Raw genomic sequence first — 54097 nt, forward strand, 5'->3', positions numbered from 1 at the left:
GGTTCGCTCGGCCACGTACAGCGCTTGCAGCTCGGCTAAGTCAGTGGGCAGGTCAGGTTTCAATTGACAGTGAGCAATTAGCAGTTAACAATGAACACCCAGCTTCTGCTCATAGCCTCCGCCGTTAGCCAAAGATAAAGCACACGGCTGTTCAAATGTTTGGGGCAAATGGCTGCTCGCTCGCCCCTGCCTGTCTCCTACAGCTCCTTGCGCAGCCGGGCCACCGGAATGTTCAGCTGCTCGCGGTACTTGGCCACGGTGCGGCGGGCAATGTTGTAGCCGCGGGCGTTGAGCATTTTTTCCAGCTTGTCGTCGCTCAGCGGGCGGGCCTTGCTTTCCTTGCCAATAAGGTCGCGCAGGATGCTCTTTACTTCGCGGCTGCTGGCGTCCTCGCCCGAATCAGTAGCAATGCCTTCGGAGAAAAAGTATTTCAGCGGATAAATGCCGAACTCGGTCTGAATAGATTTCGAATTGGCCACCCGGCTCACCGTCGAAATGTCCATGCCGATGCGCTGGGCAATGTCTTTCAAAATCATGGGCTTGAGCTTGCCCTCGTCGCCTTCGGCAAAGAAGTCGCGCTGCAGCTCCACAATGGCGTTCATGGTGCGCAGCAGCGTGTTTTGCCGCTGCCGGATGGCGTCGATAAACCACTTGGCCGAGTCCAGCTTCTGCTTCACGAAGGTCACAGCCTCCTTCATTTTGGTGTCCTTCTTGGCCGCCTTGTCGTAGGTCCGGAACATCTCGGTGTAGGCCGGGCTCACGCGCAGCTCGGGGGCGTTGCGGGCGTTCAGGGTCAGGTTGAAAACGCCGTTGTCATTCGTCAGAATGAAGTCTGGCATCAGGTACTGCGTCTTGCCCAGGCCGCTGGGGCCGCTGCCGCCCGGCTTGGGGTTCAGCTTCAGAATCACGTTGATGGCCTCCTTCAGCTCGTCGTCTTCCAGGTCCAGCTTTTGCTGAATGCGCGGGTAGTGCTTCTTGCTGAACTCCTCAAACGTCTCGGTTAATATCCGCTCGGCGTTCACCGTGTTTTCGTCCTGCGGCCGGCGCTCCAGCTGCAGGAGCAGGCACTCGGGCAGGTCGCGGGCGGCAATGCCGGGCGGGTCGAAGCCCTGCACCACGCGCAGCACGGCCTCAATCTCCTTCACCGTCACCTCCAGGTTCTGGCTAAAGGCCAAATCGTTGGCAATGGCCGAGAGGTCGCGCCGGATGTAGCCGTCCCCGTCAATCGAGCCGATGAGCTGCTGGCCAATGGCTTCCTGCCGCTCGTCGAGGTCGGCAAAATGCAGCTGGTCGAGCAGCGAATCCAGCAGCGAGCCGCTGGTATCGGCCAGCGGGGTGTCGCGCTCCTCTTCCTCGCCGGGGCCGTCGCCCTGCATCTTGTAGCCCGCTATTTCGTCGTCGTTGAGGTAGTCGCTCAGGTCGAGGTCGGTGTTGTCGGCGGCCGTTTCGCTGTCGGTCGGGCCTTCGTCTTTCGCGGCGAGGTCCGGCTCGGGCATTTCATCGGCCATTTCCGCGTCGTTGCTGCTGCGGTCGTCAAAGTCCTCGTCCAGCGTGTTTTCGTCGTTGTCGAGGCTGGCGTCGGGGTCGTCATCGTCGCTGCTGTCTTCGTCGTCGCGGTCCAGTTCCTCGGCGTCGTCGGGCTCGTCCTCTTCCAGGGCCGGGTTCACCTCCATTTCTTCCTTGATGCGCGTCTCCAGCTCCGCCGTCGGGATTTGCAGCAGCTTGATAAACTGAATCTGCTGCGGGCTAAGCTTTTGGGAGAGGAGCTGTTTAAGGTCGAGGCGTTGCATAATAGCGAAAGTACGGAAAGGAGGGGCCGGAGGTCAATTTTACTAAAGTTTGGCATGAAAAGTTGATTAGCACAAGTACCGCGAAATTTCATTTCGCCGACGAGTGCAGCGAGTATCAACGGATGTCGCGTGCCGGAACTCGCTGCGCTCGTCGGCGAAATGAAATTTCGCGCTACTCGTTCTGCCCTACCTTTGCCCTCTTACAATTCGCTTCCCCCGCAAGTTATGTCCCTCAAACGGTCCACCGTCAAAGCCCTTCTGGCCAGCCAGAACCTCGACCGCGAAGTCCTCGTCAAAGGCTGGGTTCGCTCCCGCCGCGGCAATAAGTACGTGCAGTTCATTGCCGTCAACGATGGTTCAATTATTCATAACATACAAATTGTAGCTGTGAGTGAGCAAGGAAAGGAATTGCCACTCATTAAGCTTGTATGGGAGAAAGAAATTGTGGCCAATACTGGCCCGTCTTCCGAAGAAGCATTCAAGCAAATTACCACAGGTGCATGTCTAGCCATCCGGGGTCAGTTGGTAGCCTCGCAGGGCAAGGGCCAGGCCGTGGAAATTCAGGCCACCGAAATCACCGTGCTAGGCGCGGCCGACCCGGAAGCTTACCCGCTGCAAAAGAAAGCCACTTCGCTGGAGCACCTGCGCGACATTGCCCACCTGCGCCCCCGCACCAACACGTTTGGCGCGGTGCTGCGCGTGCGGCACGCGCTGGCCTTCGCCATCCACGACTATTTCAACCGGAACGGCTTTTTCTACGTCCACACGCCCATCATCACCGGTTCCGATGCCGAGGGCGCGGGCCAGATGTTCCGCGTGACCACGCTGCCGCCCGAGCACCCGCCCCGCACCGAAGACGGCTCCGTCGACTTCACGCAGGACTTCTTCGGCAAGCCAACCAACCTCACCGTGAGTGGCCAGCTCGAAGGCGAGCTGGCGGCCATGGCGCTGGGCAGCATCTACACCTTCGGGCCCACGTTCCGGGCCGAAAACTCCAACACCGCCCGCCACCTGGCCGAGTTCTGGATGATTGAGCCCGAAGTGGCCTTCAACGAGCTCGAAGAAAACATGGACCTGGCCGAGGACTTCCTCCAAAGCCTGGTGCGCTATGCCCTGGAGCACTGCGCCGACGACCTGCAATTCCTCAACGACCAGTACGACAAGGAACTGCTTACCCGCCTGAGCTTCGTGGTCGATAACGCCTTCCAGCGCCTCACCTACACCGAAGCCGTGGAAATCCTGAAATCGGCCAAGCAGAGGTTTGAATTCCCCGTCGACTGGGGCACCGATTTGCAGAGCGAGCACGAGCGGTACCTGGTGGAAAAGCACTTCAAGAAGCCCGTTATTCTCACCAATTACCCGAAGGAAATCAAGGCCTTTTACATGAAGCTGGACGACGATGGCCGCACCGTGCGCGCCATGGACGTGCTGTTTCCCGGCATCGGCGAAATCATCGGCGGCTCGCAGCGCGAGGAAGACTACACCAAGCTCACCACCCGCATGGCCGACATGCACGTGCCCGCCGACGAGCTGGACTGGTACCTCGATACCCGCCGTTTCGGCACCGCGCCGCATGCCGGCTTCGGCCTGGGCTTCGAGCGCCTTGTGCTGTTCGTGACGGGCATGAGCAACATCCGCGACGTGATTCCCTTTCCGCGCTACCCCAAGAACGCGGCGTTTTAAGTCGGACGAAAGAGCGTAAAAAAACCGACCTTTTTCAGGGCCGGTTTTTTTACGCAATTACAGAATCTACAGCGGTTTCGGAGTCGGGGCGCCGTCACCCCGACTCCGAAACCGCTCTAATCACGGCCGTGTCCGCGTCCGTGGCCATTGCCTTGGCCGTTCTGCCGGCCTTCGCGGTAGCCTTCCCGGTACATTTTTTTAGCCTGGCCGGGTGGCAGGCCGCGCTGCACTATCACGGGGCGGGGCTGCACCACTACCACGCGGCGCGGGTACCGGTCGCGGTGGGCACTTACGTAAGCCCACGGCTGGCGGCCGCGGTAGTCGAGCACCACCGGATGAAACTGGTAAGGGTCGTAGCCATCTACCACGGCCACCGGAATCCACTGGCCGTTTCGAAACACGATATACTGCTGAGCGTACAGGTCATAGTACCCGTCAATTTCGGGGATGTAGTAGAACTGCGTGCCCTGCGGCACGGCGGGGCCCCAGGCGGGCCGGCCCACATTCACGTTCACATTCACCTGGGCTTGGGCGGCGGGCGCAGCGGCCAGCGCCAACGCGCTAAGCAGGGCCGTGCAGAGAATCTGAGGGAAGAATTTCATGACTGATTAAGAGAGATAGGCGGGACTGATACGCAGGGAAGGCAAGGAGGGTGCCAAACCCGGTCGCCACCAAAAAGCCCCGCCGGGTGAGGGCAGGGCTTGGTTAGGTAATGAAGGTGAACTAGTCTCTGTTCTTGCCCTTGCCGTGGCCTTTGCCGCGGTTATCGTGGTCGTCGTCTTCGCGGCGGCCACCGTCGTGGTCATTGTCGTTGCGGTACATTTTCTTGGCCTGGCCGGGGGGCAAGCCGTGGGGATTGCCGCCCTTGTAGGTCCAGGGCTCAGCGCCGCGGTACTCAATGTACTGCGGGTGGAAGTTGGCGGGGTTGTAGCCCTCGATGCGCTCCATGCGGGTCCATTTGCCGTTGCGCTGCACCAGGTAGCGGCGGGCCGGCACGTCGTAGTAGCCGTTGATTTCGGGTACGTAGTAGTACTGGGCATCGGCCGGAGCGCCCACCACCACGGGCGGCGCCGTATTGATGTTGACATTAATCTGGGCCTGAGCGGCCGGGGCCGCGACAAGTGAGGCGCCCGAGAGCAGTACGGCGCTGAAGAGGGTGGGAAACAGTTTCATGGGAAGTGCATCGATAGTGAAAACAAAACACCCGGCACTACGCTGGTAGCGCCGGGTGCTGTATACTAGTTTCCGGTGAAGGAAGTTGGCTGAGCGGACTTAGCCGCGGCCGTGGCCCCCGCTACGGCCGCCGCCGCCATAGTTTCCGCCGCCCTGCTGGCCTTGATTGCCACCCCGGTTGCCGCCGAAACCGCCGCCGTTGCCGCCGTTGCCGCCCTGCCCGGGGTTGTAGCCACCGCCCTGGGGCTGTTGGGGCTGCTGGTTGCCGCGCGGAGTGCTGTAGCCGCCGCTGGGGTACTGTGCGCCACCGCGGTTGTCGTTGCCCCGGTAGCCGCCCCGGTCATCATTGCCGCGGTAGCCACCCCGGTCGTCGTGCTCATTGTAGTTGCGACCATTGGAATACACCGTGCGCGAGCGACCGTAGCTGGGGCCGTAGCCATAACCGCCGTTGTAGTAGCCGGCGCGGCTGGGGCCGTAGTTGCGGTAGGGCTGGTAGGCGTAGTGCTGGCGGTAATAGTCCACGCGCAGCCAGGGCTGCGGGCCCCGGTAGTCCACAATCACCGGATGGAACTGGTAGGGGTCGTAGCCATACAGCTCAGGCAGCGGCACCCAGTAGCCGTCCTGATACACGATGTACTGCTGGTTGTAGAGGTCGTAGTAGCCATCGATTTCGGGGATGTAGTAATACTGCGTGCCGTAGGGAACCTGCGGGCCCCAGGCCGGTGCGCCGATATTAATATTCACCCCCACCTGCGCCTGGGCGGCCGGCGTGGCCAACAGGGCAAACGCGCCCACCAGGGCCGCACCAAAAAATCTTGCGAGGGGTTTCATGCTAATGGGTTGAATGAAAAAGAATAACAGACCACGAACGGCGCTGCGCTTTTAATAGATGCAAGGCTAGTGCCAGAATGTTGAGCGGAGCAGCTGCATTGCCTGAAAACATCGCCCAATTGCTTTAAATCGTCGCCAGTTTATTTTCTGGCAGAACGCCGGGCACAAATGCACCGCTCCGGCTGTTGTGCACCAACGCCCCGGCCCGGCACAAACTAACGCGACTGGCAAATATGCCTATTTCATTAGCCTTCGGAGCCCCTTCTACGTACCTTTACGCACTTATTCGCTGCGTTTCTGAATGGCCAAAAAATCCACTGCTACCCCGGTTGCCACAGCCCCAAACCAACGGTCGGCGCCAGCCAAAGCATCCAAGACTACCGCTGCCGCGCTGAAAAAGCAGTTGGCCGGCGCTCTCACCGAGCCGGAAGCCGCAACTGCCAGCCAGCCTAACCCGGCCAGCGTGGAAGTAGCCCTGCAACACCAGACGCCCGAGACGTTGCCGCCCTCCACCGCGCCCCTTGTTAACGGCTCCGCCCACCACATTGACGCGCCGTTCATTGAAGTGTACGGCGCCCGCGAGCACAACCTGAAAAACGTGAGCGTGAAGATTCCGCGCAACCGGCTGGTGGTGTTCACGGGCATTTCGGGCTCGGGCAAGTCGAGCCTGGCCTTCGATACTATTTACGCCGAGGGGCAGCGGCGCTACATGGAGACGTTTTCGGCCTACGCCCGCAGCTTCATGGGCGGGCTGGAGCGGCCCGACGTGGACAAGATTGAGGGCCTCTCGCCGGTTATCAGCATCGAGCAGAAAACCACCTCGCGCAACCCGCGCTCCACGGTGGGCACCATCACCGAAATCTACGACTTCCTGCGTCTGCTGTATGCCCGCACGGCCGAGGCCTTCAGCTACGCCACCGGCAAGAAGATGATTAGGCAGTCGGACGACCAGATTATCAACTACATTCTCAAGCACTTCGACGGCAAGAAACTCGTGGTGCTGGCGCCCGTAGTGAAGGGCCGCAAAGGCCACTACCGCGAAGATTTCCAGAAGATTGCCAAGCTGGGCTTCACCAAGGTGCGCGTCGATGGCGAAATTCTAGACATCACGCCCAAGATGCAGGTGGACCGCTACAAAATCCACGACATCGAAATCGTGATTGACCGGCTGCTGGTGAAGGAAGAGGACCGGTTCCGCCTGTCGGGCTCGGTGCAGAATGCCCTCACCCACGGCAAAGGCACCATGCTGGTACTGGACCCCGACGCGAAGAAAGCTGCGCCGCAGTTCTTCTCGCGCTTCCTGATGGACCCGGCCACCGGCATCGCCTACGACGACCCGGCGCCCAACACGTTCTCCTTCAACTCGCCCTATGGCGCGTGCCCGACGTGCAACGGCCTGGGCGAAGTGCAGGAAATCACGGAAGAAGCCGTGCTGCCTGACCGCAAGCTGAGCATCAGCCGGGGCGGCATTGCGCCGCTGGGCGAGTACCGCGACATCTGGATTTTCCAGCAGCTGCAGCTCATCCTCAAGAAGAACAAGGCCACGCTGAACACAAGTATCGACAAGCTGCCCGAGGAATTGCTCAAGCGCCTGCTCCACGGCATCTCGGAGGACGAGGCCGACAGCGGCAAGGGCACGTATTCGGAGCCGTTCGAGGGCATTATTCCCTTCCTGCGCCGGCAGATGGATTCGGAGTCGGACAATATCCGCGAGTGGATTGCGCAGTACGCGCAGGCCCAGCCCTGCCCCGAGTGCCACGGCTACCGCCTCAAAAAGGAAAGCCTGCACTTCAAGATGGACGGCAAGCACATCGGCGAGCTGTCGGTGATGGATTTGAACGAGCTAGCCGCCTGGTTTGTGGGCCTGGAAGACCGTCTGACGGAGCGCCAGAACGTGATTGCCCGCGAGCTGCTCAAGGAAATCCGCAAGCGCATCGGCTTCCTGCTCGAAGTGGGCCTCGATTACCTGAACCTGCACCGCCCGGTGCGCACGCTGAGCGGCGGCGAAAGCCAGCGCATCCGCCTCGCCACCCAGATTGGTACCCAGCTCGTGGGCGTGCTCTACATCATGGACGAGCCCAGCATCGGCCTGCACCAGCGCGACAACGAGCGGCTCATCAAGGCTCTGCAGCACCTGCGCGATATCGGCAACTCGGTGATTGTGGTGGAGCACGACAAGGACATGATTCTGCACGCCGACCACGTGCTCGATATTGGCCCCGGCGCGGGCATTCACGGCGGCCACATCGTGGCCTCGGGCACGCCGCAGGAAATTTTCAACTCCGGCTCGCTCACCTCCCAGTACCTCAGCGGGCAGAAGCATATCGAGATTCAAAAGAAGAAGCGCAAGGGCGAAGGCACCGAACTGGTGCTAAAAGGTGCCAAGGGCAACAACCTCAAAAACGTGACCCTGAAAGTGCCGCTGGGCAAGCTGGTGGCCGTGACGGGCGTATCCGGCTCGGGCAAGTCCACGCTTATCCACGATACGCTGTACCCCATTCTCAACCAGCACTTTTTCAACTCGAAAAAGGAGCCGCTGGCTTACGGCATCATCGAAGGGCTGGACTTCATCGACAAGGTGATTGAGGTGGACCAGTCGCCCATTGGCCGCACGCCGCGCTCAAACCCGGCCACCTACACGGGCGTGTTCACTGAAATCCGCCAGCTGTTTGGCGAGATGGCAGAAGCCAAAATTCGCGGCTACGGCCCCGGCCGGTTCTCCTTCAACGTGAAGGGCGGGCGCTGCGAAACCTGCGAGGGCGCCGGCATCCGCACCATCGAGATGAACTTCCTGCCCGACGTGCACGTGCCCTGCGAAACCTGCAAAGGCCGCCGCTACAACCGCGAAACGCTGGAAGTGCGCTTCAAAGGCAAGTCCATCACCGACATTCTCGACATGACGGTGGAGAAGGCCGTGGAATTCTTCGAATACCAGCCGCGCATCCTGCGCAAAATCAAGACCCTGAACGAGGTAGGCCTCGGCTACCTCACCTTGGGCCAGCAGGCCACCACGCTTTCGGGCGGCGAAGCCCAGCGCGTGAAGCTCGCCACCGAGCTCAGCAAAAAGGACACCGGCAAGACGTTCTACATCCTTGATGAACCAACGACGGGCCTGCACTTCGAGGATATTAATCACCTAGCGGATGTGCTCCAGAAGCTGGCCGATAAAGGCAATACCGTCCTCATCATCGAGCACAACCTCGACCTGATTAAAGTGGCCGACCACGTCATCGACATCGGCCCCGAGGGCGGCGCGGGCGGCGGCACCATCGTGGCCCAGGGCACGCCCGAGCAGGTGGCTAAGGCTGGCAAAGGCCACACCGCCCGCTTCCTGGCCGAGGAGTTGCGCACGAGCAAGTACGCCACGGCGTAAAATCGATTGTAACGCAAAGTAAATAATGGCAACTACCGAAATCTACCAATTCATAACAGAATTGGTAGATTTCGGTAGTTGCCATTATATTTGCCAAAACCTACCAATTATACTGCAAATTGGTAGGTTTTGGCGGCTATGAATATAGAAAATCCTCCAACTGCATCTTTCTCGGATTTCGGTCCTGAAGAGATGATTCGCCACCTCTCCAGCCCGGAAGTCAATGAAGTAGTTCGAAAGGCAAACTACGAGTACTTGTACTGGTCTGAGTTAAAGCGGCAAAAATTACCTGCGGGTTTTATCCCTATTCCAGTATGGTTGATAGCCAAGAGCAGCCGTCAGGGCAATCTGCGGGAGCTTGCTGTGCCGGGAGTGCCAGGGTGCCGGTTCCGGTATCAGGTCACAGAGCCTACATTAGAGAAACTGCACCGTTTCGACTTATACATGGGCGGTATCATGCAGACAGATAGTCTGATACCGGCTGATGACCGGACACGTTACCTGGTTGGTTCCATTATGGAGGAAGCCATTGCTTCCAGCCAACTCGAAGGGGCAGCCACTACGCGCGAGGTAGCCAAGGATATGCTGCGTAAAAAACGCAAGCCACGAAATGCCTCAGAGCGAATGATTTTCAACAACTACCAGACTATTCAATACATTCTGGAGCAAAAGCAACAAACCCTCACGCCGGAATTGCTCTGCCAGATTCAGGCCCGCATGACCCAAGGTACACTGGAAAATACCGCTCACGAGGGCCGGTTCCGATTGAACGACGAGGTTCGGGTAGAGGATTTTACGACCGGCGAAGTGGTTCATATTCCCCCTCAGCAACAGCACCTGCCCGAATTGCTGAACTGGTACTGCGCGCTGGCCAACGATGAAATCCCGGACCAAAACGGTACACCGGGCTCCTTCATTCACCCCATTGTGCGGGCTTCCATTCTGCACTTCCTCATCGGCTTTATCCATCCCTTTGCCGACGGCAATGGCCGCACCGCCCGAGCGGTGTTCTATTGGTATTTACTGCGCAAAGGGTATTGGCAACTGGAGTATATGTCGATTTCGCGCATCATTCATAAATCAGCGGCTCAGTATGCACGCGCCTATCTGTACACCGAGCACGACGGCAACGACCTTACATACTTTATCAATTATCAAGTAAAAACGCTCGATTTGGCTTTTACCAGCCTGCAACAATACATCGAGCGGAAGGTGGCGGAGAAGAAACAGTTGCGCAGCTTCCGGCAGTTTGACCAACTCAATCAGCGCCAAGTGGCCATTTTGCAAGAGTTAATGACCGACCCGGATGCCATCTGGACAATTCGGGAGGTACAGCACCGCTTTGGTGTGGTGTATGACACCGCCCGTACCGACCTGATGCACCTCGAAAACCTGGGCTTGCTTGACAAACGCCGCGAAGGCAAAATCAAAATTCTGTACCTGCGCGCAGAAAATTTTGAAGAAGCAGTAGCTAAGCTAAAGGGTGGGCGGTAATGGTCCACTCCTGCATTGGCTCCGAAGACGGCGCAGATGGCGGCACCATCGTGGCCCAGGGCACGCCCGAGCAGGTGGCCAAGTCCGGCAAAGGCCACACGGCCCGCTTCCTGGCCGAGGAGTTGCGCACGAGCAAGTACGCCGCGGCGTAAGCTTTTGCGATACAGGCTTTGGCTTGTGCCAGATTCGAACACAAAAAAGCCGCTGCAAATTCTGCAGCGGCTTTTTTGTGTCACTTAAGCGTTGCTAATCAAATCCTACATTTTCATGTCGTTGCCTTTCTGAGCCATGCCCAGGTGCTGCTGCACCACCGGCAACGTTTTGCCGATGAAGGCTTTCAGGTCGGCGTCCTGGGTCATTTTCTCGTGGGCCATCATGGTGTTAGCGGTTTTCTGGTGGTCGGCCTGCATCTGCGACAGGTACTTGGCTTCGAACTCTTTGCCCGAAAGCTTCTCCATAGCCGGGGCCATGGCTTTGTGCTCAGCATCCATGTCGGTGGGCAGGGTGATGCCTTTTTTGGCGGCTATCTTTTTCAGGTCGGCCGTCGACTTGGTGTGGTCGGCAATCATCTTGTCGGCCATTTCCTTGGCCATGCCGGTCACGCCCTTGGCCAGCGCCATTTTGCTTTGCTGAATCTCGTTCTGGTCGCTGTGCGCGGCCGTTATCATGAATTCATTGTCGTCTTTGTGAGGGCCGGTGGGGCCGTTGGCGTCGCCCATGGCCGTGCCGCTGCTGGTGGCGCTGCTGTCACCGGCCGGGGCCGGCTGGTTTGCGGTAGTATCGGCCCCGGCGGCCGGCGTATTGGCCATGTTGCTGTCGGTGCTGCTTTCGGCCGTGGTTTTGTTGGCGTCGCCACAGGAGGCAAGCGTAAGCAGGCCCGTAGCCAGCACTGGAAGAAGGGAGCGCATCATAATATTTGGAAAGGAAGTGATGAAAAATGAGGGCATTAGGCGGGTCGCCTCCAAGCAGTACGGAAGGGTTCAGACAAGATGTTTCATTATGGCAGGACTAATATTTGCAAGCTCAGCCATTGATAGCCAGTAAGCTGGTCAATACCCCAAGGCATGAGAAAGGGCCTGTTCCGGTTAAGGAACAGGCCCTGTAAGCTGGCTGGCATCCACCGGTTTTACTTAGCCGCGTCCACGGCCGGGCGCATCTTGGTCACCATGTCGAGGTGCATTTTCAGCATCGGGACGGTTTTGGCGGCGAAGGCTTTGATGTCGGGGTCGGCAGCTTTGATGGAAGCGTCGGTGTATTCCTTCACATCTTCTTCGTGGTCCTTGAGCATTTCCTTCATGTACTCCTGGTCCATCTTTACACCTTTTTCTTCCACTACATCTTTCAGCACCTTGGCGTGCTCGTCGCCGAGGGTAGAGGGCAGGGTAATGTTCTTTTTAGCGGCCAGGGCCATCAGTTCGGCATTGCCTTTGGTGTGGTCCGACACCATTTGCTCAGCGTACTTTTTGGCTTCGGGCGTCACGGCCCGGGCGAGGACTTGTTTGCCCATTTCCACCTCAAGCATCCCGCCGCTGGCCGCCTTGGTCATAAATTCCGAATCATAGTCCTTGCCTTTTTCTTCGATTTTGCCCATGTCCGTGTTGGCCGTGGTGCTGTCGGCTTTGGCTTCGTTCGCCTCCTGGGCTTGTTTAACGGAGTCATGGGAGTTGCAGCCGGCAGCGGCAATCAGTAGGGTGGCAGCACTGAACAGGGTGATGAGTGGACGTTTCATGAGGAATGGAAAGAATTGGTGGATGCACAAAGTGAACTGACTTGGGTGAAAACCGGGTGAAGCCGCCACGAGCTCCTCGCTACGGCAGGGCGTCGGCCACGTCAGCAGCGGCTTTGGCGCCATCGAGCTGTTCCTGCACGGGGCCGTGGAATTTAGCCGCAAAGCCGCGAATGTCGCCGTCGTACCCATCGTCGCTCATGTCCTCGAAATTATCCTCATCCTGCTTCTGGGCTTTCACGAGTAGGGCCATCACGTGCTTGTCGAGTTGGGTGCCGGCTTGGGTGGCGGCTTCGTGGTAGGCTTCCTGCTCGTCCTGGCCCAGCGCGGGCGGCACGGCCAGGCCTTTGGCACCGGCCAGCACCCGCAGTGCCCCCAACAGTTCCAGGCGCTTTTGCAGCAATTGGGCGCCGTAGCTGCGCACGGCAGGCGCGGTGGCGCGGGCCTGCGCCAGCTTGCCCAGCTCCACTTCGAGCAGCGCATTGCTGGTGCTCTTCACGAGGAACTCGGCATCGGCTTCCTGCTTCTTGGTGATGTCGGCCGTATCAATTTTCTTCTCATTCTGCGCCATGGCGGCGTCTACGGCATCATTGCTGCCACCTGACGAGCAGGCCGCTACCAGCGGCAGTCCCGCCACCAGCAGCCAGCGCTGGGGCCGCGGGGCCCAGGAAAAATATCGTGAAGCAGGCATATAGGGTGAATTTTGCTGAACAACTCAAGCGGTTGATTGGCAGGCTATACGATTGGCCCGCAACGGGGTTCATTGCCCTGGTTTAGAACTTTTTTTTCATAGCTTTAAACCCCCTTAGGCGAAGCGCTTCCAACCGGCCACAAACGCAGTTCATCGTCTTCATCTCGACTCTTTTAATATTTCCCCATCATGCGTACCCTGTCTCTCCGCTCCCTCACCCTTGCCTGCCTGGCCAGTGGCCTGCTGCTCACCGCCGGCTGCAACCGCAAAGACGACGCCACGCCCGACGAAGACATCACCACGGCCGAAGACCGTAGCGAGGACAACGTCGAAACCGCCATCAGCTCCGACGCCATGCAGACGGCCCCGGCCGACCTGGGCACCCAGGGCTTCAGCAACACGGAAACGGAGTTTCGCGCCAAGTTTGGTTCCTGTGCCACCCGCACCTACGACGCCGGTACCCACACCCTCACCATCGACTTTGGCACCACCAACTGCCTGTGCGCCGATGGCCGGTACCGCCGCGGTAAAATCATCGTGCACTTCACCACCGATACCAACCGCCGCCGCGCCGGCGCCGTGGTTACCCGCGATGGCTATTTTGTGAACGACAACCAGCACACTGCCACCCGCACCTTCACCGACATCGGCCTGGGCTCCTTCACGGTGGACGTGACCAACGCCAGCATCATTCGGGCCAACAACGGCGGCACGCATTCCTGGACGGCCAACTGGACCTTCACCCAAACGCAAGGCTTCAACACGCCTCAGGTATCCGATGACGTGTTCAGCGTAACCGGCTCCTCTACCGGTGTCAACCGCAAGAATGTGGCCTACACCACCACCATTCAGTCGCCCCTCATCAAGCGCGCCGACTGCCTGAAGTACTTCGTGCACGGCGTGGTGAGCATCACCAATTCCAAGTCGAAAACCCTGCTGCTCGACTACGACCCCAGCGGCACCCAGGACTGCGATAAAATTGCCAGCGTCACCATCAACGGCCGCACCAAAACCATCACCCTCCGGTAAGTTCCACCGCGCAGAATTTCTGCAAAAAAGCGAGAGCCGTCCTGCAAGGGACGGCTCTTTTTGGTTATTCGGTGCAACGTTTTGGGGCCGATTCGCCGGCTAGTTGCCCGTAAAAACCGGCTTGCGCTTCTCGCTAAAGGCCTTCACACCCTCGGAGTAGTCGGCCGATTCGCCGGCAATCTGCTGGCAATGAGCTTCGTAGTCCAGCATCTCGTCCAGGGTAGCGGCGCCGGCCTTGTTTAGCATCTGCTTTATCAGCCCAATGGATTTGGTGGGCGCGGAGGCATACCGGGCAGCCAGGACATAAGTGGCTTCGTCGAGTTGCTCAGGGGGCACCACCTGGTTCACCAGCCCCAGCCGCAAGGCCTCTTCGGCCGGCACTTTCGAGCCCAGGCTGCACAACTCAAAGGCCTTGAGCGTGCCCACCAGCCGCGGCAAAAACCACGACGAGCCGGAGTCGGGCACCAGCCCAATGTTGATGAACACCTCAATCAGCGAGGCATCGGTGCTGGCCACGATGGCATCGCAGGCCAACGCCAGCGAGCAGCCCGCGCCGGCCGCCACCCCGTTGAGGCGACCAATAATCGGCTTCGGCAGCCCGCGCATGGCCCGGATGATGGGGTTGTAGCGCTGGTGCAGCGAGTCGTAGAAGGAGCGGGGCTTGCCCTCGGCCGCCGCGGCTTCCTGCGCCGCCTTCAGGTCCTGGCCCGAGCAGAACGCCCGGCCGGCACCCGTGAGCACCACGGCCCGCACGCTGGCATCGCGCCCCACTTGCTTCAGGGCGTCCTGCAGCTCGTAGCTCATGGGGTCGTTGAAGGCGTTGAATACCTCCGGGCGGTTCAGGGTGATGGTAGCCACGCCGTCGGGGCGCACGTTGTAGAGCAGGCTGGTGTATTCCATGGGTGGATTGGTGGGTTGGGTGGGCGAAAGTAGCGCGAACTTTGTAGTTCGCGTCCCCGCGCTATTAGAATCGTTCGGGCACGCGAACTACAAAGTTCGCGCTACAGCGCGGTCGCCATTAGCGCCTCGGCCACCACCAAATCTTCCGGCGTCGTGATTTTCAGGTTGCGGTAATCCCCTTCCACCAGCTGCACGCGGCAAAGGTCGTCTACTACCGTGGCGTCGTCGGTGAAGGTGGCCAGCTCCGGCATGGCGTAGGCCCGGCGCAGCAAGTCAATCTCAAACGTCTGGGGCGTTTGCATCAGGCGCAGGCGGTTGCGGTTCTGGGCCGCCGAGCCGTGCTGCGACACCAGCCGCACCGAGTCCTTGGGCATCACAGCGGCGGCGGCTGCCGCGTGCGTAGCGGCGGCGGCATAAGTACGTTCCACCACTTGGCGCGACACCAGCGGCCGCACGCCGTCGTGCACGGCCACAAGTCCTTCCGGGTAGTCACTCAGCGCCGCCAGGCCCGCTTTCACCGAAGCCCAGCGCGTGGCACCACCCGTCACCAGCTGATGCGGAATGTCTACGCCGTACTGCTTGCACAGCGCGCGCCAGGTATCCAGCTGGTGCGCCGGCAGTACCAGCACAATGTTGGCCACACCCAGGGCCGGCTCGGCAAAGCGGCGCAGCGTGTGTAGCAGCACCGGCTCTTGGTGCAGCAGCAGGAACTGCTTGGGCTGGTCGGTGCCCATGCGGGTGCCGCTGCCGCCGGCGACGAGAATGGCTAGTCTTGGGGCTTGGGAGCGGGGAAGTTCGGGGGCCTGGCGCGGAAGGGTAGGAATTTTCATCGGCGCGAAGTTCTGCTAAAAAAGAATGCCGGAATCCCTTATCGGGAGTTCCGGCATTCTCAAAGCTTGGCGGCCTGAATTCTTACAGAATCAGCATGGCGTCGCCGTAGCTGAAGAACTTATACTTCTCCTTGATAGCTTCCTTGTAGGCTTCCATCAGCAGGGGGTAGCCGGCGAAGGCCGACGCCAGCATGATGAGCGTGCTCTCCGGCATGTGGAAGTTGGTGAGCAGCGAGTTGGCGATTTTAAATTCGTGGGGCGGGAAAATGAACCGGTCAATCCAGCCCTGGGTGGGCTTCATGCGGGCATTGGCCGACACCGACGCCTCCATGGCGCGGATGGTGGTGGTGCCCACGGCGCACACCTTCTTCTTGGCATCGAGGGCCTTGTTCACCACTTCGCAGGCCGGGGCCGTCACGATGAAGTTTTCCGAGTCCATCTTGTGCTTGGTCAAATCCTCCACATCCACCGTGCGGAAAGTGCCCAGGCCCACGTGCAGCGTCACGAATGCCGGCTCTACGCCCTTGATTTCCATGCGCTTCATCACCTCGCGGGTGAAGTGCAGGCCGGCCGACGGCGCCGCCACCGCGCCAATGTGCTCGGCGTAAATCGTCTGGTACCGCTCTTTGTCGGCGGGCTCGGTTTCGCGGTTGATAACTTCTTTCGGAATCGGGGTTTCGCCCAGCTCGTAGAGCGCCTTGCGAAACTCCTCGTCGGTGCCATCAAACAAAAACTTGATGGTCCGGCCGCGCGACGTGGTGTTGTCAATCACTTCGGCCACCATGTCCGACTCGCCGAAATACAACTTGTTGCCCACGCGGATTTTGCGGGCGGGGTCTACCAGCACGTCCCACAGGCGCAACTCCTTATTCAATTCGCGCAGCAGGAAAACTTCAATCTTGGCACCGGTTTTTTCTTTGTTGCCGTAGAGGCGGGCCGGGAAAACTTTGGTGTCGTTGAAAACCAACGCGTCTCCTTCATCAAAATAATCGAGAATATCTTTGAAGCTGCGGTGCTCAATCTGGCCGGTGGAGCGGTGCAACACCATCAGGCGGCTTTCGTCGCGGTTGCGGGCGGGATGCAGGGCTACTAGCTCCTCGGGGAGTTCAAATTTGAACTCATGCAATTTCATCGCCATAGGGCTATAATTGGGGGAAGATACGGAAATTTGGGGAGGCAAAAGTACGGCTTTTTATTTGGTATTCAGCTTTTCGGCATTCTGGCGCTGTAGAAAACAGCTTTGCGCGCCCGGCGTCGCAACTTCCCGGCCGAATCCCGTCTTTTGCGCTCAGGTATTATTCCTTCTTTCTGCACGCGCTTCATTATGCTCACGCTCCGCCTCACGTTTGAAAGCTTTCGGTTTGCCTGGGACGCCCTCAAATCCAACTTGTTGCGCACCGTTTTGTCGCTGCTGGGGGTCACGGTGGGTATTTTTTCCATCATCGCCGTTTTCACCATTGTCGATTCGCTGGAATCCAACATTCGCAGCAGCCTCGATTTCGTGGGCGACAAAATCATCTACGTGCAGAAGTGGCCCTTTATTTTCAGCCCCGACTCGCCGTGGTGGACGTATTTCAGCCGGCCCAATCCCACCCCGCGCGAGTTCCAGCAATTGCGCCGGCAGCTGGGGCCCAATAACAAAGGCATCGCCATGTTCGCCGCCAACGGCGGCAATACCCTAAAAGCCGGCTCCAACTCCGTGGCCGACTGCGTATTGCAGGGCGTGACCTACGATTTCCGCATCGTGAGCAACGTGCCGCTGAAGGAGGGGCGCTACTTCACCGTGCAGGAGATGGACGCGGCCCGGCCGGTGGCCATCATCGGGGCCACCATTGCCGAAAACCTGTTTCCCAATGGCGATGCCGTGGGCCGGCAATTTAAGGCCAAGGGCATGACCCTGACGGTGATTGGCGTGATGGAAAAAGAAGGCAAAAAGCTCATCACCATTTCCAGCAACGACGCCAACTGCATCATTCCGTTCAACATGTTTGCCAAGCTGTTTGCGCTGAGCGGTACCGGTTTCGGAAGCGGGCCCCGCGTGTCGCTGGCCGTGAAAGGCCGCGACGAAGACCCCGGCCTGCTGGACCTGGAGTACGAAATGCGCGGCGTGATGCGCAACATCCGCGGCCTCAAGCCCCGGCAGGATGACAATTTTGCCCTGAACCGCCCCGAAATGATTGCCTCCATGGTGGGCAAGCTCTTCAGCATCATTGGCATTGTGGGGGGCGTCATTGGCTCGTTTGCCATCCTGGTGGGCGGCTTCGGCATTGCCAACATCATGTTCGTGTCGGTGCGGGAGCGCACCAACATTATCGGCATTCAGAAGTCGCTGGGCGCGAAGAACTTCTTCATTCTGTTTCAGTTTTTGTTCGAAGCCGTCTGCCTCTGCCTCATTGGCGGCGGGGCGGGCATTCTGCTGGTGTGGCTGGTGACGCTGCTGCCGCAGGATTCGCTGCCGCTCACCATGTCGGCGGCGCGGGTTGTACTTGGCCTGTTGATTTCCGTAGGTATTGGAGTAATTGCGGGCATTGTGCCCGCCGTGCTGGCCGCTAATCTGGACCCGGTTATTGCCATTCGGGCCAAGTGATGGCCCCGCGCAGGCTCGCTGCTTCCCGATTGCCTGGGCGTAGCGCTTTTTCCGTTGGCTGAGTTCCTGCATGGCCGCTTGATGTGCGGAATACTCGCACTGATAAGCGGACGCACCGGCTAGTCTCTGACGCATTTTCTGACATGACGCTTCCTCCCTTTCTGCACTACGAAATTCTGGGCAATGCGCTGAGCCAATACCTACTGGCGGCGCTTATCCTGTTGCTAGGCGCTGCATTGCGCCGGCTGATGTCGCGGCTGTTGAGCAAGGTCCTGTTCCGGCTTACCAAGCGCTACACGGCCGGCGTGAGCGAGCCGGAACTGCACGAGTTGCTGATTCAGCCGCTGTCCATTCTCTTGTTCCTGGGCACCATATACGTGGCGTTTGGTGTGTTGCGCTACCCGCTGCCGCCCAACGCCGTGCCGGGCGTGGAGCCCTGGCCCAAGGTGGCGCTGCTGCGCGTGTTTCTGCTGGGCTTTATCGCCACCATCACCTGGGTAGTGCTGCGGCTGGTCGATTTTGCGCTGCTAGTGGTGCGCCGCCGCAACGAGCTGCGCCTGACGCCGGGCACTACGCGGCTCGACAACCAGTTTCTGCCCTTTGCCAAGGATTTGCTCAAGGTGCTCGTCATCATCATCGGGGCCATGGTGGTGCTGGGCGAAGTGTTTGGGGTGAACGTGACGGCCCTGATTGGCGGCCTGGGCATTGGCGGCCTGGCCGTGGCCTTCGCGGCCAAGGAAAGCCTCGAAAACCTCATTGCCTCCTTCACCATCTTCCTCGACCAGCCCTTCGGTGTGGGCGACCTCGTGACGGCCGGCGACGTGAGCGGCACCGTGGAAAAAATCGGTTTCCGCAGCACCCGCTTGCGCACCGCCGAAAAAAGCTACGTGACCGTGCCCAACAAAAGCATGATTGACAAGCCGTTGGATAACCTCTCGCTGCGCACCTCGCGCCGCGTGGGCTTTACGCTCACCTTCGACCAAAAAACCACCAGCGCCCAATTGCACGCCATCATTGCCGGGGCGGTGGCCGCCATGCAGGCCCACCCGCTGGTGACCCAGGACGTGCAGATGAAATTCAACGCCCTCACGCCCGCCGGCAAGGAAGTGACCGTGCAGTACTTCGTGGAGACCACCAGCTACGACGAATACCTCGACGTGAAAGAAGACCTCAACTACCGTATTGTGGAAGTAATTGAGAAGGAGGGTGGAGCACTGGCCGGAGCACCGCCGGCAGTTGCAACACCCGCTAAGGCGTGAAAGTATTTCCGGACCGCAGATTTGACGGATTTGACGGATTAAAAAGGATTCAATCTGGCTTTTGAATGAAGCTGTGTAGCAGTCGGTTCCGCTCGGTCCGACGCCCTGGGCGTCGGACCAGTTCACGCAGGCAAGGTGCACGAAAGGCCCTTGACCGGCAATCTGTACGCCGCCTAAACAACTTCAATAGATTGCTTTCCAGATTATTACATCCAACTAAGCACAAAGAGCCGCAGCTTAAGAAGCTGCGGCTCTTTGTGCTTTGATACTTTTATCCGAATCCTTTTTAATCCGTCAAATCCGTTAAATCTGCGGTCCAGGAATCACCGGCCGCCAAACAGGCCGCCGAGCATACCGCCCAGCCCGCCATTGAGCAGGCCACCCAAGCCGGCCCCCCCTGCGCTGGCGGGCTGCGAGTTGGGCCGGCCGCCCAAGCCGCCCAAAATGGACATCATTGAGCCCAGGCCGCCGCTGCCAATAGCGGAGCCCTGCTGGGGCAGGTCGGCCGCCGAGTTGCCGCCGCCCAGCAAACCACCCAGCATGCCTCCACCCAGCAGGCCACCGAGCAGGCTGCCCATGCCGCTGTGGGCGGCGCCGCCCAGCAGGCCGCCCATGCTGCCGCCCAGCAAGCCCCCGCCCCCGCCTTGGTTGCCGTAGCTGCTGTTCTGGCCGCCGCCCATCACTTTGGAAATCACCATGGGGGCCACCACGCCCAGCAAACCGGCCATGAGGGCACTTTTGGGAATGCCCACGTTGGAAAGCTTGTCGCCAATGCTGCTGAAGAAACCTTCCTTGGCGGGGTCCTGCGGGTCGTGGGGCACGGTGGCGGCCTGGTCCACCACCGATTCGAGGGCCTGTTTTTGCTCTGGGTTGATGCCCAGGTACTGCGACATCTTGCCAATCATGGCTTCCTCGTCGTTGGCATAGGCCCCATCGGCCCGGGCAAAGCTGATGAGGTCGGTGACCAGGGAAAAGCGCAAGTCGCTGTTTTTAAGCGCATCCAGGTTTTGCTGAATGCTTTGGTTGTTGGAATCCTGCGCTGCGGCCAGCACCTGCTGCGTGGCTCCGCCTGACAGGCCCGCTTGCTGCGCCAACGCCTGCAAAAACTGCGTCTCGGCGCCCGAGGCCTGGCGGTCGGCCGTGGCCAGACTGGCAATGGCACTCAGGTAAGCTGTTTTTTCTGCTTCGGAATAGTTCTGGAGGAGTTGGGTTTCCATGGAAAAGAAAGGTTGATTGGAAAGAAGATTTGATGACTTAACGGGACTGAGCCGATTACGTTGCTTGCCGTTTCGACCGCCTGAAACCAGCCTTTTTCTGCTGATAACCGAAAATTTTCTTTCACTGAAAATGAATTCGTTGCTGTTATCAGGCGGTGTGTAAGCGAAAAAACTAGCCGTATTGCCACCCATTTGTTTGGCACTTCCAAAAACACCTCCCATCTTTGCAATCCCAAACGGAAACGCCCACGGGGGATTAGCTCAGCTGGTTCAGAGCATCTGCCTTACAAGCAGAGGGTCGTAGGTTCGAACCCTACATCCCCCACATTGAGCAACAGCCACTTAGCGCAAAAACTAGGTGGCTGTTTTGTTTCTGGTGCCTACGCTGGTGCCTACAAGCTCATCACTGCTTGTATTTCTCACCTGGGAGGTTAGCTCAGTTGGTTCAGAGCGCTGCTTTCACACAGCAGAGGTCGAAGGTTCGAGCCCTTTACTTCCCACACTGATTGAACAGCCACTTAGCTCAATGCTTAAGTGGCTGTTTTGGTTTAAGCCGCGGCTTAAACCAAAACAGCCACTGATGATTCTGGGGATTAATTTGCCAGTCCCTCGAAATCCAGAGTCAGTTTCAGTGACACAGGGCAGCTATGGCACGAAAAGCGCCATTCGAGGCCGGCAGCGTCGGTGCTATCTTCGGGGCTCATTCTTATTGCCCGTTGCGTTTATGACCACCCAAAAATCTGCGTTCGAATTGCTCGTTGAAGCCTTTGAGTCTGCTTCTGCGGAAGAGTTCAGGCTCAAAAGCGCCCATGTTCAGGCGCCGGTTTATGAATTGGAAGAAGGGTTTGTCACCTTGGATTCGGTTGAGGTTTTTAAAGCACGATTGGCAGAACACGAAGCTTTTCAGCAGGCAAGCGCCCGGGCAGAAGAAGAATGGCACGCCGCCAGAGCTGCCTTGGATGCGTGGTTTCCGGCGCCGGTTGTGGCGGCATTGGACCGGGGTGTTGCGCTGATTGCGCCGGCTGCCGAGGGCATGATTGCGCTGGTTAAGCACAACGATGCCTACATTATCGAGCGGGCTCCGAACCAGGAAGAAGCATTGAACAAGATTGAACGATTCCTAAACCAATTTTAAACAGCCCGGATGTTCGATGGGCTATTTAGTGGGTTCGGCTGGCCGGTGGGGAAGGTGTACGGGGGCCGAGCGTGCGACCGATTTTAGTCGGATTCACAAAAGGAACCGGGCCGTGGACCGGGGATGCCTTGGCATCGACGGCCACAACCGAATCGGTTGGCATGGGGTGGTCGCCGGTAATGAGCTGGTTGTTTGTGGCGGGGGAGCTGTTGCAGGCTCCAAGGGCGCCGCCCATGACGAACAGCAGGGCGACAAGGAAATACTTCATGAATAGGAGCGAAAGTGCCTTCCTTCAACGGGCGCTCAGACGTAGGGTTGAGAGCTGTGTAGCGCGCATCACCAATACCAAGGCTTATTTAGGGGCCTTGTGTACCTCCCTACCCTAAAGACAATCCCTCCACGCAGTGCTGTCACAAGGTTTGGGCATACTCCGTTGCAGCTTGAAGACTGCCTTCGCCCTCTTTCATTAAGGCATTAAGGTTGTCACCGCCTATTTTTATATGATGAATTTACCCTCTTTACGGGCCTGGACGCGTTGGCTGGCAGGCATCGTCACGCTCCTGCTACTGCTAGTGGCCACGCACCCGGCAGTAGCGCAGCAGCCAGCAGTGCCCCGCGACACCTCGTTCACGACGTACAGTGCTTTTGTTAAAGCCCGGAAGAAGTATCCGGCCATCAGCATTGCCCGGCCCGCGGTGCCGGCCACTATTCAGGCAAAGACCAATGTGACCTACTGCTCGCTGAATGGGCGCGACCTGCAGCTGGATATTTTCTATCCGGCGGCCAAGCGCCGCAAAGGCTACCCGGCGGTGCTGCTGGTGTACGGCGGCGGGTGGCGCTCCGGCAACCGGTCGCAGCACGTGCCCATGGCGCAGCAGCTCGCCGCCAAAGGCTACGTGACCATGACGGCCGAATACCGACTCTCAACCGAAGCCCTGTACCCGGCGGCGCTACACGACCTGAAGGCCGCCATCCGGTGGCTGCGGGCCAACGCCAAGGCTTTCCCCGTCGATACCACTAAAATTGCGGTGTGGGGCTTCTCGGCGGGTGGCCAGCTGGCCACCTTGCTGGGCACCACCAACAACAACCCGGCTTTTGAAGCCAAAACCAGCTACGCCAGCCATTCCAGCAGTGTGCAGGCCATGGTTGATGTGGATGGTACGCTGGCTTTTATTCACCCCGAATCGGGGGAGGGCGACGATAGCAAGGGGCCGTCGGCCGCGACGTACTGGTTGGGTGTTTCTAAAACGCAGAACCCGGAACTATGGCAGCAGGCCGGCGCGCTAAACCACGTTTCGGCCCAAACGCCACCCATTCTGTTCATCAATAGCTCCGTGGACCGTATGCACGCCGGGCGCGACGACATGACCAAAAAGCTGGACGAATTTCACATCTACCACGAAATGCACGCTTTTCCGGATTCGCCCCATGCGTTCCCCTTGTTCAACCCGTGGTTTGAGCCCACGCTGAACTACACCGCCGCGTTTCTGGACCGCGTTTTCAAGCAAAAGCGGTAGCGCAATAGCTGCGCAAGTGGGAAAAATTATTGCAAGGAAAGAACGTCATGCTGAGCGCAGCCGAAGCATCTCTACCGCGCCATTTGTCCTGCTGACGAAGGAAGCATCTTCTCCCGTTTTATCGATTCATTTCGGCGTGAGAAGGTCCTTCGCTCAGCTCAGGATGACAGACGAAGCGGTAGAGATGCTTCGACAAGCCCAGCATGACGTTCTATGAACTTTGTGCAGATGTCTGGGTAGCTATTCCTTAGTGAATTTGGTCGTTAGTGTCTCGTGGGTGCTGGTGAAGCGCACCACGTATTGGCCGGCGGCTAGAGCTGAGAGGGCCAGGCGGGTAGCGGTGCTGCCGGGGGCCACGGCCACGGTGACTACCTGCCGGCCATCGACGGCAAAGAGCGTGATGCTGGCCGAGCTGCTGGCTACGGGGTGCGTCACGGTGAGGCCGTTCTGGCTGGGGTTGGGATAGGCTTGCAAGGGCAGCTGTGCGGTGCCGTTCCGGCTTGCCAGCACCGTGGTAGTGGCCAGGCCGTTCAGGTAGTTTTCCAGCATGGTGTAGCCGCTGGTGCTCACGGTGTTGCGGTCGGCGGCGTTGTTTGGGTTGAGGCCCTGGCTGAGCTCCCAGGCGTCGGGCATGCCGTCGTGGTCGGTGTCGGTGGGGGCGGTGCCGCTGGCGTAGGCAGGCCAGCCGCCCACGTCGGTTTGCGTGTCGATAATGCCCTGGTTCAGGCCGTAGGTGGTGGAGCCGGCGGGGCTGCTGCCGGTGGCGGTGCCGCTGCGGGTTTCGCTCACAATGCGGGCATCCACGGCATCGCGCACGGGCGCAATGGCCCCCGCGCCGGCCAGCACCGACAAGTAAGCGTTCTGGGCCGTTTCGGTCACGATGGGCGCCAGATTGGGCGTGACGGCCAGCTGCCGGAACTGGCTCATGGCCGTGGCGGGGTAGTTGTGCAGCCGGATGCCGTTGTTCCAGTTATCGAGCGTCACGGCGGGGTAGTTGTTCACGTAGTTGCCGTTGGCGTACACCGTGGCCACCGGCTTGTTGGGGTTGGCCGCATCGTAAGCTTCGGTGATGTCGAAGATGACGCTGGCCCGCGAGGCTGGCGTGGCGGGGCCGCCTTTGTAGTAGTTATTCACCAGGTTGAGCTGGCCCGAGCCGCCGTTGATTTCAATCTCGTTGCCGTAGGCGGCGTTGGTGTTGCCCCAGTTGTAAATCACGTTGTTGCGGTAGTCCACCACGGCCGTGGTGTCGTGGGCCCGGGCGCCGTTGAAGCGAATGGCCCGGCTGTGGTGGTGCGCCACCAGGTTGTGGTGATAGGAGGCGTACTGCCCGCCCCACACGCCGGCGTAGCCGTGGTCGCCTTTGGAATTGTAGGAAGAATTCAGGCTTTCGCTGATGATGCACCACTGCACGGTGGAGTACTTGTTGTCGTAGAACGTGGCCGCTTCTTCAATGGACCAGCTAAACGAGCAATGGTCGACGATGAAGTTGCGGCAGTTTTCCATGTCCATGCCGTACACTGGCGGCAGGTTCGACCCCGAGATGTCGCCTGGCCGGGAGCGCATGTAGCGCACGATGACGTTGTTGCCAAAAATCTTGAAAGTGCTGCGCTTCATGCAAATGCCATCGCCGGGCGCCGTTTGGCCGGCCACCGTCACGTTGGAGCGAGTGGGCCGGAGCGGCGTCAGCAAGTCGATGATGCCGCCCACCCGAAACACGATGGTGATGGGCTGGCCGGGGTACTGGTTGAAGGCATCGCGGAAGCTGCCCGCCCCGGAGTCGTTCAGGTTGGTGACTTCCACCACCTGCCCGCCCCGGCCACCCGAGGCATTTTTGCCGAAGCCCTCGGCTCCCGGGAAGGCCGCTAATTGAGCATTGGCGGTTCCGGCAGCCAGCGCCACGAAGGCCCCGGCAATAGCGAGCGGACGAATAAATCGACCTCGGACGACCGAGGCGCACAAGCGTTTTGTAAAAGTGAGCATGACGAGTGGGTTTTGGAAAAGAAAAAAATGAATGAAGCTGCTGAAGAATGTGCTGGGTAGCACGGGTAGTTGATGGAGTTGGTGAGTCACTTTTCAGGCGTCTGTCATCCCGAGCAGTGCGAAGGACCTTCTCCTTTTTGAGTCGATTGAGTTACTGCAAGCTGTTCGTCGGTGAGAAGGTCTTTCGCGCTGCTCAGGATGACAGAGCTGCGCTACTGAAGTGCGGGCTTATTTCCGGGTTGGCTCCCAGGCAATGGGGCCGGTAAAAATGGTCTTGAGGGTGTACTGCCGGGCTTCTTTGGCCGTGAGCTGGTGGGACCATTTCACCCGGCCGTTGGGGTTGGCGCCGGGGCCGGTGCTGCCAAATTCGGCGTAGTACGCGGTGGCTTCGTTGCTGACCTTGCCCCAGTTTTCCCAGCCTTCGGGCCGGATGTGGGCGCCCATTTCGGTGTTGAGAAACACCGTGCGGGCATTGGGGCGCCAGGGCCGGCCGAGGTACACTTTGGTGGCTTCGGGGCCCGCCGTGAGCTGGCAGCTCAGAAACACCAGCCCAAACGGCTGCCGGGGCCATGTGGAGGCCGCCGTGATGTAGGAATTGGTTTTGCTGAAAATGGTGCAGTGCTCGAACACGGCCGTGCTGGAGCCAAAAATGAAATCCGTCGTGCCTTCGATGTAGCAGTCCTGGTAGTACTGCCGGCTGTTTTCGACGGCCAGAAACAGCGTGTCCTGGTTGCCCAGCATGCGGCAGTGGCGAAAGGTGGCGCGGTCGCCCTCCACGTGCAGGGCCACGGCCTGCCCCACGCGCCCCGCCGAGTTTTCGAAGGTGATGTTTTCGGCCGCAAAATCGTTGCCCTGCACGCGCACCGTGGCCGAGGTGTAGGTGCTGTGCTTTTCAGCATCGCCGGAATAGTCGCCGAAGGTGATGACGACGCCCTCCCGGCTTTCGCCCAGCAGCGTGAGGTTGGTTTTCTGCGATGGAATCAGTAGTTTTTCCTTGTAGGTGCCGTTTTTGATGAAAATGGTGGCCGGCACCTGCATGAAGTCGCGCACGGCCATCACGGCTTCCTGAATGGTGCGGTAGTCGCCGGAGCCGTCGGGGGCCACGGTCAGGCGCACGGGCACCAGGAAGGTTTCAATCTTGGCCGGGGCCTTGGCGGGGGCAGCCGGTGGCGCCACCTGCGCGTGCACGACGGAAGCAGCCAGCAGGCAGCCGACAAGGAAAAGGGTGCGAAGAAGCATTAGCAGGTTGAGTTGGGAAATGAGCAGGAAAAGGTTTTAGGCCGTCATGCAGAACGCAGCGAAGCATCTCGCCCAAGGTAATCACACAATCGATTGTTTTAATTAAGCACGCGAGATACTTCGCGTTGCTCTGCGTGACGTTTTTTATTTCACGGCGTGGTGGGTTGGGCGTCTTTGCCGGTGGCCGCGGGCGGCACCGCGTTTTTGGCGGTGGGCTTGGCTAGGCGCTCCGAGAGCAGCGGCAGCTTTTGGGCAATGACCTGGCTCACGGCCAACTGGGCCATTTTGCGGGCGCCCAGCTCGCTGAAGTGGGTGTTGTCGTTCTTGCCGTAAGGGTAATTGGGGTGGTCGCCGGGGGCCAGCTGCAGAAAAAGCAGCTTGCTGTTTTCTTCGCCAAATTGCTGCACCAGGTCGCGGCTCATTTTGTCGAGGTCGATGAGCGGCACTTTGTATTGGGCGGCTACTTCGGTGGTCACTTTTGAATAGGCCGCGTGGGTTTCTTTAATGTGGCCTTCCTTGTCGAACTGGCGGCGCGTGATGGGTGTGAGCAGCACCGGGTTGCCCTTTTTACTGCGCGTTTCAGTCACGAACTTGACGAGGTTCTTGCGGTAGTCTTCCGGCGGGGTGTAGCGGTCGGGGTAGTTCTCGGCTTCGTCGTTGTGGCCGAATTGGATGAACACATAGTCGCCCTCCTTCAAGGCATCCACCACGGGCTGCCAGCGGTTTTCGGCCAGGAAGGTGCGGGTGCTGCGCCCGTTCTGGGCGCGGTTGTCCACGGTTACTTGCGCCGTGTCGAAAAAGGTGACCAGCGGCATGCCCCAGCCGGTTTCGGGGAACACCTGCCGCACCTTGTTGGCCATCGTGGAATCGCCAATCATGTAAAGCTTAATCTTGCGCGGAGCGGGGGCGGCGAAGGCCGTTAGCAGTAGCAGCATGAAGCTTAGCAGCGCGTAATTCCGGATGGTGGGCGGGAGTGTTTTCATGAATGAAAGGAGACATTAGGTGCATAAAACCAGAACGTCATGCAGAGCGCAGCGAAGCATCTTTACCGCGTGAGCATATCATTTACTACAGAGGTAAAGATGCTTCGCTGCGCTCTGCATGACGTTCTGATTCAGTTATTATAAGCAGCTACCGGGCCTGCGGGTCCACGGTTTTGGCGGCGGCGCGCTGCACAATGCGGTTGGCCAGCTCCAGCTTGAGGGCGCGGATGTCGGCCAGCACGATTTGGGCCATCTTGCGGGCGCCCAGCTCGTTGAAGTGGGTGTTGTCTTCTTTGCCGTCGGGGTAGTTGGGGTGTTCGCCGGGCACTACCTGGTTGAAGAGCAGCTTGGAGTTCTCCACGCCGTATTGCTGGAGCAGGGCCTGGCTTTCGCGGTCGAGGTCGATGAGTGGCACCTGCTGCTCACGGGCCGTGACACGCACGATTTCGGAGTACACGTTGTGCGTGCCTTCCACTTTGCCAGTGGCATCAAACTTGCGCCGGGCCACCGGCGTGATGAGCACCGGCTGGGCCTTTTTGGCGCGGGTTTCGGTGATGAAGCGGACGAGATAATTCTTGTAATCGGCTTCCGGCGTGTAGCTTTTCTTGGTCGGCACCTCGTCGTTGTGGCCAAACTGAATAAACACGTAGTCGCCTTCCTTCAGGCCATTGGCTACCGGCTGCCAGCGGTTTTCGGCCACGAAGCTTTTGGTGCTGCGGCCGTTCTGGGCGCGGTTATCCACGGTCACCGTCTCGTCAAAAAAGTACACGAAGGGCATGCCCCAGCCCGTTTCCGGGTAGGCCTTTACCTCTTTTATCGACATCGTGGAATCCCCGATGAGGTAGACGGTGATTTTTTTGGGTGGCGAGCTGAAGGCCGCGAGCAACAGCAGGCCCAGCGCGGCAGCGGTTTTAAGCAGGGAATGACGCATCGGAGTGGGAACGAATGGTGAATAGGCGCAAATAACGGAGCACTGCTGGCGGTTTTTGATGAAGTAGGTGGACAGTAGCGCGGACTTTGTAGTTCGCGTCCCCGCGCCGGTAAAATCGTCTGGGTTTCCGCCGGTGGCGCGAACTACAAAGTCCGCGCTACAACCAGTATTGCCCTAGTCGATAGCCACACTGCCGCCCGTCAATGTCAGCTCTCCTTTCAGCACGCGGCCGTTGGCCACCGCCTGCGTGAGGGGCTGGCCGCCACCAGCGAATACGTGCACTTTGCCGGGCAGCTCGGCCCGTTGCGCTTGGGCGTTGAGCTGCGAAAGCTGGCGGGGCGTGAGCGTGAATTGCACGGTTTTCTTCTCCCCGGCCTTGAGGGCCACCCGCTGAAAACCTTCCAGGGCGTGCAGCGCCGTGCGGCCTTTCACGTCGGGGTGGCGCACGTAGAGCTGGGCTACTTCGTCGCCGGCGCGCTGGCCGGTGTTCTGAATTTCCACGCTCACGGTTACCGGTTGGCCGGTTTGGGTGGTGGCGGGCATTTTCAGGTTACTGTACTTAAAGGTGGAATAGCTCTGGCCGTGGCCGAAGGGGTAGAGCGGCGTGTCCTTGAAATAGCGGTAGGTGCGGCCGGCCATGTCGTAGTTATCGAAGGCTGGCAGCTGGCTTTCCGACTTGTAGAACGTCACCGGCAGGCGGCCCGAGGGGTTGTAGTCGCCAAACAGCACATCGGCCAGGGCTGTGCCGGTGGCCTGCCCGCCATACCAGGTATTTACAATGGCCGGCAGGTTGGCCGCCTCCCAGGTGCAGCCGATGGCGCTGCCCGTCATCATCACAAACACCACCGGCTTGCCCGTGGCGTGCAGCAGCTTCAGCAGGTCGGTTTGGGCTTTGGGCAGGGCAATGCTGGTGCGGTCGCCGCCGTTGAAGCCTTCGATGTCCACCTTCATTTCCTCGCCTTCGAGGCGCGGCGAAATCCCGCCCACAAAGATGATGGCATCGGCCTCTTTGGCCTGGGCCAGCACGCGCTGCTGGTCCAGCGGGAGCACCCGTGCCCCGCCGAATTTTAAGATGGACCGCCCCGTGTTCTGGAAATACTCCAGCTTGAGATTCACCTTCTTACCTGCCTCGACCTTGAACGCGTACTGGCTATTGGAGGAGTTTTGGGTCGTCCATTTGTCCACCACCAGCTTGTCGTCGACGAACAGACGGTAGCCGTCGTCGCCGTTTATCTGCAAGGCCACTTCTTCGGTTTTGTCGGGCGTGAAGGTGGTGAGGTAGCGGGCCGACACATTCTCCGACCGCACTCCTGGCACAATTTCCTGTTCGGGGTCGGCGATGTTGCGGTTCAGCCGCGCTTCCTGCACGCTGGCAATGGGCTGGCCTTCCAGGTTCGTGCCTTTGAAGTACTGGGCCTGAAAGCCCGGTTTGCCGTCGTAGGACAGGTGTTTGTTGATATCGAAGGACTCGTAGACGGTGCTGCTGGCGTAGTCGATACCTTGCGTGTAGGTCACCTCCGTGCCCGGCCCCACCTTGGCCCGGATGCCTTCGAGCGGCGTCACGTTGTTGGTCGGAAACCCGTTGTAGTTGCCGAGCTGCACGGCGTCGTTGTCGGCGTTCGGGCCAAACACGGCTATTTTCTTCAGGTCTTTGCGCAGCGGGAGCGTATTGCGCTCATTCTTCAGCAACACTATCGACTCCTGCGCCATCTTGAGGGCGTGGGCCTGGTGGGGGGCGCTTTCCACCACGCTCATCGGAATCTGGGCGTACTTCACGCGCTCTACCGGGTCGAACATGCCCAGCTGGAAACGGATTTTAAACAGCCGCTTCACCGATACGTCAATCTGCTGCTCAGTCAGCAGCCCCCGCTTCACCGCTTCCTGCAAGGAGGTGTAGGTAAACGACTTGCCGTTGGCGCATTCCAGGTCGGTGCCGTGCAGCACGCCGGTCGCGGCGGCCGTGGGCGCGTCGGGGTCGGTTTTGTGAGTGCGGTAGAAGTCGTGAATGCCGCCGCAGTCGGACGTGGCATAGCCCACAAACTTCCATTTCTTGTACAGAATTTCGGTCATCAGCTTATCGCTGCCGCAGCAGGGCTGGCCCTCGTAGGCGTTGTAGGCGCACATCACGCTGGCCACCTTGGCATCCACAATCAGGTCGCGGAAAGCCGGCAGGTAGGTGTCCCACAAATCGTAGTCGCTGATTTTGGCATCGAATACGTGGCGCGACGGCTCGGGGCCGCTGTGCACGGCGAAGTGCTTGGCGCAGGCCGTTATTTTGTAGTACTTCGGGTCGTCGCCCTGAAAGCCCTTCACCAGTGCCATGCCCAGCTGGCCGGTCAGGTAGGGGTCTTCGCCGTAAGTTTCCTGGCCGCGCCCCCAGCGCGGGTCGCGGAAGATGTTGATGTTGGGCGTCCAGAACGTGAGGCCCGTGTAGCGGCCCCGCTCGCCGCGCCGCTCGTACTCCTGGTGAATGGCCCGCGCTTCGTCGGCTGTCATGGTGGCCATCGTCAGCAGGGCGTCTTTATCAAAGGTGGCGGCCATGCCAATGGCCTGCGGAAAAACCGTGGTTTTCATGCTGGTGCGGGCCACGCCGTGCAGGGCCTCGTTCCACCAGTTGTAGCCCGGAACTCCCAGCCGGTCGATGGGCGGTGAAGTGTTCAGCATCTGCGAAATTTTCTCGGGCAGGGTCAGGCGGCCTACTAGGTCATTCACGCGCTGGTCGATGTCCAGGTCCGGGTTACGGAAAGGCAGGTTGGCGGGGTTTTCGGCCGCAACGGCCGGCGTGCTGGCAGGCGGGGCACTGGCGGTAGCAGCCTGCTGGGCGTGTTGGCCGGAGGCGCAACTCGTCAGAATGGCCAGGGAGAGAGCTAGTCGAATGTTGTTCATTGGGGGTGAAAAGAGGGCGGCTTTAGCAGAAATAGCGGTTGGGGTTGGGCAAATTGCAGGAGGGCGCGTGGCCGGCGGGGAAGTATTAGTTGGGCTGTTTTTTCTCGTTCATAAAACCCATTTCCAGCAGCCAGGCCTCGCACAGCGCAGTCCACTGGTTGGCCGAGCCAGGGTTGTTGCGCACGGCGATGGCATGCGCGCCCTGCGGGAAAATGTGCAGCGAGCCAGGCACGTTGTGCTCCACCAGCGCCTGGTAGAACAGTAGGCTGTTTCGCTGATTCACGGTAGGGTCGTTGTAGGCGTGAGCCAGGAAGGTGGGCGGCGTGGCGGCCGTCACGTGCAGCTCGTTCGAGAATTTTGCCACCAGCTCCGGCGGCGCGTTCTCGCCCAGCAGCGCGTTGCGGCTGCCCACGTGCGCGTATTGCCCCAGCGTGATAACCGGCGAAACCAGCACCATGAAATTGGGCGCGAAAGGCTGCTTGTCCAGCGAATCGCCGATAGCCGACACGTCTTCCGGGTGGGTGCCCAGCGTGGCGGCCAAATGCCCGCCTGCTGAGGAACCCATGATGCCGATGCGGCTCCGGTCCAGCTTCCAGTTGCCCGCATTGGCCCGAATCAGGCGCATGGCGCGCTGGGCGTCCTGTTCGGGACCGATGCTGCGCTCCTTCAAATCGGGCGAGTTGGGCAGGCGGTAGTTGAGCACGAAGGCCGTGACGCCAATGGTGTTGAACCACTTGGCCAGCTGCGTGCCGCCCACCAGGTACGTTAATTTCTGGTAGCCGCCCGGCGGGCAAATGAGTACGGCACAGCCCTTGTTTTCCTCTTTCGAGGTGAAGAAGGCGTACATGCCCGGCGTACCTACCTGAGTAATTCGTTCGTTCTCAATCTTGTCTTCCAGCTTCATGCCCTTGGAGTTGGGCATCTTCTTCTTGGGCCACAGCGGCAGGAATTCCTGGGCCATCACGGGCCGGAAACTCAGGCTCAGCAAGCAGAAAAGGAGGAGGCGAAGCGGCATAGCTGGCACTGGCGCTTATTGCGCCGTTAGGTCGTAGGACTGCCCGGCCTGGGTGGCCAAATCGTAGAGCGTGGAAGCGGCCAGCTTAGGTTTGGCAGCGGTGGTTTTGGCCGAAATGAGCGGCGCTTTCACGGGCAGAATTTGGTAGAACGGGTTGGGATTGTCGCCCTGCGCGGCCGTGAGCCGGGTTTTGCCGGTGGCTTTGAGGGGGCTGTGCAGGCGCACCCGGCAGTTGCCGCCGAGGCGGGAGGTGATGTGCAGGCGGGTGACGCGGCCTTGGTCCCAGGCCAGGTCCACCACGTAGCCGCCGCGGGCCACCAGGCCTTTTACTTCGCCCGTGGGCCAGGCATCGGGCAGGGCCGGCAGGATGTCGATGGCCCCGTCGTAGCTCTGCACGAATAGCTCGGCCAGGCCCGAGGTGCAGCCGAAGTTGCCGTCAATCTGGAAGGGCGGGTGGGCGTCGAGCAGGTTGGGGTAGGTGCCGCCGCCGGTGGCTTCGTTCACCTTCTCCACGGTGCCGGGCAGCAGGCGCAGCTGGTTGGTGAGCAGCTTATACGCGTGGTTGCCATCCTGCATCCGCGCCCAGAAATTCACCTTCCAGCCCATCGACCAGCCCGTGGAAATGTCGCCCCGCTCGGTGAGCGTGACGCGGGCGGCCTCGAACAATTCTGGGGTATGGTAGGGCGAAATCTGCCCGCTCGGGAACAGGCCGTAGAGGTGCGAAATGTGGCGGTGCGTGCCCCTGGGGTTGTCGAGGTCCTGCAGCCACTCCTGTACCTGCCCGTACTGGCCAATCTGCATGGGGGCCAGCCGCGCCCGCATGATGCACAGCGTATCGGCAAAGGCCTTATCGGTCCCCAGCAGCTCGGCGGCGCGGATGGTTTTGGAAAACAGGTCCGTCACCAGCTGGTTGTCCATGGTGGTGCCGGCCACGATGCTGATTTTGGTGTTGTCAACTTGGTAAGAGTTTTCGGGCGACATCGATGGACTCACCACCAGCCACTTGTGGGTGGGCTCCTCCTGTAAGGCATCCACGTAGTAGGTGGCCGCGCCCTTCAGCACGGGGTAGTATTCGCGCAGAAAAGCCTGGTCGCCGGTGAACTGGTAATGGTCCCAGAGGTGCTGTGAGAGCCAGGCCCCGCCCATCGGCCAGAGGCCGTAGTTGGGCTTATCCACCTGCCCGGTGATGCGCCAGATGTCGGTGTTGTGATGCATCACCCAGCCGCGGGCGCCGTACATGGTGCGCGCGCTCTGCTGGCCGGTTACGCTCAGGTCTTTGAGCATGCTGAACAGCGGCTGGTGCATCTCGGTCAGGTTGGTGGGCTCGGCGGGCCAGTAGTTCATTTCCGTGTTGATGTTCACGGTATACTTGCTGTCCCAGGGGCCTTTCAGCTTGTCGTTCCAGATGCCTTGCAGGTTGGCCGGCTGCCCGCCCGGCTGCGAGCAGCTGATGAGCAGGTAACGGCCGTACTGGAAGTATAGCGCCGCCAGGGCGGGGTCCTGGCCGTTGGCGAAGTTGGCCAGGCGCACGTCGGTGGGCTTTTGGGCGGCGGTTGTCACGCCCAGGCTCAGGCTCACGCGGTTGAAATAGTGCTGGTAGGCCGCCACGTGCGCCGCCCGGGCGGGCTCGTAGGGCTTGCCCACGGCCTGGGCCAGGTAGGCGCTGGCCCGCTGGGCGGCATCGCCGCTCACGTCGTGGTAGTTGATGAAATTGGTGCCGATGGAAATGTAGAGCGTGGCGCTGGTGGCGTGCTCGATGCGCAGGCCCTGCGGCTCGGCTAGCACCTTGCCGCCCTCGGCCACCACTTGCACGCGGGTCTGGAACTTGATTTGGCCGGGCTGGCCTTCGTGCTCGTTGCCGCTACCGTCCAGAATGAGCTGGTTGTTCTCGGTGCGCAGGGTGGATTTCACCAGCGTTTCTTCGCTAAGCTGGCAGTCGATGTGGCCCGGCTTGCTGGCCGTGAGGCGCACCACCATCACTTGGTCGGGCAGCGAGCTGAACATTTCGCGCTGGTAGCGCACGCCGTCCAGCTGGTAGCTCACCGAGGCCACGGCGCGGCGAATGTCCAGGTCGCGGTAGTAGCTGGTGGCTTTTTCGTGGCCGGGGAAGGTGAGGTAAAGGTTGGCGGCCATCTGGTAGGGCATGCCGCTGTTGCCTTGCGGCAGCATCTTTTCCTGGGCTAGGGCCTGGGCTTCCACCTGCTGGCCGGCTTTCAGTTGCTCGCGCAGCTGCCGGATGACGGGCAGCGCATCGGGTTTCACGTTGTTGTTCGGGCCGCCGGCCCAGATGGTCGACTCGTTCAGCTGTAGCCGCTCGCGCTCGGGCGTGCCGAAGACCATCGCGCCCAGCCGGCCGTTGCCGACGGGCAGGGCCTCGTTCCAGTTGGCGGCCGGGTGGTCGTACCAGAGCTTGAGCGGCGTGACCGGCGTGACCGTGGCAGCGCTAGGCAAGGCTGCTACCGAAGCCAATAGGGCCAGGCCGACGCCCAAGCTGACGGATAGGCGGTTGAATGCTTTGAGGCGCATGGGCATTGCTTTCATCAGCAAGGAAGGGTACTTGAGAAGTCAGGGGCACTGTAAACAACGGTGGGCAACCCCGCCCGATGCTCACTCACAAAGCACCGAGTTGGAGTTGCCCGAACAGGCTGCATTTGGACTCCCACCCGAATGCAGTGAGCTGTTCATGTCGTGTCCGGCTTTAGTAGCCGAAGTTTTGCTTCAGTCCCGGGCTGGTATCCAGGATGCTTTGGGAATAAGGAAACAACTCATCTCCTGTGTTGGGCACGTAGAAGGTGGCCACCCCATCGGCCGTGCTCTGGTTGACGGCCGCGCGCCAGCTCACGCGCTTGGCCGCGTAGACGACCCCGCCCGTCGTGACGTTGAACGTTGTGGCCGTGCTCGGTGCAGGGCGGTACAGCGAGCGGGCATAGCGCAAATCCTCAGTGCCAATGGTGTACTCGTACAGGTACTGCGGCACGTTGGCGTAGGGCCCGGTGCCCGCACCGAAGGCCAGCAGGTTGGCTTTGGCCTCGGCAATTTTGGTAGCCAGCAGGTTCCAACGAATCAGGTCGTATTTGCGGATGCCTTCGCCCCCGAATTCCAACAGACGCTCTTTGGTGAGCGTGGTGAAGAAAGCGGCCTGGGTGCCGACCTGCGCAGCGGGCAGCGCCTGGTAGCGGCCAGCCGGGAAAGCGCGGCGGCGCACCTCCTCCAGTGCCTGCACGGCAGTGGTGCCATTGTAGGGCGCGGCGGGACCAGCCAGTTCGTTTTGGGCTTCGGCAAACATCAGCAGCACGTCGGCAAAGCGCACCACGGGCCAGTTCATGCCCAGGTTTTGGGTAGTGCCCGACAGCAGCGGCACACGCCAGTCGCGGCGCCATTTGCCGTCGTAGATGCCGTTGGCCGGTACGCTGACCAGCGTGTTCGGGGCCGCATCCACGGAGCGGTACAGCGTGCAGGTGATGTCGCGGCGTGTATCGGTCGAGTCGAAGCTGTAGAAGTACGTGGGTAGCAAGATGATGCCCCCGCCCGACTGCCCCCAGCGCGACTGCGCCGAGAAGCGGGGGCCGTTGTTGTAGCCCAGCTTGCTGTCCGACGCCGCCGAGCCGGAACCCATGGCAATTTCGAACATGATTTCGCCGTACTGCGTGTCGAATTTCAGCTCGTTGATGTTGCGCCAGATGCGCTCAAAGCTGGGGTTGAGCGTGTGATAGGTGCGGTTTTGCATCAACGTGTCGCATTCGGCGCGCGCTATTTCGTAGAACTTCAGGTAGTCGGTGGGGCGCTCCGAGGCCCCGGTTTCCGAATTGGTGCGGTAGCCGCCGCGGTAGAGCGCAACGCGCGCCCGCAACGCTTTGGCGGCCCCTTTTGTGAACCGCTCGTAGGCGTTGTAGTCGGCCTGAGTGCGCCACGGCAGGTAGCGCGAGGCCTGGGCCAGGTCGGCCAGCAGCTGGCTGTAGATGACGTTGCGGTCGGTGTTGAGCAGTATCACGTCGCCGCTGGTGGGGGTGGGGCCGAAGCGGGCCGGCACGTCGCCCCAGTGGCGGGCCAGTTCCAGGAAGTACAGCGACCGCACGCACAAGGCCTCGCCCAACATGCGGCGCAGCGTCTGCTTCTCCTGCGGGGTTCCGTTGGTGTAGAGGGCCATTTTGGGAATCTCGTCGATGCAGATGCTGGCCCGCTCCACGCCCTGGTACATGGTGGTGTACTGATTCACGATGCCGGTGGTGCCGCGCGTCATGCGGTAGCGGTTCACGTCGCGGCCGCCACCGTCGGGGGCGCCGGGGCGGTTCTGGCCCTCGTCGGTGTCGTAGCCGAAGCCCGCAAAGGCCACGCCGTAGCCACTGTCGCCGGAGAGGGGGTCGTACGCGCCAATCAGGGTGCTGTTCACGTTGGCGATGCTGCTAAACGTAGCTTCGCTGGTATAGGTCGAGGCCGGCAAAGCGTCGAGATAGTCTTTGCAGGAAAACGTGCCGAAGAGGCAGGCTGCTACGGCCACAGCCAGGGCCGGACGAAGAATAAAACGTTTCATGGTCAAAAGCGAGTGGGGTGGGAATTAGAGGGTCAGGTTAAGCCCGAAGAGGAAGGCCTTGCTGCGCGGGTAGGCCGCGTAATCGACACCGGGCGTGAGCGGCGTGCCGCGCCGGGTGTTCACCTCCGGGTCATACCCGGAGTAGTTGGTCAGGGTGTACACGTTGTTGAGCGTGGCGTAGAAGCGCAACGACTGCACTTTGGCCCGCTGGGTCAGCTTTTTGGGCAGCGTGTATCCCAGCGTGATGTTGTTGATGCGCAGGAAGGAACCGTCCTCGATGGCCCACGAGTGCAGCAGGTAGCGGCCGCGGGTGGGGGCCCATATCTGGGCGTCCTTGTTCAGCTCGCGCAGCTGGTTGGGGTCGGTCACCACTTTGCCTTCGCTGTTGATGCTGCGCCACCGGTCACGCATGATGCCCAGCACGTTCTGGTTGGCCAGGTAGGCGCTGGTGTACTCAATGCGGTTGGCGTTGTAGATGTCGTTGCCGTACACGAAGTTCACGAACACGCTGGCGTCAAATCCTTTGTACGCCAGCTGCTGGTTCAGGCCGCCCGTGAACTTGGGGTTGGAGTTGCCAATCACGGTGCGGTCGTCGGTGTTCACCACGCCATCGCCGTTGATGTCCTTAAACTTCATCTGCCCGGGCTCCGGGGTAGCCACGGCGCTGTTGCTCGGCACGTCACTTTTTAGCACGTAGCTCCAGCTGCCGTTGGCCGCCTGGGTGAAGTTGAAGTCATCGACGGTGTAGAAGCCCTTGCGGCCGTTGTCGAAATCGGTGATGTAGCCGTACATCTGGCCCACCGGCTGGCCAGGGGCCACGAAGTAGTCGGTACCGGTGTCGCTGGTCCAGGCCGAGTTGATGCCCGGCAGGTAGGGCTGGCCGCCCAGGCTTTCAATTTTGTTGCGGTTGAAGGCCACGTTGCCCGTAATCGTCCAAGTTAAGTTCTCCGTGCGGACGGCCGTGCCGGTCAGCTGCAGCTCCAGGCCGCGGTTGCTGGTTTCGCCGATGTTGCGCTGCTGCGAGGTGTAGCCCGTGTAGCTCGGAATGGGTTGGGGCAGCAGCAGGTCGCTTGTGGTGTTGTAGTACAGGTCGGCGGTGAACTGCACCCGGCTGTCGAAGAGCGACAGGTCCAGGCCCAGGTTGCGCGAATGGGTGTTTTCCCACTTCAAAGAGCTGTTGGGCAGCGCAGGAGAAGCCAACCCGGGAACGCGGCCGTCATACTCGGAATATTCCACGCCGCTGGGGCTGAAGGTTCGCACGAACAGGGCATTGGCAATGCGGTTGTTGCCGACCACCCCGTAGCTCAGGCGCAGCTTCAGGTCGTTTATGGGCGTGAACGACTTCATGAATTCCTCGCGAGAGAGGCGCCACGCGACCGAAGCCGACGGGTATTGGCTCCATTGCTTGCCCGGCGCAAACTTGTTCGAGCCATCGTCCCGGAACGAGGCCGTGAACAGGTACTTGTCGTCGAAGCTGTAGTTGACGCGCCCGAAGAACGACAGCAGGCGGTTAGGGGTTTCGCTCGTATTGGGCGCCGCCTGAATGTAGCCGGCGGGCGCCTGGGCCTGGTTGAAGCTCGAAAACGCGCTTTCCGGCGTAATGTCCGTGGGCAGGTAGGCCGTGCTGATGTTGAGCGTGGTGGCCTGGGTGTAGTACACTTCCTGGCCCAGCAGCGCGTCCACGTGGTGCCGCTTGTTAAAGTTGGTGTTGTAGCTCAGTACGTTCGAGTTGTTGAGGGTCAGCTGCTGGCCGGTGCTGAGCGCGGCCGTCGGCTTGCCGCCCAACTGGCGCGCGGCGCTGGAGTTCTTGTTGTTGAAGCTCTCGCCGCGGGTGTTGAGGTAGTCCACGCCCGCCGTCGTGCGGAACGACAACGTTTTGGTGAAGTTATAGTTGACGTAAGCCGAGGTGTTGGCCAGGCGGCTTTTGGTGTTGCGGTATTCGGCCTCGGCCACCACCACGGGGTTTATCAGGCCGCTGGTGCCGCCGCTCAGGATGTAGTATTCCTCATCAGGCTCGGTGGGGTCAATGGCGGTACCCTTACCCAGGTTGTTGGTGAAGGGACGGTATTGCACCGAGTTGCGCAGGCGCGACGAGCTGCCCAGCCCGCCGCTGGAGGTGCCGGCCCCCACCGTGGCCTGGTCGTTGGCGCGCACGTTGAAGCCGATGCGCAGCTTGTCGCTGGCTTTGTGGTCGAAGCGAAAGCTCAGTAGCTTGCGCTCGTAGTCGGACTGCACCTGAATGCCCTGCTCGCGGTTCGAGGTCAAACTCAGCGAGAAGGTGCTGCCCTTGCCTCCGCCCGACACCGTCACGTTGTGGGTTTGCTGAAACGCGTTGCGCCCGAATACTTCCTGCTGCCAGTCGGTGAAGGGCGACTGCCGGGCCAGCGCCAGTGTGTCGCCGGTAAAGTTGCGCGAGCCGTAGGCGTTGCGGAAGGTGGTGAGGTCGCCGCTGCTACGGGCCGCGCGCTCGTACTGGAAATCCAGGTATTCGCCGGGCTTGAGCACGTCCAGCGTTTTCACAATGCGACGGAAACCCGCAAAGCCGTTGTAAGTCACCGCGGTGCGGCCTTCAATCCCCCTTTTGGTGGTGATGATGACCACGCCATTGCCGCCCCGGGCGCCGTAGATGGACGTAGCGGCCGCGTCCTTCAGCACGTCGACCGAGGCAATGTCCTGGGGCGAGATGACCGACAGCGCGTTCTCAATCTGGATGCCGTCCACCACGTACAGCGGCGAGTTGTCCTGGGTAATGGAGTTGCCGCCGCGCACCAGAATGCGGAAGTCGGAGCCCGGCTGGCCTTCCGAGGTGGTAATCTGCACGCCAGCCAAGCGTCCGGTCAAGGCTTCGGCCGAGGAGTTGGCCGGAATGTCCTTAATCTGCTTGGCATTCACCGACGACACCGAGCCGGTCAGGGCCTCGCGGGGTACTTCCTGGTAGCCGATGACGACGACGTCGTCCAAGGCTTTGGTTTCGGGGGCCAGTTTCACCTGCACACTCGTTTGGTCGGGGCCCACCGTCACGTCCTGCGCGGTAAAGCCAATGGAGCTGATGCGCAATTCCACTGGACCCGTCGTGCCGGCTTTCAGGGGCAGGCTGAACCGGCCTTCGGCGTCGGTGCTGGCCCCGATGGTGGTGCCCTTTAGCACCACCGTTGCCCCCGGCAGGGTTTCGTTACGCTCCGTAGAGGTTACGGTTCCCTGGATGGTTCGGGCTTGCTGGGCCTGCACCACCACGGCAGGGCACATGGCCATGCTAAGGAGTAAATACTTATTCATTTCAAAATAAAGTTGAGGTGGGAATTCGCTTGGTATTCAGCTCCGCATTTCTTCAAATCGTTGGGACGAATTGTGCATGAGGTTTAATAGGTGATGATGCGGGCACCGCGAATTGCGGGCTGCCGCTGCTGTGGCGCACCAGGTACCGCCCGGCCGCGAGGCGGCTGAGGCTGAGCGTGGTTTGCTGCGTGCCAGGCGCACAGGCCACCGAAGCCGCTATAAGCAAAGTGCCGGGTGGGATTGAACAAGTAGTTGGCCTTGTGGGGGCGCAACAAACCAGACCACCCGCCGAACGGATGGCCTGATTGGTCATCCCACGCGTGCTATTCCTTCTGGAAAGCCAGTGAAGCCTGCTGGCCTCCGCTCACGTAGCGAACGAGGTAGTGGCCGGCGGCAAGGCCGTTGAGGTCGAGCGAAGTCTGCTGCGAGCCGGCCACGCAGGGCACGGTAGCCACCCGCTGGCCCAGCGCCGAGTACACCGTAATGCTGGCTTCGCGGCTGGCGGCCGGGTGCACCAGCAGGCAGTGGGAAGCTGCCGGGTTGGGGTAGAGCTGGAGCTGGCTGGCCAGGGCAGTGCGCGAGCTGCTTGCTACCAGCGATTCACCTTTCACCATCACGTTCTTGAGCGTGGCAAAGCGCGTGCTGGTGCTGGTAGAGCCGCAGGCAAAGTACACGCGGAACGTGAGCCGCTGCCCCGCTTGCAGCGTGGGGCCGGTGGCGCCGCTGAAAGCCAGGCGGTAGGTAGAGCTGGTGCTGGTGGTCAGAATGGGCGTGGCAAATGCGCCATTGGCGGTGCTCAGCAGCGGGCCGCCGGGGCCTTTGCCGCCGGTTACGTCGGCCGAGTCGGTGGCGAAGCCGCTGCGCGACCACACCACGGCTATTTTCGTGTTGCTCGTCGAGCCGGTGTAGTAGGAATTGAAAATAACGGAGTCGACGCGCACGGCCGTGCTGCCGCTCGGGGCCACCGTGAATTGCTCGTAGTAGGTGCGGTTCAGCACGCTGCCGTTGCCGTTCACGGCACTGGTCCAGCCGCCGTCGGCACCGGGCGCCAGGGCCTGGCCGTAGGTGCGCGAGTAGGGCGGAATGGTGGCCGTGGCCGAGCCACTCGATACCTGCAGCTTGCGCAGCGTGGGCGTGCTGGCGGTGATGGTGCTGGGCCGCACGGCGGTGCTGTCTTGGTTGTTGCGGCTCATGGGCCACCACAGCAGGTTGACGGCCTGCGGCAGCGCGGCCGTTTGCGTCAGGCCCGATACCGGGATGGTAACGGTGGCGGCGCCGGCACTGGTCAGGGTCAGGTTGCCGGCCGAGGTGCCGGGCGCGGCGGCGTTGAGGCGCACGCTGAGCGTGGTGCTGGCCACGGCGCCGGTGCTGCTCTGGGCAATGACCAGGGGCGTGGCCGCGCCAAACCACGTCGTGCCGCCATTGGCCGATACCTGGAAGCCGGCCGGGGGCGTCACCGTCACCCCCGTGGTCAGGTTCTCGGCCGACAGCAGAATGCTTTGCGAAGCCGAGGGCACGCTGCCCCCCTGCAGGAAGGCTTGCAGCGTGCCCGTGGTGAAGATGGTGGGCGTGCTGGAAATTTCGAGCGTGTCGGTGATGTGCGCCGCTAGGCCTGTTTTCGAAGCCCGCACGTAGTAGTAGTACGAGGAGCCGGGCGCCGGAATGGCATCGGTGGTGGCAAAGTTTACGTTGATGGCATCAACTGCCGTCGTCGTGTAGAGCTGCGTGTAGGTGCCCCGGCGCGTGCTGCTGCGCATCACCTGGTATTGCACGCCCGTGATGGGCCAGCTGATGTTCCAGGTGAGGTTAGAGGGAAGCGTAGCGGTGCCTTTCACGGCCATGAAATTGGACACCGCAATGCTGCGGGCCTGGCTGGGGCAGAAGTTGGGGTACACCGTGCAGGGGTCCCAGGTGCCGAGTACGTTTGGTTTCGAGTACGTCGTAGTGTCGGCATCGGTAAGCTGAATGGACCACGGCACGCGCTGGCTCACGTTCACGAGGGCGCCGTTTACGTCGCGGCTCTTGTACTCGGCGTAGGTAATGACGCTGGTGTTGGTGCCGCTGTCCCAGGCGCTCCAGCCCACCGGGTTGATAACGTTGGGGCCCATCACGGCCGAAATCCAGACCACTTTGTTGTTGGCCGGGTTGGTATTGGGCGTGCCCGAGTTCTGCCAGGGCCGGCCCAGCGTGTAGGTAGTAGTGCCGCGGTTGGCGGGCAGGTAGCACTTGCGGAACACGTAGCCATACGGCTGGCCGGCGGGGGTGTTGGCCGCCGTCACGTAGCCGCCGCTGCCACCGTCGCGGCGCGTCTTGGGGTAGATGATGCAGCCGTCGAACAACGCCGTAGCTGCGCCAAAAATGAAATCGACTACGCCGTCAATGTAGCAGTCTTTAAAGTAGTTGCGGGTGCCGGCGTTGTTGGTTAGCACGGTGTCCTGCCCGCCCAGAAAGCGGCAGTTTTTGAAGGCCACCCGGTCGGCGCCTACGTTGAGGGCCAGCGCCTGCGGCGCGTCGCCGGTCGTGTTTTCCACGGTGAGGTTGAGGGCCGACACATCGGGCGCGCTAATCATCAGCGTAGCCGAGTTCGAAGTGCCGTAGGTGCCGCCGCCGGGAATGGGCTTGCCCGAGTAGTCGTCCCAGGAAATGATGGTGTTGGCCACGCTCTCCCCAATCAGCTGCAAAAAAGGCTTGTTGCTGGGTACGGTTACTTTCTCCCGGTACTTGCCATTTTTGATAAAGATGGTGTAGACCGCTGTGCGGCCCGTAGGCGCCGCATTGATGGCGGCCTGCACGGTGCGGTAGGCTCCGCTGCCGTCCTGGGCCACAACGAGGTCGTAGGTCTGCGCCTGGGCCGTGGCGCTAAGGGCCAGCAGGAGCACAAAGACGCAGCGCGTCAGCATGCTCATCGAGAAAAAAGTAGTTAAGCGTTTCATAAGCAATGGTTTGGGTGGGAAAGAAAAATTGCGTGGCTTGCCGCAGCCGACTAAGCCGGAAAAGGTTATTCGTGTGCTAGCTTCACCGTCAGGGCTCCGTCGGGGCCCTGGTAGCGAACCAAGTAGAGGCCGTGGGCGAGGCCGGCCAGGGGCAGCAGCGTCTGGGCCGTGCCGGGCTGGGCGGTGGCCGTGCGCACCCGGCGGCCAGCGAAGGTGTAGATTTCGATGGTGGCGGCGCGGTTGGCGCTGGGGTGCGTGAGCGTGAACTGCTCGTGGGCCGGGTTGGGGTACACACCCAAAGCCAGCTGCTCCGTTGTGGGCCGGCTGCTGAGCACCACGCCTGCCACCAGGCTGTTGAGGTAGTTCTCCAGGTTGGTGTAGCCGTTGGCGCCAATGCCTTGGCGGTCGCCGGGGCTGTTGGGGTTCAGGCCGTGGGCGGTTTCGTAGGCATCGGGCATACCGTCGTGGTCGGTGTCGGTGGGCGCAGCCCCGCAGGTGAGCACGGGCCAGGCCGTTTGCGACACGCTGTAGGGCGTGACGTGGGCTGGAAAGCCGCCCTGTACATCTATCAATCCGCCGGTGCGGTTGCGCACGTCGTTCACAATGCGTTGGTCCAACACGTCGCGGGCGGGCAGCACGCAGCCGGCCTGGGCCAGCACGGCGGTGTAGGCGTCCTGCGCCGTTTGGGTGGGCAGCCCCACCGTGTTGAACGGCGTCGTCACCTTAATCTGCACGGTATCGGTGCGGGGAGCACTGCCCGGGGCCACGCCCAGCCAGTTGTTCCGGGTCGTGTTCGGGTAGCCGTCCACGTAGTTGCCACTCAGGTAGGCGTGCGGAAACGGCAGCGCCGAGCTAAAGAATGGGTAGAACACCATGGACTTAATGGGCACCCCGCTGGTTGAGCCGTTGGAGGTGGCGGGCCCAAACTTGTAGTAGTTGTTCACCATGTTATAGGTGCCACCTTCTCCCCCGTTGGTGCTGTAGGAGCCCCAGTCGTAAATAACATTGTTGCGAAAATCGGCCAGCTCAGCGCCGGCTACAGCCGGCGTCAGGCCGCCGCTGCCGGAGAACCGGGGCATCCGGCCCTTGCAGTGGGCCATGAGGTTGTGGTGGAAAGACGCGTGGCGCCCGCCCCACACGCCCCCAAAACCGTGGTGCTCAAAGTCGGTGTCGCCCGCCTCAAAATGATAGGAGTAGTCCAGCGGCTCTGAAATCAGGTTCCATTGCAGCGTGGTGCTGTCGCCCTGGTAAAAGGAGCAGGCCTCGTCGGTGCTCCAGCTCATGGTGCAGTGGTCCACAATGGTTTTGATGTTGAAGCGGCCACCGAAGGCATCGTCCGAACCGGCCCCGTCCACCATGCCAATGTTCTGGTACCGGTCGCCCATCCGAAAGCGCATGAAGCGCACGATGACGTTGTTGCCGTTCACGGTCACGGGCCGGTCGGCGAGGCAAATGCCGTCGCCGGGCGCCGTCTGGCCCGCAACGGTGGTATTGGCCGGAATGCGCAGCTGCGTGAGCAAATGAATGGTGCCGCACACCCGAAAGACAATGGTGCGGTTGGGCGCTGCCGTAGCCGACTGGCTGCACGCGTAGCGTAGGGTGCCGGCAACGTTGTTATCGTCCAGCGAAGTCACTTCATACACTACTGTAGGCGCTGTGCTCGTCCCGCGGCCGCCGCTCGTGTATTTGCCCGCGCCCTCCGCGCCGGGGAAGGCAACCAATCGTTGCGCTTGCGTCGGCAGCGTCAGGGCCAGCAGCCACCCCAAAACCAGCAGGGGGGCATAAGACTTCCGCGGTGCTTGAAAACTGTTCGGTCGATATAATTTCATACGTCAAGTGCTAATGGGTGGGAGTAAGCGGCAGAACAGGGCATCTGGGTATAAGATGAAGTAAATGTGAATGGAACTTTAGTAAGAAGCAAGAAAATGGTCAAAAAAAGTATCGGGAACGATGCCGGCATCGTTCCCGGAGCTTGCATCATTCTATCAAAAGGCATGAAAAAGCTAGTTACACGCCGTTTGATAGATTAAAATCAATGAAAAGTAAACTCGATATAAAACAATGATTTACAGGTAATTAAATAAATAATGAATAATTTTGATAACCATGCCATTGATTAAAATTCTGATTAAAATACAATTTTTATTCGGTGCGCCATTTAAACGGACAGAAAAACATGTTTTGTTCGAAAATGCTTTGTATCGGTATCGATACCGAATAGGACATTAAGAAAAAGTCCTTTTCTTTGTCTTATCAACGGCTGACTTCAACAATTGTATTCATCTTGTTAATTCATGCATATATCCCGCCCTTTGCCTGACTTGCTACGCCGCCCACAGGCAACTGCTCCCCGTTGGATGCATGCCCTGCTGGTGTTGCTGGCGCTGGGCCTACGGTCGGTTCCGGCCCATGCCCAAAGCTCCTTATCGAAGGTGTGGGTGCCCGACCTGGGCAACGGCACTTACAAAAACCCGGTGCTATACGCCGACTACTCCGACCCCGACGTCGTGCGGGTGGGTGAGGATTTTTACTTAACCTCGTCGAGCTTCAATGCTGTGCCGGGCCTGCAAATCCTGCATTCCAAGGACCTGGTGAATTGGTCCATTATTGGGGCAGTATTTGAGCAACAGCCGCCGCTGGCGCGCTACCGCGAGCCCCAGCACGGCAACGGCGTGTGGGCCCCGGCCATTCGCTACCACAACCAGGAGTTCTATATCTACTACCCCGACCCGGACCTGGGCATTTTCGTGACGAAGGCCAAAAACCCGGCCGGGCCGTGGTCCACGCCCGTGTGCGTGAAGCAGGCCACCGGCTGGATTGACCCCTGCCCGCTCTGGGACGAGGACGGCAAAGCCTACCTCGTGCACGGCTTCGCGGGCAGCCGTGCCGGCATCAAAACCATCCTGGCCATCAGCCCCATCAGCCCCGACGGTCAGCGCCTGACTGGCCGCGATGCCTTGGTGTTCGACGGGCATAAGGACCAGCCCACGCTGGAAGGTCCCAAGTTTTACAAGCGCAACGGCTACTACTACATTTTTGCCCCGGCCGGCGGCGTGCCCACGGGCTGGCAGCTGGTGTTGCGCTCGAAAAACGTGTACGGCCCCTACGAGGAACGCATTGTGATGGACCAGGGCAAAACCAGCGTCAACGGCCCGCACCAGGGCGCCTGGGTGAACACCAGCACCGGCGAAGACTGGTTCCTGCATTTCCAGGACCAGGGCCCGTATGGCCGCGTGGTGCACCTGGAGCCAATGGTCTGGAAAAACGACTGGCCCATTATCGGCGAAGACCCCGATGGCGATGGCAAAGGCCAGCCCGTGCTCACGCACCGCAAGCCCACCATCAAAGGCCCGGCGCCGACGCGGGCCACGCCGCCGACATCCGACGAGTTCAGCGGCAACACCTTGGGCCTGCAATGGCAGTGGCACGCCAACCCCCAGGACTATTGGGCCTACCTCAACGGGCCACGGGGCTACCTGCGCCTGTATTCGGTGCAACAGCCCGAGGGCACCAAAAACCTGTGGCAGGTGCCCAACCTGCTGCTGCAAAAGCTGCCGGCCGAGGCGTTCAGCGCCACCACCAAGCTCACGTTCACGCCGCGCGTGGAAGGCGAAAAAGTGGGTTTGCTGATAATGGGTCTGGATTATGCCTACCTGTCGGTGGCCAACGTGGGCGGCAAGCTCCAGCTCAGCCAAAGCACCTGCCTCAACGCCGACAAGCTCACGGCCGAAACCAGCACGCCCGCCGTGGAAGTCCCAGCCGCCAAAGCCGGCCAACCCCTCTACCTGCGCGTGGCCGTGAAAGCCGGCGCCAAATGCCAGTTCAGCTACAGCCTCGACGGGCAGAGCTTTCAGCCGCTGGGCGCTGAGTTTCAGGCCCGCGAAGGCAAATGGATTGGGGCCAAAGTGGGCCTGTTCAGCACCCGCCCCGCCAAGTTCAACGACTCGGGCAATGCAGATTTTGATTGGTTTAGAATAGAGTAAAATACAGCGAATGTGCCGGAGGTGAAAAAGGTGGCAATGAGTCGATAATGACTGGTTGGTTTTCGCATTCTTTTCATCCTGCACATTTCATCACATCCTACACATTAGGGCTATGCTTTTGCTTGGAATTGACCTCGGCACCTCGTCCGTGAAAGTATCGGTACTGGATGCTGCGACGCAGCGCTGCCTCGTCTCGGTGAGCTACCCCGAAACGGAACGGGAAATCCGCAGCCTGCAACCGGGCTGGGCCGAGCAGTCGCCCCGGCAGTGGTGGCACGATGTGCAGGAAGCCATTCGGCGGGCCAATGCCACGCAGGCCTATAACCCGGCCGAAATCGGCGCCATCGGCATTGCCTACCAGATGCACGGGCTGGTGCTGGTAGATGCGGCCAATGAGGTGCTGCGCGATTCCATTATCTGGTGCGACAGCCGGGCCGTGCCCTACGGCGACGAGGCCCGGCTGGCCATCGGCGAGGAGCGCTGCCAAACCCATCTGCTGAACTCGCCCGGCAACTTCACCGCCGCCAAGCTGGCTTGGGTGAAAGCCGTGGAGCCGGCCGTGTACGAGCGCATCGCCAAGGTGCTGCTGCCCGGCGATTTTCTGGCCCTGCAGCTCACCGGCGCGGCCACTACCAGCATTTCGGCCCTGTCGGAAGGCATCTTCTGGGACTTTGCTCGGCACGAGCTGTCGGAAGACGTGTTTCGCTTCTTTGGCTTCGAGCCCGCGCTGATTCCGCCGGTACAGGACGTGTTTGCGGCGCACGGGCACCTGCAAACCGCCGTGGCGCAGGAACTGGGGCTGCGGGCCGGCATTCCGGTAAGCTACAAGGCCGGCGACCAGCCCAACAACGCCCTTTCCCTGAACGTGTTGCAGCCCGGCGAAGTGGCGGCCACGGCCGGTACGTCGGGCGTTATCTACGCCGTGACCGACCAGCTGTTTGTGGATGAAAAGTCGCGGGTGAATGCCTTCGCGCACGTCAACCACACGGCGGAGCAGCGGCGGCTGGGCGTGCTGCTGTGCATCAACGGCACCGGCAGCCTCAACCGCTGGCTGCGCGGCGTGGCGGCCCCCGAGTTGAGCTACGCGCAGGTGAACGAGCGCGCCGCGGCCGTCCCGGTCGGGTCCGATGGCTTGCTGTGCCTGCCCTTCGGCAACGGGGCCGAGCGCATGCTGGAAAACCAGCAGGTGGGCGCGCATTTCCACGACATCGACTTCAACGTGCACACGCCCGGCCACCTGCTGCGGGCGGCACAGGAGGGCATTGCTTTCGCTTTCCGCTACGGCTTGGACTTGATGCGCGCTGGTGGCCTGTACCCCACGGTGGTGAAAGCCGGCTACACCAACATGTTTTTGAGCGACGTATTTGCCCAGGCTTTTGCCGACGTGACTGGCCTGGCGGTAGAGCTCTACCAGACCGACGGCAGCGTGGGGGCTGCGCTGGGGGCTGGCATCGGGGCGGGCATTTTCGCTACTTCCGACGAGGCCTTCCGGCACATGCGGCGCCTGCGGCTGGTGAGTCCCGGCCCGGCCGCGGCCGCCTACGAAACCCACTACCAGCGCTGGAAAACCCACCTGCTACAGCGCCTCCCGGCGACCCTCCCCCAGCCCACACATCATGCAGAGCGCAGCGAAGCATCTTTACCGCATTAGTAATCCAATCGATTTAACAAAGCGGTAAAGATGCTTCGCTGCGCTCTGCATGACCTAAACTCTTTTAATTAAACCTGTTAATACATCCATCAATGCCAATTCTAACTGCTTCCAAAACCCTGTTCTCCAGCATCCCGCAAATCAAGTTTGAGGGACTGGAATCCGATAACCCGCTGGCGTTCCGCTGGTACGACGCCGAGCGCGTGGTGGCGGGCAAGCCCATGAAGGACTGGCTGCGCTTTGCCGGCGCCTACTGGCACTCCTTCAACGGCAACGGGGCCGACCCGTTTGGCGAGCCCACCCACCTATTCCCGTGGGATTCGGAAAAAGACCCCATCACCCGCGCTAAGGCGAAGATGGATGCCGCCTTTGAGTTCCTGACCAAGCTCAACCTGCCCTACTACTGCTTCCACGACGTGGACGTGGTGGACTACGGCAACGACGTGGCCGAAAACGAGCGCCGGCTGCAAACCCTGACCGCATACGCCAAGGAAAAGCAGCAGGAAACCGGCCTGAAACTCCTTTGGGGCACGGCCAATCTGTTTTCGCACCGCCGCTACATGAACGGCGCCGCCACTAACCCCGATTTCCACGTGCTGGCCCACGGCGCGGCCCAGGTGAAGGCGGCCCTGGACGCGACCATTGCGCTGGGCGGTGAGAACTACGTGTTCTGGGGCGGCCGCGAGGGCTACATGACCTTGCTGAACACCAACATGCAGCGCGAGCAGGAAAACTTCGCCCGCTTCCTGCACACGGCCAAGGACTACGCCCGCCGCAACGGCTTCATCGGCAATTTCTTCATCGAGCCCAAGCCGATGGAACCCACCAAGCACCAGTACGATTACGACGCGGCCACCGTCATCGGCTTTCTGCGCCAGCACGGCTTGCAGGACGACTTCAAGCTGAACCTGGAAGTAAACCACGCCACACTAGCGGGCCACACCTTCCAGCACGAGCTGCAGGTAGCGGCCGACGCCGGCATGCTCGGCAGCATGGACGCCAACCGCGGCGACTACCAGAACGGCTGGGACACCGACCAGTTTCCGAACGACATCTACGAGCTGACCGAGGCCATGCTGGTGGTGCTGGAAGCCGGCGGCCTGCAGGGCGGCGGCATCAACTTCGACGCCAAAATTCGCCGCAACTCGACCGACGTGCAGGACCTGTTCCACGCCCACATCGGCGGCATGGACCTGTTTGCTCGGGCGCTGATTACGGCCGATAACGTGCTGCAAAAGTCCGACTACAAGCAGCTGCGCCAGCAACGATACGCTTCCTTCGACAGCGGCGCCGGCCAGGCCTTCGAACAAGGCCAGTTGACGCTGGAGCAGCTCCGCGACTATGCCGCCGAGAACGGCGAGCCGGCCTCCCTCAGCGGCCGCCAGGAGTATCTGGAAAATATTCTCAACCGCTTCATCTAGCGCCTTTTGAACAGGCTCAGTCAGGCCGTCATGCTGAGCGCAGTCGAAGCAACTCGCGTGTGGTAGTAATTCTTTTTTAACGATTGGATTACTGCTGCACGCGAGCTGCTTCGGCTGCGCTCAGCATGACGGCCTTGCCTTTTATTTTCATTCCTCTCAGCCCGGATTTCCGTTCCGCCATGCCCATTCCCACCGCCCTCCGCCGCTTATTGCTCGCCGGTTTGTGCAGCCTCGGCCTTAGCGCCCAAGCGCAGTCCGACAATGGCCGCTTGGTGCAGGATTTATCGAATCAGGACTGGCGCCTGTGGCTGGACAAGGCCGCGCCCTGGGCTCAGGACCAATTGTATGCCCCGCCCGTGGACGTGGCCCGGCTGCCCGTGCACCTGCCCACTGGCGGCTGGGCTGCACTGGCCGCTGCCGACGCCAAGACCGTGCACCTGCCCGCCACGGTGGAGCAATATTACTGGGGCCAGAACGGCAACCGCTTCGGCCTAAGCGGCAACTATCTGGGCGTGTCGTGGTTTTCGACCCAGCTCGCGTTGCCGGCCGCGCTGCAAGGACAGCGGGTGGTGTTGCGCTTCGAAAGCGTGCGGCTGCGGGCCGAGGTGTTCGTGAACCAGCAGCTAGCGGGCTACGATTTGGTGAATAGCACCCCGTTTGAGATTGACATCAGCAAGCTGCTGCGCTACGGCCAAAACAATGAAGTGGCCGTGCGCATCACCGACCCCAACGGCAACTTCGACTGGCGCGACTCGCAGAATTTCATGTGGGGCAGCTACCGCACCCAGCCCACGCACGGCTTCGGGGGCATCACCGGCAAGGTGGAGCTGGTGGCCACGCCGCTGGTTTTTGTGCAGGATGTGTTTGTGAAAAACAAGCCCGCCCTGCGCGAAGTAGACGTGCAGGTAACCACTGCCAACCAAACCACCCAGCCCACCAGCGGCACCTTGCGGGTGGAAGTGAAAGAGCGCGGCGGCGCGCAGAAAACAGTTTTCAGCCAGGATATTGCCCTGTCGAATTTGCCCGTAGGACAAAGCTCCAAAACCGTGACCGTGAAGGTGCCGGAGGCTAAACTCTGGAGCGTCGAAAGCCCGAACCTGTACCAGGTAACCGCCACCTGGAAGGGTGCCAACAACGCCACCGACACCTACCGGCAGCGCTTCGGCTTCCGCTGGTTTGAGGCGCGGGACGTGGCCGGCGGCGACCGGCAATTCTTTCTCAACGGCAAGCGCATTGTGCTGCGCACCGCCATTTCCTGGGGCTTCTGGCCGGTGAACGGCATTGCGCCGAGCGACGCCCTGGCCCGCAAGCAGGTGGAAACCGCCAAGGCGCTGGGCCTGAACATGCTCAACTTCCACCGCACCATCGGCCAGACCAACGTGCTGGATTATGCCGACGAGCTGGGCCTGCTCTATTTCGAGGAGCCCGGCGGCAACCAATACCCGGCCAACCTGATGAACGCCCCCGACTCGCTGGGCAAAAAGCAGGCGGATTTCTACCTGGCGGCCCGCACCGAAAAAGTGCTGCGCATGGTGCGCCGCGACCGCAACCACCCCTCGCTCATCATCTACAACTTCCATAACGAGCGCGGCGCCCCGCCCGAAGCACAGGACCGCACCGAGATGAGCGCCGCCCACGCCCTCGACGAAACGCGCCTGCTCACCTACAACTCCTCCAACGGCGACCCCACGCTCAAGCCCAACCCGCGCTTCAAGCTGCACCTGCGGCCCTACGACGCGAAATTTTACGACTACGGCTGGTTCGACCAGCACCACGCCGGCGGCCCCGGCGTGTACAACGACGCGGTGTATTCGGGCCCCGGCAAGTACCTGCGCTTCACCGACCACCGGGACGAAACCATTTACTGGGGCGAGGACGGGGCCATTGGCACGCCGCCGCGCCTGCAGCTCATTCGGGAGGAAATTCTGAAAACCGGCAAAGACATTGGCTGGGAAAGTGCCAGCTATTTGCAGTGGTACGACGCCTACGACCAGTTCCTGACCATCACGCCCGGCTTCCGGCAGGCCTTCCCGACGGTGGACGCGCTGACCACCGCCATGGGCAACACCGCCTACTACTACCAGGGCCGCGCCATCGAAAACGTGCGCCTCAACAACGTGGCCGACGGCTACGCCGTGAACGGCTGGGAAAGCATGATGCTGGAAAACCACTCCGGCATCGTCGACAACTACCGCAACCCCAAGGGCGACGTGCAACTCATTGCCCGCTACAACCGCCCCGTGTACGTGGCCGTGAAGCTGACCCGCAAAGTGCTGGGGGTGGGCGACACCTCGCGGGCTGATTTTTACCTCATCAACGAAGTCAACCTGCACGGCAAGTACCGCCTGCGGGTACAGGCCACGGACGGAAGCGGCAAGGTAGTATTCGCCAAAACCCTGCCTGTGAAAGCCAGCGGCGGCACCACCTACGGCGAATTGCTCAAGGCCGGGCTGCCAATCATCCCCGCCAGCGCGGGCTACACCACCGTGCGCGCCGAGCTGCTGAGCGGCAGCCAAAGCGTGGCCAGCGGCGACGACAAGCTCTTTGCCGTGCGCCTGAATACCGCCGGCCTGCCCGCCACCGGCATGGTGGCCGACACCAGCGGCGTGCTGGCCGGCTACCTGAAGTCGGTGGGCGTCAACTCATTCAAGGAGTTCAAATCGGGCCGGCCGGTGGGCGACTACTTGCTGGTGGGCGCCTTCAACCCCCAGCAAACCGGCAACCCGCTGGTCACCGACATTCTGGAATGGGTGAACGAGGGCCACACGCTCATCGTGGTGAACAACATCGACAAGTGGGCCACCCACCTGGGCCGCAAGGAAGTGGTGGACTACCGCGGCTACAAGGAGCTGGGCACCAGCTGGTACGGCGGCAACTACTTCGTGAAAAGCCACCCGCTTTTCGCCGGCCTGCCCCAAAGCTGCGTGTTCAACTGGGAATACCAGTGCTTTGCCACCTACGACCGCGCCCGCCTGGGTTTGCGCCTGTTCAACGGCGAAACTGTGGTGGGCTGCGTATCCGACCACAAAAAGGAGGTGTACTCGGCCCTGAGCGTGGTGCCGCACGGCCGGGGCCGCATTATCCTCTGCGCCCTGGATATGTTCTCGACCTTACGCGGCGTGAAAGCCGGCAAAAAAGCTGAAGGCGACGGTGAAAACGCGGCCTTGGAATCCCTCAACAACTCCCGCGGCAACCGGGCCAACATCGTGGGCCAACAGCTGCTGCTGAACATGCTGCGCTGGGACGGCCAGCCGCAATAAGCCGCAACCGTTCAGCCAGGCGTAGTTTCGAGCCGCTTATTCTTCTGTTCCGACGGCGTGTTCTCGAGGTTTGCTATGATTGGCTGGTTCCGGATTGTCTGCTTCATTGGGCTGCTAGGGTGGGGGTGCGCTGGCCACGCGCAGCAAGCCACGCCCTTGCACACGTTTTTCCAGCGTAACTGCGACAGCACCATCATGTACCAAGGCGGCTTGCGCGACCGGGATGGCCCTTCCTACCTGATACTTGCCAAGCAGAAAAACCAGGTTTATTTCTTTACCTATCAAAGCCCCTATCGCCAGGCCAGGGGCCGGTATTTTCCGGGCAATCTGGTGCGTCATTTCGCCAAGCAAGAGGCTGCTTTTCGAGCAGCCGTGCCGGATACCAACCGCTACCTGTTGCCCGGCATCGTGCCGCCCGATACGTTGCGCTGGCACTGGCTGCGGCTCCAGCCACGACAGTTGTGGGCTATCAAGGGCGACGGACCGAATCAGCCAGCCGCACCTAATTGCGCCGTAGACGACGGCGACTACAACACCTTCTTTCTGATTGACCAACGCGCGATGAAATCGGCGACTTTTTATGCGCCCGCCTACTGGGAAGAATGCGCGGGAAAAGACCCCAACCGGCAGCGAGCCATCAGGACCCGTGGGGAATTCCACGCCATTCTTCGCGCTAGCCAGCCGAATGTAAAATAATATACTCGTCGCGAAGTAGGGTGCGGGGCCTGCCCCCGCCCGTCGTTGAACGAATCCAATACAAGTCGTTCAACGAC

At 60.8% G+C, this 54097-nt stretch carries 38 protein-coding genes and 2 tRNA genes (1 of these 40 running past the window's edge); 16 read left to right on the forward strand and 24 right to left on the reverse strand.

Annotated features, from left to right (window positions below; all coding sequences use genetic code 11):
* Both JKL48_RS12105 and rpoN read right to left on the reverse strand, forming a co-directional pair.
* On the reverse strand, nt 1-63 hold the beginning of the coding sequence (locus JKL48_RS12105) for a response regulator (protein WP_201982706.1). It extends 2757 nt beyond the left edge of the window; only the first 63 of its 2820 coding nucleotides appear in the window; it begins with the start codon at nt 61-63; the stop codon falls past the left edge of the window.
* A 134-nt stretch (nt 64-197) separates the two neighbouring features.
* Nucleotides 198-1790: an RNA polymerase factor sigma-54 gene (gene rpoN / locus JKL48_RS12110; protein WP_201982707.1), complete on the reverse strand. Its 1593-nt coding sequence runs from the start codon at nt 1788-1790 to the stop codon at nt 198-200.
* Nucleotides 1791-2015: 225 nt separating this feature from the next.
* On the opposite strand from rpoN, the gene asnS reads away from it, so the two are divergent.
* Nucleotides 2016-3473, forward strand: coding sequence for an asparagine--tRNA ligase (asnS, locus tag JKL48_RS12115; protein WP_201982708.1), 1458 nt, complete (start codon nt 2016-2018; stop codon nt 3471-3473).
* 116 nt (nt 3474-3589) lie between these two features.
* On the opposite strand, the gene JKL48_RS12120 is transcribed toward asnS, so the two are convergent.
* The 3 genes from JKL48_RS12120 to JKL48_RS12130 form a co-directional block, all read right to left on the reverse strand.
* On the reverse strand, nt 3590-4075 hold the full coding sequence (locus JKL48_RS12120) for a hypothetical protein (RefSeq protein WP_201982709.1): 486 nt from the start codon (nt 4073-4075) through the stop codon (nt 3590-3592).
* 121 nt (nt 4076-4196) lie between these two features.
* The gene (locus tag JKL48_RS12125) at nt 4197-4646 is read right to left on the reverse strand and encodes a hypothetical protein (protein WP_201982712.1); all 450 of its coding nucleotides are present in this window, start codon (nt 4644-4646) and stop codon (nt 4197-4199) included.
* 99 nt (nt 4647-4745) lie between these two features.
* A complete protein-coding gene (locus tag JKL48_RS12130) occupies nt 4746-5477 on the reverse strand; it encodes a hypothetical protein (RefSeq protein ID WP_201982714.1) in 732 nt (243 codons plus the stop codon).
* Between the two features lie 301 nt (nt 5478-5778).
* On the opposite strand from JKL48_RS12130, the gene uvrA reads away from it, so the two are divergent.
* From uvrA to JKL48_RS12145, 3 genes are all read left to right on the forward strand, one after another.
* Entirely contained in the window at nt 5779-8850 is a 3072-nt protein-coding gene (gene uvrA, locus JKL48_RS12135) for an excinuclease ABC subunit UvrA (RefSeq protein WP_236668752.1), read from the forward strand.
* A 138-nt stretch (nt 8851-8988) separates the two neighbouring features.
* Nucleotides 8989-10344, forward strand: a complete 1356-nt coding sequence (locus JKL48_RS12140) for a Fic family protein (protein ID WP_201982717.1) — start codon at nt 8989-8991, stop codon at nt 10342-10344.
* The gene (locus JKL48_RS12145) at nt 10344-10496 is read left to right on the forward strand and encodes a hypothetical protein (RefSeq protein WP_201982719.1); all 153 of its coding nucleotides are present in this window, start codon (nt 10344-10346) and stop codon (nt 10494-10496) included. Before JKL48_RS12140 ends, JKL48_RS12145 begins: the two co-directional genes overlap by 1 nt.
* Before the next feature lie 105 nt (nt 10497-10601).
* Here JKL48_RS12145 and JKL48_RS12150 read toward each other — a convergent pair whose 3' ends face one another.
* From JKL48_RS12150 to JKL48_RS12160, 3 genes are all read right to left on the reverse strand, one after another.
* Nucleotides 10602-11255, reverse strand: a complete 654-nt coding sequence (locus tag JKL48_RS12150; RefSeq protein ID WP_201982723.1) for a DUF4142 domain-containing protein — start codon at nt 11253-11255, stop codon at nt 10602-10604.
* Nucleotides 11256-11470: 215 nt separating this feature from the next.
* Nucleotides 11471-12073 (reverse strand): DUF4142 domain-containing protein, encoded by a 603-nt coding sequence (locus JKL48_RS12155; RefSeq protein ID WP_201982726.1) that lies wholly within the window; start codon nt 12071-12073, stop codon nt 11471-11473.
* Nucleotides 12074-12152: 79 nt separating this feature from the next.
* Nucleotides 12153-12761, reverse strand: coding sequence for a DUF4142 domain-containing protein (locus JKL48_RS12160; RefSeq protein WP_201982728.1), 609 nt, complete (start codon nt 12759-12761; stop codon nt 12153-12155).
* A gap of 189 nt (nt 12762-12950) precedes the next feature.
* On the opposite strand from JKL48_RS12160, the gene JKL48_RS12165 reads away from it, so the two are divergent.
* Nucleotides 12951-13790 (forward strand): hypothetical protein, encoded by an 840-nt coding sequence (locus JKL48_RS12165; RefSeq protein WP_201982730.1) that lies wholly within the window; start codon nt 12951-12953, stop codon nt 13788-13790.
* A gap of 99 nt (nt 13791-13889) precedes the next feature.
* Here the strand turns inward: JKL48_RS12165 and JKL48_RS12170 are convergent, their stop codons facing one another.
* From JKL48_RS12170 to queA, 3 genes are all read right to left on the reverse strand, one after another.
* The gene (locus JKL48_RS12170) at nt 13890-14690 is read right to left on the reverse strand and encodes an enoyl-CoA hydratase-related protein (RefSeq protein WP_201982732.1); all 801 of its coding nucleotides are present in this window, start codon (nt 14688-14690) and stop codon (nt 13890-13892) included.
* Between the two features lie 101 nt (nt 14691-14791).
* Nucleotides 14792-15520, reverse strand: a complete 729-nt coding sequence (locus JKL48_RS12175) for a 2-C-methyl-D-erythritol 4-phosphate cytidylyltransferase (protein WP_201982734.1) — start codon at nt 15518-15520, stop codon at nt 14792-14794.
* Between the two features lie 82 nt (nt 15521-15602).
* On the reverse strand, nt 15603-16652 hold the full coding sequence (gene queA / locus JKL48_RS12180; RefSeq protein WP_201982737.1) for a tRNA preQ1(34) S-adenosylmethionine ribosyltransferase-isomerase QueA: 1050 nt from the start codon (nt 16650-16652) through the stop codon (nt 15603-15605).
* A 192-nt stretch (nt 16653-16844) separates the two neighbouring features.
* Between queA and JKL48_RS12185 the strand changes: the two genes are divergently transcribed.
* Together JKL48_RS12185 and JKL48_RS12190 are read left to right on the forward strand one after the other, a co-directional pair.
* A complete protein-coding gene (locus tag JKL48_RS12185; protein WP_201982741.1) occupies nt 16845-18107 on the forward strand; it encodes an ABC transporter permease in 1263 nt (420 codons plus the stop codon).
* A gap of 143 nt (nt 18108-18250) precedes the next feature.
* Nucleotides 18251-19366, forward strand: coding sequence for a mechanosensitive ion channel family protein (locus tag JKL48_RS12190; protein ID WP_201982744.1), 1116 nt, complete (start codon nt 18251-18253; stop codon nt 19364-19366).
* Nucleotides 19367-19689: 323 nt separating this feature from the next.
* Here JKL48_RS12190 and JKL48_RS23415 read toward each other — a convergent pair whose 3' ends face one another.
* Nucleotides 19690-20583 (reverse strand): TerB family tellurite resistance protein, encoded by an 894-nt coding sequence (locus JKL48_RS23415; protein ID WP_201982747.1) that lies wholly within the window; start codon nt 20581-20583, stop codon nt 19690-19692.
* Between the two features lie 250 nt (nt 20584-20833).
* Here JKL48_RS23415 and JKL48_RS12200 point away from each other — a divergent pair.
* The 3 genes from JKL48_RS12200 (at nt 20834) to JKL48_RS12210 (ending at nt 21718) form a co-directional block, all read left to right on the forward strand.
* Nucleotides 20834-20908 (forward strand) — tRNA-Val (locus JKL48_RS12200).
* Nucleotides 20909-21008: 100 nt separating this feature from the next.
* Nucleotides 21009-21083: transfer RNA gene (locus JKL48_RS12205), tRNA-Val, on the forward strand.
* A 224-nt stretch (nt 21084-21307) separates the two neighbouring features.
* Nucleotides 21308-21718, forward strand: a complete 411-nt coding sequence (locus JKL48_RS12210) for a hypothetical protein (RefSeq protein ID WP_201982751.1) — start codon at nt 21308-21310, stop codon at nt 21716-21718.
* A 25-nt stretch (nt 21719-21743) separates the two neighbouring features.
* Here the strand turns inward: JKL48_RS12210 and JKL48_RS12215 are convergent, their stop codons facing one another.
* Nucleotides 21744-21986 carry a hypothetical protein gene (locus JKL48_RS12215; RefSeq protein WP_201982752.1) on the reverse strand — a complete coding sequence of 81 codons (243 nt, stop codon included), beginning with the start codon at nt 21984-21986 and terminating at the stop codon, nt 21744-21746.
* A 232-nt stretch (nt 21987-22218) separates the two neighbouring features.
* Between JKL48_RS12215 and JKL48_RS12220 the strand changes: the two genes are divergently transcribed.
* On the forward strand, nt 22219-23235 hold the full coding sequence (locus JKL48_RS12220) for an alpha/beta hydrolase (protein ID WP_236668753.1): 1017 nt from the start codon (nt 22219-22221) through the stop codon (nt 23233-23235).
* Between the two features lie 240 nt (nt 23236-23475).
* Here JKL48_RS12220 and JKL48_RS12225 read toward each other — a convergent pair whose 3' ends face one another.
* The 11 genes from JKL48_RS12225 to JKL48_RS12275 form a co-directional block, all read right to left on the reverse strand.
* Nucleotides 23476-25215, reverse strand: coding sequence for a T9SS type A sorting domain-containing protein (locus tag JKL48_RS12225; protein ID WP_201982755.1), 1740 nt, complete (start codon nt 25213-25215; stop codon nt 23476-23478).
* Nucleotides 25216-25443: 228 nt separating this feature from the next.
* The gene (locus JKL48_RS12230; RefSeq protein WP_201982756.1) at nt 25444-26454 is read right to left on the reverse strand and encodes a pectinesterase family protein; all 1011 of its coding nucleotides are present in this window, start codon (nt 26452-26454) and stop codon (nt 25444-25446) included.
* Between the two features lie 149 nt (nt 26455-26603).
* Nucleotides 26604-27437 (reverse strand): rhamnogalacturonan acetylesterase, encoded by an 834-nt coding sequence (locus tag JKL48_RS12235; protein WP_201982758.1) that lies wholly within the window; start codon nt 27435-27437, stop codon nt 26604-26606.
* A 148-nt stretch (nt 27438-27585) separates the two neighbouring features.
* On the reverse strand, nt 27586-28368 hold the full coding sequence (locus JKL48_RS12240; RefSeq protein ID WP_201982760.1) for a rhamnogalacturonan acetylesterase: 783 nt from the start codon (nt 28366-28368) through the stop codon (nt 27586-27588).
* Nucleotides 28369-28542: 174 nt separating this feature from the next.
* Nucleotides 28543-31254 (reverse strand): glycoside hydrolase family 3 C-terminal domain-containing protein, encoded by a 2712-nt coding sequence (locus JKL48_RS12245; protein WP_201982762.1) that lies wholly within the window; start codon nt 31252-31254, stop codon nt 28543-28545.
* A gap of 85 nt (nt 31255-31339) precedes the next feature.
* Nucleotides 31340-32269: an alpha/beta hydrolase gene (locus JKL48_RS12250; RefSeq protein ID WP_201982763.1), complete on the reverse strand. Its 930-nt coding sequence runs from the start codon at nt 32267-32269 to the stop codon at nt 31340-31342.
* A gap of 15 nt (nt 32270-32284) precedes the next feature.
* Nucleotides 32285-34810 carry a glycoside hydrolase family 95 protein gene (locus JKL48_RS12255; protein ID WP_236668754.1) on the reverse strand — a complete coding sequence of 842 codons (2526 nt, stop codon included), beginning with the start codon at nt 34808-34810 and terminating at the stop codon, nt 32285-32287.
* Nucleotides 34811-34967: 157 nt separating this feature from the next.
* On the reverse strand, nt 34968-36800 hold the full coding sequence (locus tag JKL48_RS12260; RefSeq protein ID WP_201982766.1) for a RagB/SusD family nutrient uptake outer membrane protein: 1833 nt from the start codon (nt 36798-36800) through the stop codon (nt 34968-34970).
* A 24-nt stretch (nt 36801-36824) separates the two neighbouring features.
* Entirely contained in the window at nt 36825-40076 is a 3252-nt protein-coding gene (locus tag JKL48_RS12265) for a SusC/RagA family TonB-linked outer membrane protein (RefSeq protein ID WP_201982768.1), read from the reverse strand.
* A 323-nt stretch (nt 40077-40399) separates the two neighbouring features.
* Complete coding sequence (locus JKL48_RS12270) at nt 40400-43009, reverse strand: pectinesterase family protein (RefSeq protein WP_201982771.1); 2610 nt, start codon at nt 43007-43009, stop codon at nt 40400-40402.
* A gap of 65 nt (nt 43010-43074) precedes the next feature.
* The gene (locus tag JKL48_RS12275; RefSeq protein ID WP_201982774.1) at nt 43075-44775 is read right to left on the reverse strand and encodes a T9SS type A sorting domain-containing protein; all 1701 of its coding nucleotides are present in this window, start codon (nt 44773-44775) and stop codon (nt 43075-43077) included.
* 546 nt (nt 44776-45321) lie between these two features.
* Between JKL48_RS12275 and JKL48_RS12280 the strand changes: the two genes are divergently transcribed.
* The 5 genes from JKL48_RS12280 to JKL48_RS12300 all read left to right on the forward strand — a co-directional run bounded on the left by JKL48_RS12280 (nt 45322) and on the right by JKL48_RS12300 (nt 54020).
* On the forward strand, nt 45322-46992 hold the full coding sequence (locus tag JKL48_RS12280; RefSeq protein WP_449555693.1) for a glycoside hydrolase family 43 protein: 1671 nt from the start codon (nt 45322-45324) through the stop codon (nt 46990-46992).
* Between the two features lie 112 nt (nt 46993-47104).
* On the forward strand, nt 47105-48643 hold the full coding sequence (locus JKL48_RS12285) for a xylulokinase (RefSeq protein ID WP_201982776.1): 1539 nt from the start codon (nt 47105-47107) through the stop codon (nt 48641-48643).
* 92 nt (nt 48644-48735) lie between these two features.
* Complete coding sequence (gene xylA, locus JKL48_RS12290) at nt 48736-50064, forward strand: xylose isomerase (RefSeq protein WP_201982780.1); 1329 nt, start codon at nt 48736-48738, stop codon at nt 50062-50064.
* A gap of 179 nt (nt 50065-50243) precedes the next feature.
* Nucleotides 50244-53324 (forward strand): glycoside hydrolase family 2 protein, encoded by a 3081-nt coding sequence (locus JKL48_RS12295; RefSeq protein ID WP_201982782.1) that lies wholly within the window; start codon nt 50244-50246, stop codon nt 53322-53324.
* A 195-nt stretch (nt 53325-53519) separates the two neighbouring features.
* Nucleotides 53520-54020 (forward strand): hypothetical protein, encoded by a 501-nt coding sequence (locus JKL48_RS12300; RefSeq protein WP_201982785.1) that lies wholly within the window; start codon nt 53520-53522, stop codon nt 54018-54020.
* Nucleotides 54021-54097 lie beyond the last annotated feature (77 nt).

Origin of the sequence: Hymenobacter rubidus (genome assembly GCF_016734815.1) — a bacterium.
In the GTDB taxonomy this organism is placed as follows: domain Bacteria; phylum Bacteroidota; class Bacteroidia; order Cytophagales; family Hymenobacteraceae; genus Hymenobacter; species Hymenobacter rubidus.

What these genes read in the sequence shown, in the direction of transcription:
- JKL48_RS12125 (WP_201982712.1), bottom strand. Translation starts at nt 4,646, where the DNA reads ATGAAACTGTTTCCCACCCTCTTCAGCGCCGTACTGCTCTCGGGCGCC.
- uvrA (WP_236668752.1), top strand. Translation starts at nt 5,779, where the DNA reads ATGGCCAAAAAATCCACTGCTACCCCGGTTGCCACAGCCCCAAACCAA.
- JKL48_RS12190 (WP_201982744.1), top strand. Translation starts at nt 18,251, where the DNA reads ATGACGCTTCCTCCCTTTCTGCACTACGAAATTCTGGGCAATGCGCTG.
- JKL48_RS12270 (WP_201982771.1), bottom strand. Translation starts at nt 43,009, where the DNA reads ATGAAACGCTTAACTACTTTTTTCTCGATGAGCATGCTGACGCGCTGC.
- JKL48_RS12235 (WP_201982758.1), bottom strand. Translation starts at nt 27,437, where the DNA reads ATGAAAACACTCCCGCCCACCATCCGGAATTACGCGCTGCTAAGCTTC.
- JKL48_RS12245 (WP_201982762.1), bottom strand. Translation starts at nt 31,254, where the DNA reads ATGAACAACATTCGACTAGCTCTCTCCCTGGCCATTCTGACGAGTTGC.
- JKL48_RS12300 (WP_201982785.1), top strand. Translation starts at nt 53,520, where the DNA reads ATGTACCAAGGCGGCTTGCGCGACCGGGATGGCCCTTCCTACCTGATA.
- JKL48_RS12145 (WP_201982719.1), top strand. Translation starts at nt 10,344, where the DNA reads ATGGTCCACTCCTGCATTGGCTCCGAAGACGGCGCAGATGGCGGCACC.
- JKL48_RS12175 (WP_201982734.1), bottom strand. Translation starts at nt 15,520, where the DNA reads ATGAAAATTCCTACCCTTCCGCGCCAGGCCCCCGAACTTCCCCGCTCC.
- JKL48_RS12260 (WP_201982766.1), bottom strand. Translation starts at nt 36,800, where the DNA reads ATGAAACGTTTTATTCTTCGTCCGGCCCTGGCTGTGGCCGTAGCAGCC.
- JKL48_RS12140 (WP_201982717.1), top strand. Translation starts at nt 8,989, where the DNA reads ATGAATATAGAAAATCCTCCAACTGCATCTTTCTCGGATTTCGGTCCT.
- JKL48_RS12250 (WP_201982763.1), bottom strand. Translation starts at nt 32,269, where the DNA reads ATGCCGCTTCGCCTCCTCCTTTTCTGCTTGCTGAGCCTGAGTTTCCGG.
- JKL48_RS12155 (WP_201982726.1), bottom strand. Translation starts at nt 12,073, where the DNA reads ATGAAACGTCCACTCATCACCCTGTTCAGTGCTGCCACCCTACTGATT.
- JKL48_RS12225 (WP_201982755.1), bottom strand. Translation starts at nt 25,215, where the DNA reads ATGCTCACTTTTACAAAACGCTTGTGCGCCTCGGTCGTCCGAGGTCGA.
- xylA (WP_201982780.1), top strand. Translation starts at nt 48,736, where the DNA reads ATGCCAATTCTAACTGCTTCCAAAACCCTGTTCTCCAGCATCCCGCAA.
- JKL48_RS12185 (WP_201982741.1), top strand. Translation starts at nt 16,845, where the DNA reads ATGCTCACGCTCCGCCTCACGTTTGAAAGCTTTCGGTTTGCCTGGGAC.
- JKL48_RS12265 (WP_201982768.1), bottom strand. Translation starts at nt 40,076, where the DNA reads ATGAATAAGTATTTACTCCTTAGCATGGCCATGTGCCCTGCCGTGGTG.
- JKL48_RS12230 (WP_201982756.1), bottom strand. Translation starts at nt 26,454, where the DNA reads ATGCTTCTTCGCACCCTTTTCCTTGTCGGCTGCCTGCTGGCTGCTTCC.
- JKL48_RS23415 (WP_201982747.1), bottom strand. Translation starts at nt 20,583, where the DNA reads ATGGAAACCCAACTCCTCCAGAACTATTCCGAAGCAGAAAAAACAGCT.
- JKL48_RS12165 (WP_201982730.1), top strand. Translation starts at nt 12,951, where the DNA reads ATGCGTACCCTGTCTCTCCGCTCCCTCACCCTTGCCTGCCTGGCCAGT.
- JKL48_RS12285 (WP_201982776.1), top strand. Translation starts at nt 47,105, where the DNA reads ATGCTTTTGCTTGGAATTGACCTCGGCACCTCGTCCGTGAAAGTATCG.
- JKL48_RS12120 (WP_201982709.1), bottom strand. Translation starts at nt 4,075, where the DNA reads ATGAAATTCTTCCCTCAGATTCTCTGCACGGCCCTGCTTAGCGCGTTG.
- JKL48_RS12130 (WP_201982714.1), bottom strand. Translation starts at nt 5,477, where the DNA reads ATGAAACCCCTCGCAAGATTTTTTGGTGCGGCCCTGGTGGGCGCGTTT.
- JKL48_RS12295 (WP_201982782.1), top strand. Translation starts at nt 50,244, where the DNA reads ATGCCCATTCCCACCGCCCTCCGCCGCTTATTGCTCGCCGGTTTGTGC.
- JKL48_RS12160 (WP_201982728.1), bottom strand. Translation starts at nt 12,761, where the DNA reads ATGCCTGCTTCACGATATTTTTCCTGGGCCCCGCGGCCCCAGCGCTGG.
- JKL48_RS12210 (WP_201982751.1), top strand. Translation starts at nt 21,308, where the DNA reads ATGACCACCCAAAAATCTGCGTTCGAATTGCTCGTTGAAGCCTTTGAG.
- rpoN (WP_201982707.1), bottom strand. Translation starts at nt 1,790, where the DNA reads ATGCAACGCCTCGACCTTAAACAGCTCCTCTCCCAAAAGCTTAGCCCG.
- asnS (WP_201982708.1), top strand. Translation starts at nt 2,016, where the DNA reads ATGTCCCTCAAACGGTCCACCGTCAAAGCCCTTCTGGCCAGCCAGAAC.
- JKL48_RS12255 (WP_236668754.1), bottom strand. Translation starts at nt 34,810, where the DNA reads ATGAAAGCAATGCCCATGCGCCTCAAAGCATTCAACCGCCTATCCGTC.
- JKL48_RS12170 (WP_201982732.1), bottom strand. Translation starts at nt 14,690, where the DNA reads ATGGAATACACCAGCCTGCTCTACAACGTGCGCCCCGACGGCGTGGCT.
- JKL48_RS12215 (WP_201982752.1), bottom strand. Translation starts at nt 21,986, where the DNA reads ATGAAGTATTTCCTTGTCGCCCTGCTGTTCGTCATGGGCGGCGCCCTT.
- JKL48_RS12220 (WP_236668753.1), top strand. Translation starts at nt 22,219, where the DNA reads ATGATGAATTTACCCTCTTTACGGGCCTGGACGCGTTGGCTGGCAGGC.
- JKL48_RS12150 (WP_201982723.1), bottom strand. Translation starts at nt 11,255, where the DNA reads ATGATGCGCTCCCTTCTTCCAGTGCTGGCTACGGGCCTGCTTACGCTT.
- JKL48_RS12240 (WP_201982760.1), bottom strand. Translation starts at nt 28,368, where the DNA reads ATGCGTCATTCCCTGCTTAAAACCGCTGCCGCGCTGGGCCTGCTGTTG.
- queA (WP_201982737.1), bottom strand. Translation starts at nt 16,652, where the DNA reads ATGAAATTGCATGAGTTCAAATTTGAACTCCCCGAGGAGCTAGTAGCC.